Origin of the sequence: Altericroceibacterium xinjiangense, from assembly GCF_003958635.1 — a bacterium.
GTDB classification, from domain to species: domain Bacteria; phylum Pseudomonadota; class Alphaproteobacteria; order Sphingomonadales; family Sphingomonadaceae; genus Altericroceibacterium_A; species Altericroceibacterium_A xinjiangense.
In genome coordinates, this window is record NZ_RSEK01000003.1 from 168,159 (window position 1) to 224,498 (window position 56,340).

At 64.9% G+C, this 56,340-nt stretch carries 51 protein-coding genes (2 of these 51 running past the window's edge); 27 read left to right on the forward strand and 24 right to left on the reverse strand.

Features of this window, described 5'->3' with window-relative positions; genetic code table 11:
* Positions 1-1,094, reverse strand: partial view of a glutamate ligase domain-containing protein gene (locus tag ELY13_RS04770; protein WP_126172893.1) — the 5' portion only. 334 nt of this gene lie to the left of the window's left edge; 1,094 of the gene's 1,428 nt are visible here — the first part of the coding sequence; the start codon lies at positions 1,092-1,094; the stop codon falls past the left edge of the window.
* 143 nt (positions 1,095-1,237) lie between these two features.
* On the opposite strand from ELY13_RS04770, the gene ELY13_RS04775 reads away from it, so the two are divergent.
* From ELY13_RS04775 to dnaN, 4 genes are all read left to right on the forward strand, one after another.
* Positions 1,238-2,062 (forward strand): LD-carboxypeptidase, encoded by an 825-nt coding sequence (locus ELY13_RS04775; RefSeq protein WP_126172749.1) that lies wholly within the window; start codon positions 1,238-1,240, stop codon positions 2,060-2,062.
* A 24-nt stretch (positions 2,063-2,086) separates the two neighbouring features.
* Complete coding sequence (gene fabD / locus ELY13_RS04780) at positions 2,087-3,037, forward strand: ACP S-malonyltransferase (RefSeq protein ID WP_126172750.1); 951 nt, start codon at positions 2,087-2,089, stop codon at positions 3,035-3,037.
* Positions 3,038-3,039: 2 nt separating this feature from the next.
* Positions 3,040-3,792, forward strand: coding sequence for a 3-oxoacyl-[acyl-carrier-protein] reductase (gene fabG, locus ELY13_RS04785; protein WP_126172751.1), 753 nt, complete (start codon positions 3,040-3,042; stop codon positions 3,790-3,792).
* 150 nt (positions 3,793-3,942) lie between these two features.
* Entirely contained in the window at positions 3,943-5,070 is a 1,128-nt protein-coding gene (dnaN, locus tag ELY13_RS04790) for a DNA polymerase III subunit beta (protein WP_126172752.1), read from the forward strand.
* A gap of 40 nt (positions 5,071-5,110) precedes the next feature.
* On the opposite strand, the gene ELY13_RS04795 is transcribed toward dnaN, so the two are convergent.
* Positions 5,111-6,424: an FAD-dependent oxidoreductase gene (locus ELY13_RS04795; protein WP_126172753.1), complete on the reverse strand. Its 1,314-nt coding sequence runs from the start codon at positions 6,422-6,424 to the stop codon at positions 5,111-5,113.
* Positions 6,425-6,524: 100 nt separating this feature from the next.
* Here ELY13_RS04795 and lepA point away from each other — a divergent pair, with 100 nt between their 5' ends.
* Complete coding sequence (gene lepA / locus ELY13_RS04800; RefSeq protein ID WP_126172754.1) at positions 6,525-8,327, forward strand: translation elongation factor 4; 1,803 nt, start codon at positions 6,525-6,527, stop codon at positions 8,325-8,327.
* Positions 8,328-8,436: 109 nt separating this feature from the next.
* Here the strand turns inward: lepA and ELY13_RS04805 are convergent, their stop codons facing one another.
* Positions 8,437-10,881 (reverse strand): PhoX family protein, encoded by a 2,445-nt coding sequence (locus ELY13_RS04805; protein ID WP_126172755.1) that lies wholly within the window; start codon positions 10,879-10,881, stop codon positions 8,437-8,439.
* A gap of 184 nt (positions 10,882-11,065) precedes the next feature.
* On the opposite strand from ELY13_RS04805, the gene ELY13_RS04810 reads away from it, so the two are divergent.
* The 3 genes from ELY13_RS04810 (at position 11,066) to ELY13_RS04820 (ending at position 13,458) form a co-directional block, all read left to right on the forward strand.
* Entirely contained in the window at positions 11,066-11,344 is a 279-nt protein-coding gene (locus ELY13_RS04810; protein ID WP_126172756.1) for a hypothetical protein, read from the forward strand.
* Between the two features lie 116 nt (positions 11,345-11,460).
* Positions 11,461-12,381: a CmcJ/NvfI family oxidoreductase gene (locus ELY13_RS04815; protein WP_126172757.1), complete on the forward strand. Its 921-nt coding sequence runs from the start codon at positions 11,461-11,463 to the stop codon at positions 12,379-12,381.
* Positions 12,382-12,660: 279 nt separating this feature from the next.
* Entirely contained in the window at positions 12,661-13,458 is a 798-nt protein-coding gene (locus ELY13_RS04820; RefSeq protein ID WP_126172758.1) for an outer membrane protein assembly factor BamD, read from the forward strand.
* Between the two features lie 43 nt (positions 13,459-13,501).
* Here the strand turns inward: ELY13_RS04820 and ELY13_RS04825 are convergent, their stop codons facing one another.
* Positions 13,502-13,834, reverse strand: a complete 333-nt coding sequence (locus ELY13_RS04825) for a PilZ domain-containing protein (protein ID WP_126172759.1) — start codon at positions 13,832-13,834, stop codon at positions 13,502-13,504.
* Positions 13,835-14,017: 183 nt separating this feature from the next.
* Here ELY13_RS04825 and recN point away from each other — a divergent pair, with 183 nt between their 5' ends.
* The 6 genes from recN to ELY13_RS04855 all read left to right on the forward strand — a co-directional run bounded on the left by recN (position 14,018) and on the right by ELY13_RS04855 (position 19,817).
* Positions 14,018-15,691, forward strand: coding sequence for a DNA repair protein RecN (recN, locus tag ELY13_RS04830; protein ID WP_126172760.1), 1,674 nt, complete (start codon positions 14,018-14,020; stop codon positions 15,689-15,691).
* Between the two features lie 60 nt (positions 15,692-15,751).
* Entirely contained in the window at positions 15,752-16,069 is a 318-nt protein-coding gene (locus ELY13_RS04835; RefSeq protein ID WP_126172761.1) for an FtsB family cell division protein, read from the forward strand.
* Between the two features lie 140 nt (positions 16,070-16,209).
* Positions 16,210-17,310, forward strand: a complete 1,101-nt coding sequence (gene pdhA, locus ELY13_RS04840; protein WP_126172762.1) for a pyruvate dehydrogenase (acetyl-transferring) E1 component subunit alpha — start codon at positions 16,210-16,212, stop codon at positions 17,308-17,310.
* Positions 17,310-18,692, forward strand: a complete 1,383-nt coding sequence (locus ELY13_RS04845; RefSeq protein ID WP_126172763.1) for a pyruvate dehydrogenase complex E1 component subunit beta — start codon at positions 17,310-17,312, stop codon at positions 18,690-18,692. Before pdhA ends, ELY13_RS04845 begins: the two co-directional genes overlap by 1 nt.
* A gap of 43 nt (positions 18,693-18,735) precedes the next feature.
* Complete coding sequence (locus tag ELY13_RS04850; RefSeq protein WP_277600632.1) at positions 18,736-19,338, forward strand: squalene/phytoene synthase family protein; 603 nt, start codon at positions 18,736-18,738, stop codon at positions 19,336-19,338.
* Between the two features lie 23 nt (positions 19,339-19,361).
* Positions 19,362-19,817, forward strand: coding sequence for an EF-hand domain-containing protein (locus tag ELY13_RS04855; protein WP_126172765.1), 456 nt, complete (start codon positions 19,362-19,364; stop codon positions 19,815-19,817).
* Between the two features lie 33 nt (positions 19,818-19,850).
* Here the strand turns inward: ELY13_RS04855 and trmFO are convergent, their stop codons facing one another.
* Genes trmFO through gyrA form a run of 3 tightly spaced genes read right to left on the reverse strand, consistent with a single transcriptional unit; the run spans position 19,851 to position 24,319 of the window.
* Positions 19,851-21,182 carry a methylenetetrahydrofolate--tRNA-(uracil(54)-C(5))-methyltransferase (FADH(2)-oxidizing) TrmFO gene (gene trmFO, locus ELY13_RS04860; protein WP_126172766.1) on the reverse strand — a complete coding sequence of 444 codons (1,332 nt, stop codon included), beginning with the start codon at positions 21,180-21,182 and terminating at the stop codon, positions 19,851-19,853.
* A gap of 42 nt (positions 21,183-21,224) precedes the next feature.
* Complete coding sequence (locus ELY13_RS04865; protein WP_126172767.1) at positions 21,225-21,590, reverse strand: TipAS antibiotic-recognition domain-containing protein; 366 nt, start codon at positions 21,588-21,590, stop codon at positions 21,225-21,227.
* Positions 21,591-21,601: 11 nt separating this feature from the next.
* Positions 21,602-24,319, reverse strand: a complete 2,718-nt coding sequence (gene gyrA / locus ELY13_RS04870) for a DNA gyrase subunit A (protein ID WP_241233555.1) — start codon at positions 24,317-24,319, stop codon at positions 21,602-21,604.
* A 370-nt stretch (positions 24,320-24,689) separates the two neighbouring features.
* Here gyrA and ELY13_RS04875 point away from each other — a divergent pair, with 370 nt between their 5' ends.
* Positions 24,690-25,979 carry a tetratricopeptide repeat protein gene (locus ELY13_RS04875; RefSeq protein ID WP_126172769.1) on the forward strand — a complete coding sequence of 430 codons (1,290 nt, stop codon included), beginning with the start codon at positions 24,690-24,692 and terminating at the stop codon, positions 25,977-25,979.
* Positions 25,980-26,064: 85 nt separating this feature from the next.
* Here the strand turns inward: ELY13_RS04875 and ychF are convergent, their stop codons facing one another.
* The 6 genes from ychF to ELY13_RS04905 all read right to left on the reverse strand — a co-directional run bounded on the left by ychF (position 26,065) and on the right by ELY13_RS04905 (position 30,830).
* The gene (gene ychF / locus ELY13_RS04880; protein WP_126172770.1) at positions 26,065-27,165 is read right to left on the reverse strand and encodes a redox-regulated ATPase YchF; all 1,101 of its coding nucleotides are present in this window, start codon (positions 27,163-27,165) and stop codon (positions 26,065-26,067) included.
* A complete protein-coding gene (locus ELY13_RS04885; protein ID WP_126172771.1) occupies positions 27,166-27,591 on the reverse strand; it encodes a GNAT family acetyltransferase in 426 nt (141 codons plus the stop codon).
* Complete coding sequence (pth, locus tag ELY13_RS04890; RefSeq protein WP_126172772.1) at positions 27,588-28,157, reverse strand: aminoacyl-tRNA hydrolase; 570 nt, start codon at positions 28,155-28,157, stop codon at positions 27,588-27,590. Before pth ends, ELY13_RS04885 begins: the two co-directional genes overlap by 4 nt.
* 93 nt (positions 28,158-28,250) lie before the next feature.
* Positions 28,251-28,934, reverse strand: coding sequence for a 50S ribosomal protein L25/general stress protein Ctc (locus ELY13_RS04895; protein ID WP_126172773.1), 684 nt, complete (start codon positions 28,932-28,934; stop codon positions 28,251-28,253).
* A 100-nt stretch (positions 28,935-29,034) separates the two neighbouring features.
* Positions 29,035-29,907: a TraB/GumN family protein gene (locus tag ELY13_RS04900; RefSeq protein WP_126172774.1), complete on the reverse strand. Its 873-nt coding sequence runs from the start codon at positions 29,905-29,907 to the stop codon at positions 29,035-29,037.
* Entirely contained in the window at positions 29,904-30,830 is a 927-nt protein-coding gene (locus ELY13_RS04905; protein WP_164549698.1) for a TraB/GumN family protein, read from the reverse strand. The genes ELY13_RS04900 and ELY13_RS04905 overlap by 4 nt, the downstream gene beginning before the upstream one ends.
* Before the next feature lie 135 nt (positions 30,831-30,965).
* Between ELY13_RS04905 and ELY13_RS04910 the strand changes: the two genes are divergently transcribed.
* The 3 genes from ELY13_RS04910 to ppdK all read left to right on the forward strand — a co-directional run bounded on the left by ELY13_RS04910 (position 30,966) and on the right by ppdK (position 36,857).
* Positions 30,966-31,865 (forward strand): glycine--tRNA ligase subunit alpha, encoded by a 900-nt coding sequence (locus tag ELY13_RS04910; RefSeq protein ID WP_126172776.1) that lies wholly within the window; start codon positions 30,966-30,968, stop codon positions 31,863-31,865.
* Complete coding sequence (glyS, locus tag ELY13_RS04915; protein WP_126172777.1) at positions 31,862-34,066, forward strand: glycine--tRNA ligase subunit beta; 2,205 nt, start codon at positions 31,862-31,864, stop codon at positions 34,064-34,066. The genes ELY13_RS04910 and glyS overlap by 4 nt, the downstream gene beginning before the upstream one ends.
* Before the next feature lie 124 nt (positions 34,067-34,190).
* Complete coding sequence (gene ppdK, locus ELY13_RS04920; RefSeq protein WP_126172778.1) at positions 34,191-36,857, forward strand: pyruvate, phosphate dikinase; 2,667 nt, start codon at positions 34,191-34,193, stop codon at positions 36,855-36,857.
* A gap of 15 nt (positions 36,858-36,872) precedes the next feature.
* Here the strand turns inward: ppdK and ELY13_RS04925 are convergent, their stop codons facing one another.
* Positions 36,873-37,637 carry a methyltransferase domain-containing protein gene (locus ELY13_RS04925; protein ID WP_241233544.1) on the reverse strand — a complete coding sequence of 255 codons (765 nt, stop codon included), beginning with the start codon at positions 37,635-37,637 and terminating at the stop codon, positions 36,873-36,875.
* Positions 37,638-37,704: 67 nt separating this feature from the next.
* On the opposite strand from ELY13_RS04925, the gene ELY13_RS04930 reads away from it, so the two are divergent.
* From ELY13_RS04930 to ELY13_RS04940, 3 genes are all read left to right on the forward strand, one after another.
* Positions 37,705-38,448: a double zinc ribbon domain-containing protein gene (locus tag ELY13_RS04930; protein WP_338142320.1), complete on the forward strand. Its 744-nt coding sequence runs from the start codon at positions 37,705-37,707 to the stop codon at positions 38,446-38,448.
* Between the two features lie 346 nt (positions 38,449-38,794).
* Positions 38,795-39,217, forward strand: a complete 423-nt coding sequence (gene hisI, locus ELY13_RS04935; protein ID WP_126172780.1) for a phosphoribosyl-AMP cyclohydrolase — start codon at positions 38,795-38,797, stop codon at positions 39,215-39,217.
* Positions 39,218-39,228: 11 nt separating this feature from the next.
* Positions 39,229-41,001, forward strand: coding sequence for an acyl-CoA dehydrogenase C-terminal domain-containing protein (locus tag ELY13_RS04940; RefSeq protein WP_126172781.1), 1,773 nt, complete (start codon positions 39,229-39,231; stop codon positions 40,999-41,001).
* A 75-nt stretch (positions 41,002-41,076) separates the two neighbouring features.
* Here ELY13_RS04940 and ELY13_RS04945 read toward each other — a convergent pair whose 3' ends face one another.
* The 5 genes from ELY13_RS04945 to tyrS form a co-directional block, all read right to left on the reverse strand.
* Positions 41,077-42,105, reverse strand: a complete 1,029-nt coding sequence (locus tag ELY13_RS04945; RefSeq protein WP_126172782.1) for an SDR family oxidoreductase — start codon at positions 42,103-42,105, stop codon at positions 41,077-41,079.
* A 97-nt stretch (positions 42,106-42,202) separates the two neighbouring features.
* Positions 42,203-42,907, reverse strand: coding sequence for a dienelactone hydrolase family protein (locus tag ELY13_RS04950; protein WP_126172783.1), 705 nt, complete (start codon positions 42,905-42,907; stop codon positions 42,203-42,205).
* Positions 42,900-43,820, reverse strand: coding sequence for a cysteine synthase A (gene cysK / locus ELY13_RS04955; protein WP_126172784.1), 921 nt, complete (start codon positions 43,818-43,820; stop codon positions 42,900-42,902). The genes ELY13_RS04950 and cysK overlap by 8 nt, the downstream gene beginning before the upstream one ends.
* Entirely contained in the window at positions 43,817-45,088 is a 1,272-nt protein-coding gene (locus tag ELY13_RS04960) for an MFS transporter (protein ID WP_241233546.1), read from the reverse strand. The genes cysK and ELY13_RS04960 overlap by 4 nt, the downstream gene beginning before the upstream one ends.
* Before the next feature lie 57 nt (positions 45,089-45,145).
* Positions 45,146-46,378 carry a tyrosine--tRNA ligase gene (gene tyrS, locus ELY13_RS04965; protein ID WP_126172896.1) on the reverse strand — a complete coding sequence of 411 codons (1,233 nt, stop codon included), beginning with the start codon at positions 46,376-46,378 and terminating at the stop codon, positions 45,146-45,148.
* Positions 46,379-46,424: 46 nt separating this feature from the next.
* Here tyrS and ELY13_RS04970 point away from each other — a divergent pair, with 46 nt between their 5' ends.
* A complete protein-coding gene (locus ELY13_RS04970; protein ID WP_126172785.1) occupies positions 46,425-46,967 on the forward strand; it encodes a DOMON-like domain-containing protein in 543 nt (180 codons plus the stop codon).
* Positions 46,964-48,163, forward strand: coding sequence for an exo-beta-N-acetylmuramidase NamZ family protein (locus tag ELY13_RS04975; protein ID WP_126172786.1), 1,200 nt, complete (start codon positions 46,964-46,966; stop codon positions 48,161-48,163). Before ELY13_RS04970 ends, ELY13_RS04975 begins: the two co-directional genes overlap by 4 nt.
* Here ELY13_RS04975 and ELY13_RS04980 read toward each other — a convergent pair.
* Entirely contained in the window at positions 48,157-48,489 is a 333-nt protein-coding gene (locus ELY13_RS04980; protein ID WP_126172787.1) for a hypothetical protein, read from the reverse strand. The two genes, ELY13_RS04975 and ELY13_RS04980, sit on opposite strands and share 7 nt — an antisense overlap.
* Before the next feature lie 121 nt (positions 48,490-48,610).
* On the opposite strand from ELY13_RS04980, the gene ELY13_RS04985 reads away from it, so the two are divergent.
* Positions 48,611-49,360 (forward strand): glutathione S-transferase family protein, encoded by a 750-nt coding sequence (locus ELY13_RS04985; protein WP_126172788.1) that lies wholly within the window; start codon positions 48,611-48,613, stop codon positions 49,358-49,360.
* Positions 49,361-49,386: 26 nt separating this feature from the next.
* Here the strand turns inward: ELY13_RS04985 and ELY13_RS04990 are convergent, their stop codons facing one another.
* From ELY13_RS04990 to ELY13_RS05005, 4 genes are all read right to left on the reverse strand, one after another.
* On the reverse strand, positions 49,387-50,460 hold the full coding sequence (locus ELY13_RS04990; protein ID WP_126172789.1) for a hypothetical protein: 1,074 nt from the start codon (positions 50,458-50,460) through the stop codon (positions 49,387-49,389).
* A 70-nt stretch (positions 50,461-50,530) separates the two neighbouring features.
* The gene (locus ELY13_RS04995) at positions 50,531-50,953 is read right to left on the reverse strand and encodes a GFA family protein (protein ID WP_126172790.1); all 423 of its coding nucleotides are present in this window, start codon (positions 50,951-50,953) and stop codon (positions 50,531-50,533) included.
* 11 nt (positions 50,954-50,964) lie between these two features.
* Positions 50,965-52,950: a DNA topoisomerase IV subunit B gene (gene parE, locus ELY13_RS05000; RefSeq protein WP_126172791.1), complete on the reverse strand. Its 1,986-nt coding sequence runs from the start codon at positions 52,948-52,950 to the stop codon at positions 50,965-50,967.
* Positions 52,951-52,999: 49 nt separating this feature from the next.
* Entirely contained in the window at positions 53,000-54,160 is a 1,161-nt protein-coding gene (locus ELY13_RS05005) for a penicillin-binding protein activator (RefSeq protein ID WP_126172792.1), read from the reverse strand.
* A gap of 36 nt (positions 54,161-54,196) precedes the next feature.
* Here ELY13_RS05005 and rsmI point away from each other — a divergent pair, with 36 nt between their 5' ends.
* The 3 genes in view from rsmI to gshB are tightly spaced (at most 22 nt apart) and all read left to right on the forward strand, a layout consistent with a single transcriptional unit that may run on beyond the window.
* A complete protein-coding gene (rsmI, locus tag ELY13_RS05010) occupies positions 54,197-55,042 on the forward strand; it encodes a 16S rRNA (cytidine(1402)-2'-O)-methyltransferase (RefSeq protein WP_126172793.1) in 846 nt (281 codons plus the stop codon).
* On the forward strand, positions 55,039-55,389 hold the full coding sequence (locus tag ELY13_RS05015; protein WP_126172794.1) for a YraN family protein: 351 nt from the start codon (positions 55,039-55,041) through the stop codon (positions 55,387-55,389). The genes rsmI and ELY13_RS05015 overlap by 4 nt, the downstream gene beginning before the upstream one ends.
* Before the next feature lie 22 nt (positions 55,390-55,411).
* Positions 55,412-56,340: the 5' portion of a glutathione synthase gene (gshB, locus tag ELY13_RS05020; protein WP_126172795.1), read on the forward strand. It continues 37 nt past the right edge of the window; only the first 929 of its 966 coding nucleotides appear in the window; its start codon is at positions 55,412-55,414; its stop codon lies off the right edge, out of view.

Here is a 56,340-nt window from a genome sequence, read left to right on the forward strand (position 1 = left end):
ACGCGTCCGGGGTGGCTCTTCAGCGTACGCAAGGTGGCGGCGCACTTTTCCGGATTGTGGCCGAAATCGTCGATCACCGTCGTCCCGGCAGGACTGGTCCCGACGATGTCGAACCGGCGCGCCATCCCGGCGAAGCTGTCGAGCGCCTCGACCGCCTGGTTGACGGGAACGCCGGCAGCCGCAGCCCCGGCGACCGCCGCCAGCGCGTTGGCAAGGTTGTGCCGCCCCGGCATGGTGAGGCGCAGAGCGTGCTGTGCGCCGTCGCGCCGGTCGATCACCGTCGCGGAAATCGCGGTCGGCCCATCGGCGATGCTACCCGGCTCTATCCCGAGGAGCGCGTCCGGGCTGTCGATCCCGAACGGGAGGACATCGGCGGCGCCCTGCGCCAGTGTGCGCGCTTCCTCATCATCCACGTTCACCGCTGCATGCGGCGCGGCGCCGATGAAGTCGCGGAAAAGCACGCGCAGTTCTTCCATGCTCTTGTGGTCGAGACTGACATTGAGCAGCACCGAGACGGCGGGCCGGTACAGCGCGATCGAGCCGTCGCTTTCGTCCACCTCGCTGACGAACACGTCGCCCTTGCCGACTCGCGCGCTGGCGAACGGCACGTCGGGGGAGACGAAGTTCTTCATCACCGCGCCGTTCATGATCGTCGGGTCCCGTCCGGCCGCATGCATGATCCAGCCGAGCATTCCGGTAACGGTGGACTTGCCCGAAGTTCCCCCCACCGCGATCCCGAAAGGGGCGGCGTTGAACAAGGCGGACAGCAACTCCGCGCGAGTCATCCGCGGGCAACCGAGCTGTCCGGCGCGAACGACTTCGGGAACCGTGTCCTCGATCGCGGCGGAGGCGACGAGCGTCTGGTTGGCGCTTACAATCCCGCTGCCGTCCTGCGGGAAAAGGCGGAAGCCCTGCCGTTCCAGCGCGGCGAACTTTTCCGGCGTGCGTCCCTGGTCGAAGCTGCGGTCCGATCCGGCGACTTCGGCCCCCACCCCCTTGAGGATGCTTGCCAGCGGCAGCATGCCGGATCCTCCGATGCCGCAGAAGAACCAGGGGTGGGTGGTAAGATCGGTGGGAGAGGGGGTGGAGGTCATCATGCCGGATGGCTATTGCTTTGCCCGCGCCTTGGCAACCGCGGCGCGCCCGCCCGCCCTTTCGACAGGCTCGGGATGAGCGGGGGAGGGGTTTTTACGATCGCTCCGCCCAGTGAGCCTGCCGAACCGAAGAGCCCGCCTTCATGCCCCGCATTGCCGTTTGTGCCCCGTCCACTCCGATCACTCCCGAGGATGCAGCGCGCGTGCAGGAGGTCGCCCGTGCCTTTCCTTCGGTCGAGCTGCACTTTCACGACCAGTGCTACAGCACGCACGGGCATTTCGCCGGTGATGACGCGGAACGGCTGGCTGCTCTGGTCGAATGCGCGAACGATCCGATGTTCGACGCGGTCTGGTGCGCGCGGGGCGGGTACGGCGCGAACCGGATCGCGGCCAAAGCCGTGGCCGGGATGAACCAGGCTGCACGCAGCAAGACGTTCCTCGGCTACTCGGACGCGGGATACTTGCTGGCGGCGCTTTACCGCTCCGGGATCGGTGCCCCGGCGCACGGCCCGATGCCGGTCGATGTTCGCCGTGCCGGGGGAGAGCAGGCCGTTGCCCGTGCGCTTGAATACCTGTCCGGAGGAGAAGGGGGGCTGGAGCCTTCGATCGACCTTCGTCCCACCGCCGCCTTCAACCTGATGACACTCGCGATGGTGTGCGGCACCGACCTGATGCCGGACTTGTCGGGCCACGTGGTGATGGTGGAGGAAGTCTCCGAGCATCTTTATGCCGTCGACCGGCTGATCTTCCACGTGACGCACCACTTGCGCGGAATCGCCGGGCTGCGGCTTGGCCGGGTCAGCGACGTGCCGGAGAATGACCGCCCGTTCGGCGCGGATCCGGCGGAAATTGTGCGGCTATGGTGCGAACGGGCGGGCATTGCCTTCCTTGGTGAGGCGGACATTGGGCACGATGCGGGCAACCGGATCGTGCCGTTCGGGCTTGCGAGCAACCGGCCGGGCGCATAGGCGCGAAGGTCAAGGAGGACACAGATGCGCGCGTTCGTTTTTCCGGGGCAGGGAAGCCAGAAGGTCGGGATGGGCAAGGAGCTTGCCGAGGCAAGCGCCGCTGCCCGCGAGGTGTTCGAGGAAGTCGACGATGCCTTGTCGCAGAAGCTTTCAGCCCTGATGTTCGAAGGTCCGGCGGATGACCTGACCCTGACTGAGAACGCCCAGCCTGCGATCATGGCCAACGCCATCGCCACGCTGCGCGTGCTCGAGGCCGGGGGAATGAAGCTGGCGGACAAGGGGGACTGCGTCGCCGGGCACTCGCTGGGGGAATACACCGCGCTGGCGGCCGTGGGTGCCTTCTCGCTGGCCGATACGGCGCGGCTGCTGAAGCTGCGCGGACAGGCGATGCAGGCGGCGGTTCCAGTGGGCGAGGGCGCGATGGCGGCCTTGCTCGGCGCCGACATCGAAAAGGCGACGGCGCTGGCGGAAGCGGCGGCGGAAGGTCAGGTGTGCGAAGTAGCCAACGACAACGATCCGACGCAGGTAGTGATTTCCGGACATCGCGAAGCGATCGAGCGGGCAATCGCCCTTGCAAAGGAACACGGAATCAAGCGCGGCGTCCTGCTGCCGGTGTCCGCACCGTTCCATTGTTCCCTGATGCAGCCGGCTGCCGAGGCGATGGCGCAGGCCCTCGGGCGCACTCCTCCAGGAGCGTTCTGGCTGCCGGTCTACGCCAACGTGACCGCCGCCCCGACCAGCGATCCGGGGGAAGAGCGTGAGTTGCTCGTTCGTCAGGTGACGGGGCGCGTGCGCTGGCGCGAGAGCGTGCTGGCGATGGCGGCCGCAGGCGCCGAGAGCGATGCGGGGGCGACTCATTTCGTGGAACTGGGCGGCAAGGTGCTGGGCCCGATGATCGGCCGGATCGCGCCGGAGGCGAAAGTGACCAGCGTCGTAACGATGGATGACATAGAAGCGCTGGCGAAGGAGATTTGAGCATGTTCGATCTGACCGGAATGAATGCCCTCGTCACCGGGGCCAGCGGGGGCATCGGGTCTTCCGTCGCCCGTTGCCTTGCCCGGCAGGGCGCGCGGCTGGCGCTGTCCGGATCCAACCCCGCCAAGCTTCGCGGGTTTCGCGATGAGCTGAACGCCGAGTTCGGTCACGATCACGTGGAAATCACCTGCGACCTTTCGAATGCCGAACAAGTCGAGGAGTTGATCCCCGCGACCGTCGATACGCTGGGCAAGATCGACATCCTCGTGAACAACGCAGGGATCACCCGCGACAACCTCGCCATGCGGATGAAGGACGAAGAGTGGGAGCAGGTGATCCGCATCAACCTTGAGGCCGCGTTCCGCCTGATGCGCGCGGCGACCCGGCCAATGATGAAGGCCCGGTTCGGCCGGATGATCTCCATCACCAGCGTCGTTGGCGCGACCGGCAACCCGGGGCAGGCGAATTACGCCGCGGCCAAGGCGGGCCTTGTCGGCATGTCCAAGAGCATGGCGCAGGAACTGGCCAGCCGGGGGGTCACCGTCAACTGCGTGGCCCCCGGGTTCATCCGCACCGCGATGACCGACGTCCTGCCCGATGCGCAGAAAGAGGCGCTGAACGGCCGCATTCCGATGGGCCGTATGGGCGAGGGGGACGATATCGGGGCCGCGGTGGCGTTCCTGGCATCGAAGGAGGCGGGCTATCTCACCGGCCAGACGCTGCACGTGAACGGCGGCATGGCGATGTTTGCCTGACTTTTCCCCAAGCAATGCGGATTTCCCGCCATTCCTGCTTGCCGCCCGGCGTGCCTGCATTAAGGATTGTTTTGCGCCGTTCGGCGCTAACCGGCAGTCCCGACCGGGAGAGGCAAGGTTCAGAGAAGGGCCGATGAGGGTTCAGTTCCCATGAAAGCGACGATCGAACGCGCAATCCTGTTGCGGTGCCTGTCCCACGCCCAGTCGGTCGTGGAGCGGCGAAACACGATCCCGATCCTGTCCAACGTCTTGCTGGAGGCCAGCGGCGACGGAATGGTGAAGATCATGGCGACCGACCTCGACTTGCAGGTGATGGAAAGCGTCGCGGCGGTTTCAGTCGAAACGCCCGGAGCCATCACGGTTTCGGCGCACTTGCTGTTCGATATTGCCCGCAAGCTGCCGGACGGATCGCAAGTCAGCCTGGAGACGGCGGACAACCGCATGACGGTGCGCGCCGGACGCAGCCGCTTTTCCCTGCCGACGCTGCCGCGGGACGATTTCCCGATGATCGTCGAAGGCGATCTGCCGACCAGCTTCGCTATACCCGCTCAGACGCTGTCGGAGCTGATCGACCGCACCCGCTTCGCCATCTCGACCGAGGAAACACGGTACTACCTGAACGGCATTTTCCTGCATGTGGCGGAAGAAGACAGCCCGGTTCTGAAGGCGGCGGCGACCGACGGCCATCGCCTTGCGCGCTTCACGCTGCCGCGCCCGGACGGGGCCGAGGGGATGCCGGACGTGATCATCCCCCGCAAGGCCGTGGGCGAACTGCGCAAGCTGCTGGAAGAAGCGCAGGATGAGAACATTCGGATCGATCTTTCCTCCGGCAAGATCCGCTTCTCGCTGGGCGGAGAAAGCGGGATCGTGCTGACCAGCAAGCTGATCGACGGCACCTTCCCCGATTATAGCCGCGTGATCCCCACCGGGAACGACAAGCTGCTGAAGCTGGACCCGAAGTCGTTCTACCAGGGCGTCGACCGCGTGGCGACGATTGCCACCGAAAAGACTCGCGCTGTGAAGATGGGCCTTGAGAACGACAAGGTAACCCTATCCGTCACCTCCCCCGACAACGGTACCGCGGCCGAGGAAGTGCCGGCGGACTATTCGGCGGAAAGCTTCGAAATCGGCTTCAACGCCAATTACCTGAAGGACATCCTGGCGCAGATCGATGGGGACACGGTGGAACTGCACCTAGCCGATCCGGCCGCGCCCACGCTGATCCGGCAGGACGACAAGAGCCCGGCGCTTTACGTGCTGATGCCGATGCGCGTTTGATCGACGGGAGCCGCCCCGGTGTGGACCGGGGCGGCTCCCTTCATTGCCCTCGCGCCCTGATCATCGCTTCGATATCGACGAACTTCTCACGCGGTGCGCCTTCGCGAGCCGCCTTTTCCTCGGCTTCCTCGATCTTCTTCCAGTCGCGGAAGGTGACGATGTCGAGATCGCGATCTTCGGCCAGGCGATCGAACCCCGCGCGGCCTTGCTTGCCTGAGCCTTCCCCGATGTCTTCCGCGATCTTCTCCACGATGGAATAGCCATCGGGGCGGTTGGTGCCGATCGTGCCGGAAGGGCCGCGGCGTGCCCAGCCGACGCAATAGAGGTTGCCAGCCGCCGAATCGCCGGAGATACGACCTTCGTCATTGGCGAAGCGCCCGGCACGCTCATCGAACGGAACGCCGGGGATGGGCGCGGTGCGATAGCCGATGCAACTGACGACCAGCGATGCGTCGATCGTGTAGGTTTCGCCGGTACCGACGGCTCGGTCGCCTTCCAGCCGGGTGCGTTCGACTTCCACGCCCTCCACCTTCCCGTTGCCGACCAGCGCCTTAGGACCGGCAAAGAAATCGAATTCGATGGCGACGCGCTTGTCCTCCTGCTTCGCTCCGGGGAACTGGCGCAGGAGGGTAACCGACTTGCGCAGGCCCGGATCGAGCGCGGCGTCGGCTTCTTCGGGCGGAAGGTCGGCCGGGTCCACTACAGGAGTGGCGCGTTCGAGATGGCCCAGCTCACCCAGCTCCTTGGGTGTCATCTGGATCTGGTGCGGGCCGCGCCGGCCAAGGATGACGATACGTTCGAGCGCGGATCCCGCCAGCGCCTCCAGCGCGTGGCCGACGATGTCGCTGCCTTCGAACTCCTGCCGCGTCTTGGACAGGATGCGTGCGACATCGAGCGCGACGTTGCCGACGCCGATCACCACTGCCGTCCCGCCCGACAGATCGGGCGCGAGATCGGCGAATTGCGGGTGCCCGTTGTACCAGCCGACGAACGCCGCGCTGCCGAACACGTTCGCCAGATCGGCGCCTGGAACGGTCAGCGGGCGGTCGTGCGGCGCACCCGTCGCCAGCACCACTGCATCGTAAAGCTGCTGCAGCTCTTCCACGCTGATGTCTTCGCCCACTGCGATGTTGCCGACGAACCGGACATTCTCGGTCAGGGCGGTTTCTTCGTAGCGGCGGGAAACGCCCTTGATCGACTGGTGATCGGGCGCGACGCCGGTTCGGATCAAGCCATACGGGACCGGCAGGCGGTCGAAAATGTCCACCCGGACATCGTCCCCGAACTGCTTCTGGGCGGCTTCCGCCGTGTAATATCCCGCCGGGCCGGACCCGACGATGGCGATGTGCCGCATTCAAGCCTCGCTCTCTTTTATATTGCGGAGCTTACCGCCCAGGCGCCTCGCCGCAAGCTCTATGCTGACAGGTCCTTGAGAGAGAGCTAAGGGCGCGGGTATGACCGACCTTTCGCGCATCCGCAATTTCAGCATCATCGCCCACATCGACCATGGCAAGTCGACGCTCGCCGACCGGCTGATCCAGTTCACCGGCGGGCTGACCGACCGCGAGATGAGTGAGCAAGTCCTTGATAACATGGATATCGAGCGGGAGCGCGGGATCACCATCAAGGCGCAGACCGTCCGGCTCAACTACACGGCCAAGGACGGTGAGACCTATGAACTGAACCTGATGGACACGCCGGGGCACGTAGACTTCGCCTATGAAGTCTCTCGCAGCCTGGCCGCGTGCGAGGGGGCGCTGCTGGTGGTTGACGCCGCGCAAGGGGTCGAGGCGCAGACGCTGGCGAACGTCTATCAGTCGATCGAGCACAACCACGAGATCGTGCCGGTCATCAACAAGATCGACCTTCCCGCCGCGGAACCGGAGAAGGTGAAGGCAGAGATCGAGGACATCATCGGCCTGGACGCCTCCGACGCGGTGCTGACCAGCGCAAAGTCCGGCATCGGGATCGAGGAAGTGCTAGAAGCCGTGGTCGCCCGCATCCCGGCCCCCGGCGGTGACCGCGCGGCGCCGCTGACGGCGATGCTTGTCGACAGCTGGTACGATCCGTATCTGGGCGTGGTGATCCTGGTGCGCGTGATCAACGGGGTCATCAAGAAGGGCCTGCAGGTCAAGTTCATGCAGGGCGGGACTGAGCATCTGGTGGACCGCGTCGGCTGCTTCACGCCGAAGCGCACCGACTTGCCGGAGCTTGGCCCCGGCGAAATCGGCTTCATCACCGCGCAGATCAAGGAAGTGGAGCAAGCCCGCGTCGGCGACACCATCACCACGGTGAAGAACGGCGCGACCAAGGCGCTGGCCGGGTACAAGGAAGTGCAGCCGGTGGTGTTCTGCGGCCTGTTTCCGGTGGATGCCGCGGACTTCGAGAAGCTGCGCGAATCCATCGGTCGGTTGCGGCTGAACGATGCCAGCTTCAGCTTCGAGATGGAAAGCTCCGCGGCTCTGGGCTTCGGGTTCCGCTGCGGGTTTCTTGGCTTGCTGCATCTGGAAATCATCCAGGAACGGCTGAGCCGCGAATACGACCTGGATCTGATCACAACGGCGCCCAGCGTGGTCTATCGCCTGCACATGACTGACGGTGAGACCCGGGAACTGCACAACCCGGCCGACATGCCCGATCCGGTGAAGATCGAGAGCATGGAAGAGCCTTGGATCAAGGCGACGATCTACACGCCCGACGAATACCTCGGCTCGATCCTCAAGCTGTGCCAGGACCGGCGCGGCATCCAGCTTGACCTGACTTATGTCGGCGGGCGCGCGCAGGTGACCTACGAGCTGCCGCTGAACGAGGTGGTGTTCGATTTCTATGACCGGCTGAAAAGCATCAGCCGCGGGTACGCCAGCTTCGATTACGAGCAGATCGGCCTGCGCGATGGTGATCTGGTCAAGATGAACATCCTGGTGAACAACGAGCCGGTGGATGCGCTTTCGATGATCGTCCACCGCAGCCAGGCCGAACCGCGGGGCCGGGGACTGGTCGAGCGGCTGAGGGAGCTGATCCCCCGCCACATGTTCAAGATCCCGATCCAGGCGGCGATCGGCGCTAAGGTGATCGCCCGCGAAACGATCAGCGCCCTGCGCAAGGACGTGACCGCCAAGTGCTATGGCGGCGACATCAGCCGTAAGAAGAAGCTGCTGGAAAAGCAGAAAGAGGGCAAGAAGCGGATGCGGGAGTACGGCAACGTCTCGATCCCGCAGGAGGCGTTCATCGCGGCGTTGCGGATGGGCGAGGAATAACGCGCCACCCTCCGCTGCCGCCGCATCCCGCGGCACTCACAAGCCGAACTGGAACGAAAAAGGGGAGCGCGAGAGCGCTCCCCTTTCTTGTGTCGGACAGGTGCTCGGATCAGAGGCCGACCACGCCCCCGTCGTCCTTCACGATCGCGACCACGCCGGAGCGGGGGCGACCACTGGTGGTGCCCGTCTGGCTTTGCGGCCAGTTGCTGGTCGGCGCATCGGGTTCGCCGTCTTCGCCCGGGTGCTGGATGCCGACGAACAGGGTGCGTCCGTCGGGCGTGGTGTCCGCGCCGGTGATCTCGCACTCCGACGGGCCGGTGAGGAACCGCTTCAGCGTTGCTGCGGTCGCATCGGCGCCGACTCGGGTCACCTGCGACGCAGTGGCGCCGTTCGATCCGGTGTTGACGATGGTCTGGGTGCTGCCATCGCCGACGGTGCCGGGCAGCGCAGCGAGCATCTGGTTGTTCGTCCGGTCCGTGAAAGCTCCGTCATCCGTCTGGATCCACAGCAGCGGACGGATTTGGCCGGCCGGGTTGGTATCGCGCGAGAACCGAATCCCGTCGGGGCTGGAGAAATCGTTGGAGGCGTCGAGGCCGGAAACGTTCACGTTGGCCGGATCCGCATCGGCGGAGTCCGCGCCGAACAGATAAATGTCCCAGGCGAAGGCAGCGGCTGCCGGATCGTCCCCGTTTTCCCGGATGCGGACGATGTGCCCGTTCGGGTTGCCCCACTGTGCAGACCCGTTCTTCGGATCGTTGTAGTGGCGCGGGTTGGCCGCGTTGGTGTCGTTCAGCGGACGGTTCGACGCGTTGTTGTTGGTCAGGGTGAGGTAGATTTCACCCGTGCGCGGGTTCAGCGCGGTCCATTCCGGACGGTCCATCGGCGTGGCGCCCAGCGCATCGGCGGCAAGGCGCGTGTTGACGAGGACGTCCGCCTGGCTTTCGAACACGTATTCCGGAGTGCTGCCGGATGCCTGGCGGTTCGGTACCTGCCCGAAAACCAGCGGCAGCCACGCGCCCGTTCCGTCTGCGTTGAAGCGCGCGACGTAGAGCGTGCCGGCATCGAAGTACTTGTCGCCGACCGCGAGCCGGTCTGCCACCTGGGCATCGCTGGGGTTCCACGCCGCGTCCGAGACGAACTTGTAGAAGTATTCCCGGCGCGAATCGTCCCCCATGTAGACGGCGACCCGCTTTCCGGCGGTAAGCTGTCCCAGCCATGCGCCTTCATGGCCCATGCGTCCGAGCGTGGTGCGCTTGCGCGGCGTGCTGGTGGGATCGTACGGATCGATCTCAACCACCCACCCGAACTGGTTGGGTTCGTTGCGGAAATCTTCCGTTGCGGAAGCCGCCGTCGCGCGTGCATCCCAGCGGCGGAAGATCGTGTTAGACGACGGAACGGACGACCACGCATAGTTGCCGGTGGTGCTGTTGACGCCGTAGCGGCGGAGCGAGGTCAGCTCACGCGCCGAACGCGCGGCGTTGTCGGTGCCGGTGCCGGAGTTATCGCGCCGGAAGTACCCGGCCCAGTTCTCCTCGCACGTCAGCAGCGTTCCCCAGCCGGTAAGTCCGTTGGCGCAATTGTTGATGGTGCCGCGCCCTTGCGTCCCTTCGGGTGAGTAGGCGGTCTTGACGAAGTCGGTCCCGCGCACCGGACCATGGAGGGTCATCGGCGTGTTCGGGGTGATGCGGCGGTTGAACGGGCTGGCCTGGACATAAGCCCAGTCGAGGTCACCGTTGTCGATCACCTCGGTGACGCTGACGCCGTGGGCATTGATCTCCTTGATCGCCTCGGCTTCCGGACGGGGGCCGGAGCGGACGTTCGTCGGGCCGTTCGGGTGCAGATACTGGACGTTCAGGTTCTCGTGGTTCTGCGCCAGCAGGCCCCGCTTGGAGTACGTGTCGTTGCGCTGGCCGTTCGCGCCGAGCCCGAAGAACATCAGCGCGTCGCCGTGATCGCCGATGCGCTGGTCAAAATTCGCATCCGTCCCGTTGTTGGCATACGCCGGGACCCCGGCCGCGATCGGATCGCCGAGAGCAGTCAGCACGGTCAGGCTGTACCCGGCCGGGATCGTGACGATGTCGGCCTGGTTCTTGGCCACGGCGGCGAAGCTGAGCTGAGCCGGGGAGACCGTTACCTTGGCCCTTTTCGGCGCCACCCAGCTGGCGGCTTCCTTCACGCGAAATTCCAGATCGGTTGCCTGCGCCACGGCGGGAGCGATGAAGGTCATCCCGTCGGTGGCGGTGACCAGCTCCACTTCAGGTCCTGCGAACTGGGACCATTCGGGCGCACCGGTGAGGTTGACCATCTGGCCTGAGGTCGCGGCGACCGTCAGACCGGGCGTCACAACCGGTGCCGGCTGCTCCTCGTCATCGTCGGAACAGGCGGTCAGCGCCGTGGTGCCAAGGAAGGCAACGGCCGAGGCGGAAAGGCCGCCGAACAGCGTCTGCCGACGTGAGAAACGCTCGGCAGCGAGTGCCTCCAGCGTTGGAAGCTCAGAGCTGTTGGTGTCGACGTCACCGTCGGAATAGCCGTGACGAATGCTTGAATCGGTCATTGATAACCCCCCATAAAATCAACTGCGAAGAGGCGGATAGGGGGGGATTGTGACGCCAGCGTTCCGCTTTCGGGTCCATCGTGTGACGCGGACCGCGCAGGCTGTGAGGGAACCTGAAACCGTCACCGTCCGGCAATAAATCCCGCCTAGCTGGCGACCATCATCCAAAACCCGTGAGGCTACCGTGGCTCGTCCTTCTGAAGAAATTCGCGTTCGCCTGATCGGCGATTATGCGCTGAACAGCGCCCCGCCGCAGCCGTTCGTGGTCACGCACCTCGCGTCCGGGCATTGCACCGCCAGCCAGTGCGGAATCATCCCGCCGATCGGGACCGAGGTAGATGTCTGGATTGGGGCCTACGGGCCGCTGAGTGCGCAGATCCAGAGGTCGGAACGCAACAGCGTCAGCTTCCGCTTCCGGTCTCCGTTGTCGGGTGCGGTCCTGCACCACTTTGCTGCGGCCTGAGGCGCCGCAGCCTGCGAGTCGGTAAGGGGCGGCAGGTCGCGGGGCTTGCCGCTCCCGGACTTGCTTTCCGCCGCCAGCGTGGCACCTTGGGCAAAACAGCAAGAGAGGATTGCCCGATGGCTACCGCGCATACCGCCCCCGCGCCGCAGGATATCGAGGACGACGCACGCCAGGTGCGGGCGATGATCCGCTATGTCGACCCCGGCGATTTCGTAACCCGGCGCTATGTCAGTCAGGGCAAGGAAATGAACACCGGCACCTATTCGGACCACGAGGTAGTGGTCCGCGACGGCATGCCGATCCGCGATCACTTCACGCTCGACGTGCACGGCTTCACGCTCGCTCGCCAGCCGACCGCGGTCAAGGATTTCCACGACAAGGCGGACGTGGACCAGGTGTATGAGCGGGAAGTCGAGCGGCACATCAAGGAACTGACCGGCGCGGACAAGGTCGTGGCGCGCGGGTGGATGATCCGCACCTCGGCCGACTTGTCGAACCGCGCGCAGGAAAAAGTCGCTGGATACAAGCATACCGGCGGGATCCAGCCGCCGGCGGGCGAAGCGCACGTAGACGTCAACACCGACACGGCGCGGCGCATGGCGGAGGCTACCTACAAGGAGCACTTCCCCGACGGGCCGGGCTTCAAGCGTTTCATTGTCACCTCGTACTGGCGCACGTTTTCTCCGCCGCCGCAGGACGTGCCGCTGGCGGTGTGCGACGGGCGCAGCTCGTTCGGCGGAGAAGAGAAGAGCAACACGCTGTTCATCGTCGATTCGTTCCCGGATGAAGCTGGCGCGGTGGCCCCGGTGGAAGGCGAGGACCAGTTGATGGCTGCGACGATCTTCAGCCACGATCCGAAGCACCGCTGGTGGTACTTCTCGAAGATGGAACGCGACGATGCACTCCTGTTCAAGTTCCATGATAGCGATCACTCCGTGACCTGGCGCTGCCCGCACACCGCGTTTATCGACAGCAGCTTCCCGGACGCGAACATCCGCGAAAGCATCGAGGTTCGCTCGGTCGCGTTCTTCGAATAGTCGGCGTTTTTCCGGTAAGACCGGAGTTCCGCAACGCCCCTGAGCGTCTTGCGGTTCAGACGGGCCCCGCACGTCCTGCAGCTCGGCGGTGGGGCCGGGTTGTACGCTCGCCGCAGGCGGAGTGCGCCCCGGGCGTGCGGGAAAAGCAAGGCAAGCGGTGCTTGCCCTGATTTTGGCGCCAGGTCTGCTGGCGCCGACCCGATCAGACCCGACGGGTCAGACCAATTCTCGTGCCGAACTTCACTTGGCGTTCACCTGCGCGAGGGTTATAGGCTCGCCATGTCTGGACGTTCTCCGCTGAAGCTCGCCCTTTTTGCCGCCAGCGCGGCTGCCGTTACGCTGACCGCCGGTTGTGCGTCGGGTGGGGGGCGGCCGGAGGAGACCGCCTACATCGCCCGGGACGTCGAATCGCTCTACACCGCAGCGAAGGACCGGCTGGATCGAGGCGATGCCAAAACCGCCGCGGCGCTGTTCGATGAAGTTGAGCGGCAGCATCCCTATTCGCCTTGGGCTCGCCGCGCCCAGTTGATGAGCTCCTTCAGCTATTACGTGCAGAAGGATTACAACAAGGCGATCGACGCCGCCCAGCGCTTCCTGTCGATCCACCCGGGCAACAAGGATGCGCCCTACGCGTTCTATCTCATCGCGCTCAGCTATTATGAGCAGATCAGCGATGTGGATCGCGATCAGAAGGTGACCGAAATGGCGCTTTCTTCCCTGACGGAACTCCAGCGGCGCTACCCAGATACGCGCTATGCCGCCGATGCCCGGCTGAAGGTCGATCTGGTCCGCGATCACCTTGCGGGCAAGGAAATGGAAATCGGGCGGCTCTATGAACGCTCCGGCCAGTGGCTCGCCGCGCAGATCCGTTTCCAGAACGTGGTGGAGAATTATCAGACGACCAGTCATGCGCCCGAGGCGCTCTATCGCCTGACCGAAACCAGCCTGGCGCTCGGTATTCCTTCCGAAGCGCAGAAGTACGCTGCCGTCCTCGGCACGAACTATCCGGGCAATGAGTGGTACGAGAAAGCGTACGATCTGATTCGCAGCAAGTCTGCGTTGGCCAGAGCGGACTAGCCCCGGCCGGAGCCGGCACTCCGGCTCGTCTAACCGGCTGGGGTCAGGTGCCGAACTGGAGGACCCCTTGGGTGTCGCCGCGCAGCGCGCCGATCATTCCGTTCAGGTGGGGGATGTGGAGCGGGCGATCGAACTTGATCCCCGCGATCCCGCCGTTGGCCCAGCGAATCGACCCCGGCAGCTTTTCCCCGGTCCCGAGTTCCACCGCGACCAGTTGTCCGGCCGAAAACCGGGTCTGGCCCAGGTTGCTGATGCGTGCCGCCTCGGACGACAACTCGATCATCAGGCCTTCGATAGGTGTGCCCTGATCCGGACGGACGCGAACCACGGTCCGCACGGCGTAGCGCTTCTGCGCACGAGAGCTAAGGATGGACATGAACCTCCCCAGGAAAACTGACTAATCCCGCGATTTGTGTGTAACTTTCTTGCGGATCAGATGCGAGTTGCCGTCGATGCACCGTGCCAAGGGCGGGGCCGCCTGACAATTCAGTAGAGTTACGGGGTATAGTGACGCCAGCGTTGCGGAACGGTCTGCCTGCCCGTACATCAGTGCCATCGCATGCTGACCCTGCTGGCCATCCGCAATATCGTGCTGATCGAGGCGCTGGACCTTTCCTTCGGGCCGGGCCTCGGCGTGCTGACTGGCGAAACCGGCGCGGGCAAGTCGATTCTGCTGGATGCGCTGGGCCTCGTGCTGGGCAATCGGGCAGATTCGATGCTCGTCCGTGCTGGCGAGGACCAGGCGAGCGTTACGGCATCCTTCGACTGTGCGAAACTGCCGGACCCGGTTCGCGAGATGCTGGCGGAAGCCGAAGTCGAGATTGAGCCCGGAGAACCGCTGATCCTGCGCCGCCGTCTGAAAGCCGACGGGGGATCGAAGGCGTTCGTCAACGATCAGCCCGTAAGCGTGGCCCTGTTGCGCGCACTCGGGCCGATGCTGGTGGAACTCCACGGTCAGCACGATGATCGCGGACTGGTCAATCCGCGCGGCCATCGGGCGCTGCTCGATCGGTACGTCGGGGCTGACACCGCCTCGGTCGCCGAAGCCTGGCGCACCTGGCAAGCGGCTGAAGAAAAGCTCACTGCAGCACGCGAGACGATCGAGCAGGCGAAGGCGGACCAGGACTTGTTGCTGGCGCACCTGACCGAGCTGGCCGCAATCGAGCCGCAGGAAGGCGAGGAGGAAGACCTCGCTGCAACCCGCACGACAATGCAGAAGGGGGAGAAGCTTTCGGGCGACCTCGATGAACTGCGCGCGCTCTGGGACGGATCGGATTCCGCGCTTGCGATCCTGCGGACGGCTGCCCGGCGGCTGGACCGGATTTCCGAAGAGCATTCGTTGCTGGCCGAAGCGCTGGCCGCGCTCGACCGGGCGGTGATCGAAGCTGGGGAAGCGGAGGAAAAGCTCGCGCGGGCGGGGGAGGCCTTGCAGTTCAACCCTGCCGAACTTGACCGGATCGAGACGCGGTTGTTCGATTTGCGCGCGCTTGCTCGCAAGCATGGCTGCGCGGTGGACGATCTGCCCGGCGTGATGCGCGACATGCGCACCCGGCTCGACGCGATCGAGCACGGGGAAGAAGAGATCGGAAGCCTCCAGGCCGCCGCGAGTGCGGCGCTTGAGGTCTATCGTGCGCAGGCCGAAGCAGTACACGCCCAGCGGCTGGCCGGGGCCAAGCGGCTGGACGCGGCGGTTGCGGCCGAACTCGCGCCGCTGAAGCTGGATGCGGCTCGGTTTCGCACCGCCGTAACCGAGCTTCCGGAGGATCGCTGGGGCCCGAGCGGGGTGGATGCGGTCGAATTTCTCATCGCGACCAATCCCGGCGCCGATTTCGCGCCGCTGGCAAAGATCGCGAGCGGCGGTGAATTGTCGCGTTTCGTGCTTGCGTTGAAAGTCGCGCTGGCGGAGCAGGGCGGGGCGGGTACCGTCATTTTCGACGAGATCGACCGCGGCGTCGGCGGCGCGGTCGCCAGCGCGATCGGGGAACGGCTCGGCCGGCTCGCGGGGCACGAGAACGGCGGGCAATTGCTGGTGGTGACTCACTCGCCGCAGGTGGCCGCCCGGGGCGACACGCATTACGTGATCCACAAATCGAGCGAGGGAACCGTGACGCGCACCAGCGTTGCACTGCTCGATCCCGCAGGTCGCCAGGAAGAGATTGCGCGCATGCTTTCAGGTGCCGAAATCACCCTTGAGGCGCGCGCGCAAGCCGACCGGTTGCTGGAACGCGCTTAAGCGATTCAGCGTACGCGAATCCGCTTGTCACAAGCACTTGTTTGTGATTCCTGTCAGCCAATGGCAACGCACCCTTCCACCCATACTTTTCTGCGCGACAAGATCACCCAGTTCGGGGCTCTCGGGTACCTGTTGCTGCTCGGCGGGCTGGCGCTGGCCGGACCGTCGGGCCTGCTCGCGTGGGGGGAAAACGTGGCGCTGCTCACCCAGCGGCAGGACCGGATAGCCCACCTGACGAAGGAGCGGGATACGCTGGCGAACCGGGTGGCCCTGCTGAACCCCGATCGCGCCGATCCCGATCTGGTGACCGAGCTGATGCGGGAGAACCTGAATGTCGCTCATCCGGACGAATACATCATCGATCTCAGCCAGCGCTGATTTGGTGGACGTCGCCTGCTGGAAATCCGCGACCGCCTGATAACGGCATCGCGGGCGTTGCCAGTGCGCCGCGCTTCCGACTATAGACCGCAAAACATCGCTGTGCGGGCCGCTTCCGCACGCAGAAGGGGACAGACGTCTTGGCTAAAGCCGCCACTTCCGATTCCGGTACAACCGCCTCCGGCCCGGCCCGGGATTCTTCCGACCAAGCGGGCGGCGACAACTTCGAATTGCGCAGCCTGCAGGATTCGTTCGAAAGCGAAAAACGCTACACGGCGAGCCAGGATGAGCTGATCGGCTTCTACAAGCAGATGCTGCTGATCCGCCGCTTCGAGGAAAAGGCCGGACAGCTTTACGGGCTCGGCCTCATCGGCGGGTTCTGCCACCTCTACATCGGGCAGGAAGCTGTTGCGGTCGGCCTGCAGTCGGCGCTGCAGGAAGGCAAGGACAGCGTCATCACCGGCTACCGCGATCACGGGCACATGCTGGCCTACGGCATCGATCCCAAGGTGATCATGGCGGAACTGACTGGTCGCCAGGCCGGGATCAGCCATGGCAAGGGCGGGTCGATGCACATGTTCTCCACCGAGCATGCTTTTTATGGCGGGCACGGGATCGTGGGCGCGCAGGTATCGCTCGGCGCGGGACTCGCGTTCGCGCACAAGTATCGCGACGACGGCGGCATCTGCCTCGCCTACTTCGGCGACGGCGCGGCGAACCAGGGCCAGGTTTACGAATCCTTCAACATGGCCAGCCTGTGGCAGCTGCCGATCGTGTTCGTGGTTGAGAACAACCAGTACGCGATGGGCACCTCGGTCAAGCGCAGCTCGGCCGAGACGGAGTTCTACCGCCGCGGAACGGCGTTCCGCATTCCGGGGATCGCCGTCAACGGAATGGACGTGCTGGAAGTGCGCCGCGCCGCCGAGGTTGCGTTTGCGCACGTGCGCGAAGGCAACGGGCCGGTGTTGCTGGAGCTGAACACCTATCGCTACCGCGGGCATTCGATGTCCGATCCGGCGAAATACCGCACGCGTGAGGAAGTGCAGGGCGTGCGCGAGACAAGCGATCCGATCGAGCGGGCGAAAGCCGAGCTTGCCGGGATGGGCGTGGATGAGGAAACGTTGAAACAGATCGACAAGGATATCCGCGCCGCGGTGGCCGAGGCAGCGGACTTCGCGGAAAAATCGCCTGAGCCGGATGCGTCCGAACTCTACACCGACGTTCTGGTGGAGAGCTACTGATGGCCATCGAGCTGAAGATGCCCGCGCTTTCCCCGACGATGGAGGAAGGGACGCTGGCCCGCTGGCTGGTAAAGGAAGGCGACGAAGTCTCCTCCGGGACCGTGCTGGCCGAGATCGAGACCGACAAGGCGACGATGGAATTCGAATCCATCGATGACGGAACCGTCGGCAAGATCCTGGTGGCCGAAGGAACCGAAAACGTCGCAGTCGGCACCGTGATCGCCCTGCTGGCGGCCGAGGGCGAAGATGTCTCCGCCATCACGGCCCCCTCTGTTCCGGCCGAAGCGCCGGGTGAAGGCAAGGAAGTCGGCCGCGCTCCGGATCAGTCGGAAATCACGCGCAAGGCTGCGCAGGAACGCCCGAAGAAGCGCGATCCCGAGATCCCCGCCGGCACCAACATGGTCACCGTTACTCTGCGTGAGGCCCTGCGCGACGCGATGGCCGAAGAAATGCGCCGCGACGACCGCGTGTTCGTGATGGGTGAGGAAGTCGCCGAGTACCAGGGCGCCTACAAGGTCACGCAAGGCCTGCTCGACGAATTCGGCCCGAAGCGCGTAATCGATACGCCGATCACCGAATACGGATTTGCCGGAATTGGCACCGGCGCGGCCATGGGCGGCCTGCGTCCGGTGGTCGAGTTCATGACCTTCAACTTCGCGATGCAGGCGATCGACCACATCATCAACTCCGCCGCGAAGACCAACTACATGTCGGGCGGGCAGATGCGCTGTCCGGTCGTATTCCGCGGCCCGAACGGCGCGGCGAGCCGGGTGGGCGCGCAGCACAGCCAGAATTATGGTCCATGGTACGCCAGCGTACCCGGCCTGATCGTGATCGCGCCGTACGACGCCTCCGACGCGAAGGGCCTGCTGAAAGCCGCGATTCGCAGTGAGGATCCGGTCGTGTTCCTGGAAAACGAGTTGCTCTACGGCCGCAACTTCGAGCTGGCCCAGCTGGACGACCATGTCCTGCCGATCGGCAAGGCGCGCATCATGCGCGAAGGATCGGACGTGACGATCGTGTCCTATTCCATCGGCGTTGGCCTGGCGCTCGAAGCGGCGGAAAAGCTGGCCGAAGAAGGCATCGATGCCGAAGTGCTGGATCTTCGCACCCTCCGCCCGCTCGACAAGGAAGCGGTGCTGGAAAGCCTGGCGAAGACGAACCGGGTGGTCGTCGCCGAAGAAGGCTGGCCGACATGCTCGATCGCGTCCGAAATCATCGCGATCTGCATGGAAGACGGTTTCGACCATCTTGATGCCCCGGTGGTCCGGGTCTGCAATGAAGACGTGCCGCTGCCCTACGCAGCCAATCTCGAAGCGATGGCGCTGATCGATTCGGACCGGATCGTCGCTGCGGCAAAGAAGGTCTGCTACCGCGACTGACGAGGCGCTTCTCTCGTTACTCGGCCTGCCGCAGAGGCTGGCGCTGTCCTACTGTCCGGCCCGGACGCGCCAGCCGACGCTTGCGCTGCTGGCGCTGGACGGCAGGCTTGCCGAACTCGTGCGCAAGAAGCGGGAGCCGATCCTTGCGCAGATGCGGCTCGCCTGGTGGCGCGATACGCTTGAGAAAGACCCGTCGGACTGGCCGCGCGGCGACCCGGTGCTGGCGGCGCTTTCCGAATGGCCCGATCGCGCCGCGCTGATCGATCTGGTGAACGGGTGGGAGCGGCTGCTCGGCGAAACGCTGGACGAAGCGGCGGTCACGGAGTTCGCAAACGGGCGCGGCGTGGCGTTTGCGGCGCTCTCCCACCGCATCGGCGAAGCGCAAGCGGCGCCCCTCGCGGTCCGCGCTGGGTATGTCTGGGCCTTGGGCGACCTTGCCGCCAATCTGAGGGACGCGCAGGAGCGAGCGCTGGTGGTTGAACTGGGGCGGGCGGGAACGCCCTTGGCTAGCCTGCCGCGCGCATTGCGTCCGCTGACGGTTCTTGCTGGCCTCGCGCGGCAAAGCCTGTCCCGGGGAGGGACTCCGTTGCTGGAAGGCCCGGCCAGCGGTTTGCTGGCCTTGCGCCTGGGGGTCACTGGCCGGTAAACCGGAGGCGAGGGGGAATCGCTGTGAACCGGATCGTGCTTGGGGCGCTGCTGGCGCTCATGCTAGCGGCTGTTGGCTTGTTCTGGATGGAGGGACGGGCCGAAGTCGAGCAGGCCGCGCCTCCTCCCGCGCCCCTTCCGGTCCCCACGCCCGAGGTCCTGCCAACTGCCGATGTCGCCGGGCTGAAAGGCCCGGCACTGCCGGAAGCGACCGAACTGACGCGGGAGCAGCGGCGGTTCTATCTTTACGACCGTAACCGCGACACGATCATCTCGCGCAACGAGATGCTCTCCAGCCGCGCGGATGGCTTTCGTAAGCTCGACGTCGACGGCAACAACCTCCTGACCTTCGAGGAATGGGCTGTCGCGACGGTGGACCGGTTCGAAGGTGCCGATGGCGATCGGGACGGCGAGCTTACGCCAGCGGAATTCGCGACCACGGCGCCGAAGCGCAAGGCGAAGCCGCGTTGCCAGTGCTGACCGTCTTCTGAAAAGTCGCGACGACGGGGCCGCCTAGGCGGGAACGCCGTCGATCTCCTCCAGCCATGCGCCCAGATCGGCCTTGGCGCGATCGGTGTAGGCTTGCTTACGCTGCTTCTTCTTGACGTCGTGCAGCGGCGGGAAAAGTCCGAAGTTGACGTTCATGGGCTGGTAGCTTTCGGCTTCCGCATCCCCGGTGATGTGGGCGAGCAGGGCCCCCATCGCGCTGGTGCGCGGCGGCGGTGTCCAGTCGCGCCCGCCCAGCTCCGCTGCCGTCATCAGCCCCGCAAGCAGCCCGACTGCCGAGCTTTCTACGTAGCCTTCGCACCCGGTGATCTGGCCGGCAAAGCGGATGTGCTCCGCCCCGCGCAGCCGCAACTGTCGATCGAGCAGCACTGGCGAATTAAGGAACGTGTTGCGGTGCAAGCCGCCCAGCCGCGCAAACTCCGCGTTTTCCAGCCCAGGAATCGTGCGAAACAGGCGGACTTGCTCGGCGTGGCGCAGCTTTGTCTGGAAGCCGACCATGTTCCACAGCGTACCGAGCTTGTTGTCCTGCCGCAGCTGGACCACGGCGTAAGGCCAGCGGCCGGTGCGCGGTTCATCGAGCCCGACCGGCTTCATCGGCCCGTAGCGCAGCGTCTCCACCCCGCGTTCCGCCATCACCTCGATCGGCATGCAGCCTTCGAAGTACGGCGTGTCGGCTTCCCACTCGCGGAAGGTGGTCTTTTCCCCCTCGATCAGTCCCTGGACGAAGGCATAGTACTGGTCCTTGTCCATCGGGCAGTTGATGTAGTCTTTTCCGTTACCCTTGTTCCAGCGAGACTGCATCCAGCACACGTCCATGTCGATGCTGTCGAAATGGACGATCGGCGCAATGGCATCGAAGAAGGCGAGGCTTTCCCGGCCAGTGGCCTTGCCGATGCTTTCAGCCAGGGTCGCGGCGGTCAGCGGGCCGGTCGCGACGATGGTCAGGCCATTTTCCGGCAAGACGTCGACTCGCTCCCGGCGGACCTCGACATTGGGATGGCTTTCCAGTGCCTTCTGCACTTCGGCGGAAAACACGTCGCGGTCGACCGCCATCGCGGAGCCTGCGGGAACCCGGGCGACTTCACCGGCGCGCATAATCACCGAATCGAGCCGCCGCATTTCATCGTGCAACAGGCCGACCGCGTTATTCTGGCTATCGTCCGACCGGAAGCTGTTGGAGCAGACCAGTTCCGCCAGCCCGTCCGTCTGGTGCGCGGGTGTGGACCCGCCGCCGCCGCGCATTTCGGAGAGGAGGACACGGATGCCGCGCTGCGCGAGCTGCCAGGCCGCTTCGCTTCCTGCCAGTCCGCCGCCGATGATGTGAATGTCATGAGCCATGGCGGGCGATTGGTCCCGTGGGGCCAAGGCGTCAAGGGCAGGCTACGGCATCAGGCGCGCCGCGTGAGCCTTCATTGCGCTGGCGAGCCACAGAGTGAACCCGGTGCCTTGCGCCTCGAACCGGTCTGAAAAGCCGGGAGCGGTAAGATAGAGATCCGCCAGCCCGGCATAGGCCATCGGCGTGCACTCGCGGTTCCAAGTCTCTTCGACCCACGCAAGATGGCGGTCGAGCTCAGGAGCGAGGCAATCGTCCTCAGGAGAGCAGCCGGCCGCAAAGCGCGCGGCCAGCGGAGTGGTCGCCTCCCGAAGTTCGGCAAACGCATCGCGGCCGTCGTTCTCACCCATGGTGGCCAGCGCTGCCTTTCTCGTTCGAACGGAAGGAGATGGGGTTGCGCAAGCCCATCCCATCTCCTTCCCGATCAATCAGCGTCCGGTTCGTTGGGGACGTTGTCGTCGCTGCTGTAGGTCGTGTGCGGGGTCGTCTCGGATGTTTCGCGGCCGAGCATTTCCTCCACGATCGCTTCTTCCGCTTCGTTCTCCGGGCCTTCTTCCTGGTCCAGCCGGACAGCGCTGACGACTTGTTCGCCCGGGGCGACGTCGAACAGGCGCACGCCCGCGCTGTTGCGCCCGATCACGCGCAGGGAATCGAGCGCGATACGAATCAGCTTCGCCTGATCGGTCACCAGCATGAGCTGGTCCTGCTTGGTCGCGGTGAAGCTGGCGACCACGCAGCCATTGCGATCGATGTTGTCGATATTGACGATGCCCTGGCCGCCGCGCCCGATCCGCCGATACTCATAGGCGGAGGACAGCTTGCCGTAGCCGTTGGCGCAGATCGTGAGGATGAACTGCTCCTTCTCCGCCATTTCGGCGAAGCGCTCCGGCGGCAAGGCAGGCTCTCCCTCCCGGTCCGGCTTCCACGGTGCGTGGCGGAGATACTCTTCGCGCTGTTCCGGCGTAGTGCCGACGCGGTGGAGGATCGACAGCGAGACGACCTCATCCCCTTCGCGCAGGTTCATGCCGCGTACGCCGGTGGAGGTGCGGGACTGGAATTCGCGGATGTCGTCGGCGGCAAAGCGAATCGCCTTGCCCTCCCGGGTGGCGAGCAGCACGTCGTCCGACGCATCGACCAGGGCGACGCCGATCAGCCGGTCGTCGCTGCCTTCCTCGAACCGCATCGCCAGCTTCCCGTTCGACGGGATGTTGGCGAACGCGTCCATCGAGTTGCGGCGCACGCTGCCTTTCGCCGTCGCGAACACCACGTGCAGAGCCCCCCAGCTGTCCTCATCTTCCGGCAACGGCAGGACCGTGGCGATGGTCTCCCCCTGATCGAGCGCAGGCAGCAGGTTGACGATCGGGCGTCCGCGCGTGGTCGGGCCGCCCTCGGGCAGCTTCCACACTTTCAGGCGATAGACCTTGCCCGCGGTCGAGAAGAACAGCACCGGATTGTGCGTGCTGGTGACGAACATCTCGCTCACCGCATCAGCATCCTTCGTCGCCATGCCGGCGCGGCCCTTGCCGCCCCGGTTCTGGGCACGGAAGGTCGAAAGCGGCGTGCGCTTGATGTAGCCGTCAAGCGTGACCGTCACGACCATCTCGTCACGCTCGATCAGGTCTTCGTCGTCCAGTCCGTCCCAGGCGGGAGCGATCACCGACACCCGAGGGGTGGCGTAAGCCTCCCGGATCGCCTGAAATTCCTCACGCATCACGGCATAGAGCCGCACCCGATCTGCCAGGATCGCGAGGTATTCGGCAATGTGCCCCGCAAGCTCCTTCAGCTCATCGCCGATCTCGTCGCGCCCAAGCGCGGTGAGGCGGTGGAGCCGCAAGTCGAGGATCGCCTTCACTTGCCGTTCGGACAAGCGATAGGTGCCGCCTTCCTGCTCCACGTTCGGCTCGATCGCTTCAATCAGGCGGATGTACTGCGCGATCTCGCCGATCGGCCAATCACGGGTAAGCAGCTTTGCGCGGGCAGCGGCCGGGTTGGCCGATCCGCGGATGATCGCGACGACTTCGTCCATGTTGGTCACGGCGACCACAAGGCCCAGCAAGATATGCGCCCGTTCCCGCGCCTTGTTCAGTTCGAACTTGGTGCGGCGGGTGATCACTTCCTCGCGGAAGGCGATGAACGATTCGATGATGTCCCGGAGAGTCAGGACTTCCGGTCGGCCGCCGCGGATCGCCAGCATATTTGCCGGGAAGCTCGACTGGGCGGGGGTATGCCGCCAGAGCTGGTTCAGCACGACTTCGGGCGTGGCGTCGCGCTTGAGGTCGATCACCACGCGCACGCCTTCGCGACTGGATTCGTCGCGGATGTCCGACACGCCTTCGATCCGCTTTTCCTTCGCGGCCTCGGCAATCTTTTCCACCAGGCCGGACTTCCCGACCTGGTAGGGCATGCTGGTCAGCACGATCGAGCGGCGGTCCCCCCGCGTTTCCTCGATCGCGTGGCGGCAGCGCATCAGGACCGATCCGCGCCCGGTGGTATAAGCCGCGCGCGCGCCGGCCTGACCAAGTATCAGCGGAGCGGTTGGGAAGTCGGGTCCCGGAATGATTTCGAACAGCTGTTCGGTGGTGATCGCCGGATCGTCGATGAATGCAAGGCAGCCGTCCAGCACTTCACCGAGGTTGTGCGGCGGGATGTTGGTGGCCATGCCGACCGCGATGCCGCCCGCGCCGTTGACCAGCAGGTTGGGGAAGCGGGCCGGAAGAACTGCGGGTTCCGAGCGTGACCCGTCGTAGTTGTCGACGAAATCGACCGTGTCCTTGTCGAGATCGTCGAGCAGGGCGGTCGTGACGCGGGCAAGGCGCGCCTCGGTATAACGCATCGAGGCGGGCGGATCGGGGTCCATCGACCCGAAGTTGCCCTGGCCGTCGATCAGCGGCACCCGCATCGACCACGGTTGCGTCATGCGCGCCAGTGCGTCGTAGATCGCGGAGTCGCCGTGCGGGTGATAGTTACCCATCACGTCACCGACGATCTTGGCCGATTTACGGTAAGGCCGATTGTAGACGAAGCCGCCTTCCTGGCTGGCATAGAGGATCCGCCGATGGACCGGCTTCAGTCCGTCGCGCACATCGGGCAGCGCGCGGGACACGATCACGCTCATCGCGTAATCGAGATAGCTGGACTTCATTTCATCGACGATGTCGATGCGTTCGAATTCGCCGGGGGTAGCCGGGGGATCGAGGACGTCGGTGTCGCTCACCTGCGGAAATCGCTTTCTGAAAACTCGGAACGGATGGGTGACGGAACCCTAGGCGATAGATCCGCAGGGAACCAGTCGAATGAGGGAACCAGGCAGCTGTTGCCGTGTTTTTCCACACTTGTTTCCTCGGGTCCGGATATAGGGAGGGCCGCAGGCGCGTTCAAACCCGGTTCACGGGGTATCGGGTAACAGATTGCAAATGAGGGTGCGCATAGGCACTAGCGGCCCGGAAAGTTTCGAAGAGTTAAAACCGGTGCACGACAGCCGGCCCTTATCGATAAAGCAGGAGAGTTCATCGATGCTTCGCAAGAAAAATCCTTCAGGCCACAAGGCTCGCCTCGGGACCCGGTTCGCCATGGCGGTTGCCCTGGCCAGCGGTACCATGCTTGCAGCCGGTGGCATCGCCGCTCCGGCCTCTGCCCAGCAGGCGAAGGCTGACTATTCCAAGAACTTCGTGAAGGTCTACAAGCCGGTCGCCGACGCGGTGAACGCCGAAGGCGGTGACTACAACGCCGCGCGGGCGCAGATCCCCGCCGTCCTCGCTGCCGCCTCTACTCCGGACGATCGTTTCGCCGCAGGGCAGCTGATCGTGTCGCTTGGCGGCAAGTTGAAGGACAAGGCGCTGCAGCTCCAGGGCCTGCAGACGATGGTCGCCAGCGGCAAGGCGCCGCCCGAACAGCTTGGGCAGTACAATTTCTTCATCGGCAACCTAGCTTTCGAAGCCAAGGACTACCCTACGGCCCGTGCTGCGCTGCAGGAAGCTCTGCGGGCAGGCTACCGGGAGAATGATCCGGAAGGCCTGATCGCCGAAAGCTATTTCGCGGAGAACAACACGCCGCAGGGTCTTTCATACCTGAAGGGCGTCATCGATCAGCGCACGGCCGCCGGTACGCAGGTGCCCACCAACTGGGTGCTGCGCGGGCTGAAGCTGGCCTACGAAAGCAAGGACCCGCAGCTCGCCACGGAATGGGCCGGTTACCTGGTGTCCACCAACCCGACCCCGGAAAACTGGACCAACGCGGTCCAGGTGGTCAGCGCGCTCAACCAGTTCGATGATCAGCAGTACCTCGATCTGCTGCGCCTGATGCGGAACACCCAGACGCTGGCACAGGCGAACGATTACAAGGCCTACATCCAGTCGGCCGATCCTCGCCGGATGGCGAACGAAGTACTGGCGGTGATCGAGGAAGGCGTATCTTCCGGGAAGCTCGCTTCGGACGATACCTACGTCCAGGAAGCCCGCCAGATCGCTCAGGGCCGCGCCGCAGCCGATCGGGCGGAAACGCCGGGTCTCGTTGCCGAAGCCCGCAGTTCCTCCAGCGGGACCACCGCGATGGGTACGGCCGAAGCGTTCCTGTCGTTTGGCGATTACGCCAATGCGGAGAGCATGTACCAGTTGGCACTTGAAAAGGGTGTGCAGAACCGTGACCAGGTCCTGACCCGACTCGGTATCGCGCAAGCGATGCAGGGCAAGTACGACGCGGCGCAAGCCACGTTCGACCAGGTCAGCGGCCCGCGCGAATCGATTGCCGAATTGTGGTCGATCTGGGCAGATAACAAGGCTGGCGGTGTCCGCGCCGGCGGCTAAGTCCGACCCAGCTAAAACAGCAACGGCGCGGGAGCTTCGGTTCCCGCGCCGTTTTCTTTTGGCGTATGAATGGAAGGGCTAAGCCTCAAACGTTGAAGCGGAACAGCAGCACGTCTCCATCCTGCACCCGATATTCCTTGCCTTCCTGACGCAGCTTGCCCGCTTCGCGCGCACCGGCTTCACCGCTCAGCGCAACGTAATCGTCAAAGGCGATCGTTTCCGCACGAATGAAGCCCTTTTCGAAATCGGAATGGATTTCGCCTGCGGCTTGCGGCGCGGTGGCGCCCGCAGGGAAGGTCCAGGCGCGTGCTTCCTTGGGTCCGGCGGTAAAGAAGGTCCGCAGGCCCAGCAGTTCGTAGCCGGCGCGGATCACGCGGGCGAGGCCGGTCTCCTCCAGCCCGAGTTCCGAAAGGTATTCCTGCCGTTCCGCCGGGTCCATCGCGACGAGTTCGGATTCGATGGCGGCGGAAACGACTACCGCCTTGGCGCCTTCGCCGGCGGCCTTTTCGAACACCTTGGCGGATTGATCGTTGCCGTTCGCGGCGTCTTCCTCACCCACGTTGCAGACGTAGAGCACCGGCTTTGCGGTCAGCAGCTGGGCCTGTGCGAACACGCGCGCTTCCTCATCGTCTTTCGGTTCGACGAGCCGCGCGGGCTTGCCGTCGCGCAGCAGGTCAAGCGCCTGGCCGAGGACGCTAGCGGCGACCTTCGCTTCCTTGTCCCCGGTCGTCGCTCGCTTCTGTGCCGCCGGTACGCGCTTTTCCAGGCTTTCAAGGTCGGACAGCATCAGCTCCGTCTCGACCACCTCTGCGTCCGCGATCGGATCGACCTTGTTGGCGACGTGCTGGATGTCGTCATCTTCGAAGCAGCGCAGCACGTGGACGATCGCGTCCACCTCACGAATGTTGCCGAGGAACTGGTTGCCCAGTCCTTCACCCTTGCTCGCGCCCTTTACCAGGCCGGCGATGTCGACGAACGCGAGCTGCGTGGGGACGATCTTGGCCGACTTGGCGATGGCAGCGATCTTGTCCAGCCGCGTATCCGGAACGGCCACCTGGCCGACGTTCGGCTCGATCGTGCAGAACGGATAGTTGGCGGCCTGTGCAGCCTGCGTTTCGGTCAAGGCGTTGAACAGGGTCGACTTGCCGACATTCGGCAGCCCGACGATCCCGCAGCGGAAACCCATTTACAATTCCTTCTCGTCTAGCCGGCGCGCATAGGTGCGCACCGGCTGCAAATCCCAACCGAGCCGCTCATACAGCCCTGCGGCCGGATTGCCATCGCGCACCATCAATTCCACTTTCGGGCATCCGCGCTGGCGCAGCCAGTCGCAGCACGCGTCCAGCGTTTCCCGGCCAAAGCCATGTCCGCGGAATTCGGGCAGGACGCCAAGGTAATAGATCCATCCGCGATGCCCATCGGACCCGGTCATTGCGGTGGAAACCGGCAGCGGGCCTCGCTCGCCCAGCAGGACTACGGCGCTTTCGCAGTCCAGCGCTCGGTCGAAATCCTTGTGCGGGTCGTTCCACGGCCGGGTAAGATCGCACTTGCGCCAGATGTCCAGCACGCTTGCGCCGTCGGCGTTCATGGCCGGGCGGATGGCCAGGCTCATCCCTGTAGCCTCAGGGCTACCTCGCTCATGAACCGGGGGTCGTCGCCTTTGGACAGCCATTCGGCTTCCGCCCCGATTGCTGCGAGCATGTCGGCAAGATTGTCCATTTCTGCCTTGGCGTAATTGCCCAGCACATGGCCGGTGACCCGGTCCTTGTGTCCCGGATGACCGATGCCGATCCGCACGCGGCGGAAATCGGGGCCGGAATGCTTGTCGATCGAACGCAAGCCGTTGTGCCCGGCGGTACCGCCGCCCGTCTTCACCTTGATCTTGAAGGGCGCCAGATCAAGTTCGTCGTGGAACACGGTCAGCGCTTCTGGCGCGAGCTTGTAGAACCGCAGCGCCTCACCCACGGCACGGCCGCTTTCGTTCATGTAGGTCGCGGGCTTCAGCAGCAGCACCTTTTCGGTGCCGATGCGGCCTTCCTGCACCCAGCCGGAGAACTTCTTCTGCACGGGACCAAAGTCATGCATGGCCGCGATCACGTCCACGGCCATGAAGCCGATGTTGTGCCGATGGAGCGCGTATTGCGGTCCCGGATTTCCTAGTCCTGTCCAGATCTGCATGGCAGCGTCTTATTGCTCCGCCGGCTGAAAAGCAAAACGCCGGCCACACCCGAAGGCATGACCGGCGTTTCGATGCCTGAAGAAAAGCGAGGCTTACTCGCTCTTTTCTTCCTGTTCCTCGGCTGCGTCTGCATCGGGGCCGAGTTCGGTCGCGGCGGTTTCGCCCGCTTCCATGTCGGCGCCGGTCTGCTCGGCTTCAGAGCGCTTGAGCGCCGAAGGAGCAACGACGGTGGCGATCGTGAAGTCGCGATCGGTGATCGCGCTTTCCGAACCGGCCGGCAGATTGACGCGGCTGATGTGGATCGAATCGCCCACTTCGACGCCGGTGACGTCGATCTGGATCTCCGACGGGATCTTGTCCGGGTCGCAGATCAGATCAAGTTCGTGACGCACGATGTTGAGCACGCCGCCCTTCTTGAGGCCGGGCGCCAGTGCTTCGTTCGTGAACACGACCGGTACCTGAACCTCGACCTTCGCGCCGCGGGTCAGACGCAGGAAGTCGATGTGGACAGGGCGATCGGTAACCGGGTGAAAGGCAACGTCCTTCGGCAGCGTGCGAATGGTCTCGCCGCCGGTTTCGATCATCACAAGGGAGTTCATGAAGTGACCTGTGCCGAGCAGGCGCATCACTTCCTTCTCTTCCATGTGGATGGTAATGGGTTCTTGCTTGCCGCCATAGATAACGGCGGGAACGCGGCCTTCGCGGCGCAGCTGACGGGTGGCTCCCTTGCCAGTCCGTTCGCGCGCCTCGGCCGGCAGGGTGAGAGCGTCGCTCATCGTAACGTGCCTTTCAAGATTGCTGGTACTCCCGCCACGCCTCCAGGGATGACCACGGCGGGAACCGCGCCCCTAGGCGCAAAGCCGTGAAAAAGCAAGGCTACTCCACGCGCGTGACGGTATAGCCGCGCTGGGTGAGCAAGGCAGGCAAGCCATCGTCCCACAGCATGTGCGCCGCGCCGACCGCGACGAACGGTCTGGCCCCGCTTTTCAGCATGGCATCGATCCGGCTGGCCCAGTTCCGGTTGCGTGCGGAAAGCAGCTTTTCGCGCAGCCCCGGATCGGTCAGGATTCCGACGGAGGACTGCCGCGCCAGCTCATCCAGATCGCCGGTGACCCACGCCCGCAGCCGCCCTTCGTTCGCGTCCAGTTCGGCATCGCGAGCAAGTCCGAGCAGCAGCGTTGCCTGTTCCGACGGCGTGAGAGTATCGAACACGCGGTACTGCGCTGCATAGCTTTCGAGCCCGACAACGGGGTCCTTGCCCTCCAGCAACACGGTGTCCACGCCTTCTCCGCCGTCGGAGCGGCGGGCGGCATTGGCGAGCCGCAGCGCGGCGGCCCAAGTCTCCAGATCGGTGAAGTCGTCGTCATCCCTTCCGGCGCGCTCCATGAAGGCGTGCAGCGCAGCGCGGTCGGAAGCCGGGACGCGGGCCGAAAGCGGCGGCAGGCCCGGTGTGCGCGCGACTTCGTCGAAGGCTGCGCGGGCTGCGTCCCTTCGCCCGAGATTGGCGATCTCCACCACCAGCCGGTCCGCGGACCGGAGCGCTTGCTCGACGGCTTGCGTCTGCCAGGCGACGCTGCTCGGCAGCGCATGAACCGTCCCGAACAGCCAGCCCTTTGCCCCGTCCGGGCCGGTGACTTCCCACAAGGCGGGGGAGGGAGGTGGCCAGTCCTCGCGCGGGCCGCCGCACGCGGCCAGCAGGAATGCGGCTGCGAAGAACAGGAAACGCTCGATCACCCGGCGGCCGTTCATTCGGCGACGGGTTGTTCGACCACTCTGGCGGTCGTGATCCCCCGGGCCTTCAGTTGATCCTGCACGCTGCCCTTCCCGGCGAGGTGTCCCGCGCCAACGGCGACGAAGACGGTTCCGGGCTGCTGGAGGCGCCGATCGATCCACTCCGCCCAGTTCGCGTTGCGCCGGGTCAGCAAGCGATCCCGCAGTACCGGATCGTCAATTTCCGCATTGAGCAGTCGGGCCAGGGCGTTGGCATCGCCCTCAAGCCACCGGGCGACCATCTCGGCAACAGTCTCGCCCACCATGTTCAACGAAGTGACCGTCTGGTTGAGGAAAGACACCTGAGCAGCCATCGGTAGGCCGTCGAACAATTCGATCTGCTGCTCCACCGTTTCGAGCGCGGACATCTTCTTGCCCGGAGCATCCCGGCTCAGCACCATCTCCACGCCGCTTTCCGCCCCGAACCCCGCCTTTGCGAGCGGCAGGACCGACAGCATCATCGCGGCGTACCACGGCTTGAACCGGTCGAGGGCTTCGACCGGAAGGCCAAGGGACACGAGCGTCTCCTCGAACAGGATGCGGTCCGCCTTGCTCATCAAGCCGCGCAGGCTCTGCCCCTTCGGCAGCTGGGCACGGGCAAGCAGTTCCTGCTGCATTGCGCCGGTGTCCCCCACCGATACTTCCGTCACGAGTTCGTCGGAAACGGCAAACGCATGCTGGACCGGCCCCTTGAACCAGTCGACGTCGCTGGGGAGGGAGTGAACCGTCCCGAACAGATAGATCGTAGTGTCGGCGTCGGAGACCGCCCACAAGGCTGGCCCCGGCGGGTACTGCTGCGCTTCGGCCGTGGTGGCGGAATCCACAAACGTGGCGCAGCCCGGCAAGCCCAGCAGGGACAGCGCGGCCAGCGGACGAAACAGTAGGCGTGCCAGAAAGGGCATCTGCGAAAACATCCTGCGATGAACGGGCTGCTATGTAGGACGAATTGTTGAGCAGCGGTAGCGTTCCCGAGACGTTTCCCCCCGCCCATGCGCAACCATTGACGCTCTGTTGCCCATAAGCCATGGCGCCGGACCATGAACGGCACCTCGCGCCCCGGTTTCCAGCAGATGATCCTGACGCTCCACGACTACTGGAGCCGCCAGGGATGCCTGATCCTGCAGCCCTACGACATGCGGATGGGCGCAGGCACCTTCCACACCGCGACGACGCTGCGCGCGCTCGGCCCCGAGCCGTGGAACGCTGCTTTCGTCCAGCCTTGCCGCCGCCCGACGGACGGTCGCTACGGCGAAAACCCGAACCGGCTGCAGCACTACTACCAGTACCAGGTGATCCTGAAGCCGAGCCCGCCGGACTTGCAGGAGCTTTACCTGAAAAGTCTGGAGCTGATCGGAATCGACCCGTTGAAGCATGACATCCGCTTCGTGGAAGATGACTGGGAATCGCCCACGCTCGGCGCGTGGGGCCTCGGCTGGGAAGTCTGGTGCGACGGGATGGAAGTGACCCAGTTCACCTATTTCCAGCAAATGGGCGGGTTCGACTGCAAGCCGGTGGCCGGCGAACTGACCTACGGCTTGGAACGGCTGGCGATGTACATCCAGAACGTCGACAGCGTCTATGATCTCGATTTCGACGGACGCGGCACGACCTACGGCCACGTGTTCCTCGAGAACGAACGGCAGATGAGCGCGTGGAACTTCGAGGTCGCCGATACGGACGCCTTGTTCGACTTGTTCAACAAGGCGGAAGCCGAATGCCGCAACGCGCTGGACGCGAACCTGCCGATCCCGGCTTATGAACAAGCCGTCGAGGCGAGCCACATCTTCAACCTGCTGCAGGCGCGCGGCGTCATCAGCGTGCAGGAACGCGCCAGCTACATGGGCCGGGTGCGCGATCTCGCCCGCGGATCGTGCGAGGCCTACATGGCCCGGGAATCCGACCGCTGGGCGCGTGACTTTCCGGAGTGGGCGGCATGACGGATTTCCTGCTTGAACTGCGCTGCGAAGAAATTCCCGCCCGGATGCAGGCGGGCGCGCGCAAAGATCTTGGAAAGCTGTTCGGCAAGGAAATGCAGGCCGCCGGCGTCCCCGTGGGGGCTGTCATGGTCTGGTCCACCCCGCGCCGCCTTGCACTGATCGCACGCGATCTGCCGGAAAGCACCGAGTCGGTTCGGGAAGAAACCAAGGGGCCGCGTACCAGCGCGCCGCCGCAGGCGCTCGAAGGTTTCCTGCGCAAGACCGGCTTGACGCAGGACCAGCTTGAAGACCGCGACGGCGTCTATTTCGCCGTGGTGGAAAAGCCCGGCCGGCCGGTGCGTGACGTGCTGGCGGAGGCGATCCCCGCGATCGTCCGCGCGTTTCCGTGGCCAAAATCGATGCGCTGGGGCGACGCCTCGCTCAGTACCGAATCCCTGCGCTGGGTGCGCCCGTTGTCGGGGATCGTGGCGATCTTCGGAGAAGACCTGGTCGAGTGCACGGTCGGTGAAATCGAAAGCGGCTATGCCACGCTCGGCCATCGCTTCCACCATGAAGGACCGATCACCATCGGCGGGGCGGACGATTACCAGGGGAAGCTGCGCGCTTGCCACGTGATCGTCGACCATGCGGAGCGAGAAGCGATGATCCGCGAAGGCGCGACCAGGGCTGCTGCCGAGGTCGGACTTGAGCTTGTCCCCGACGAAGGACTGGTGATCGAGAACGCCGGGCTGACGGAATGGCCGGTGCCGCTGCTCGGCCGGTTCGACGTGGAATTCCTCGAAGTCCCGCCTGAAGTCATCCAGCTGACGGCGCGGACGAACCAGAAGTATTTCGTCTGCGAAAAGGACGGAAAGCTCGCAAACGCGTTCGTCTGCACCGCAAACATTGGCGCGCCCGACGGCGGGGAAGCCATCGTCGCCGGCAACCGCAAGGTCCTCGCCGCCCGTCTGTCCGATGCCCGCTTCTTCTGGGAGCAGGACCGAAAGAAGGCGCTGGACCAGCACGCGGAAGGGCTGAAGCGGATCACCTTCCACGAAAAGCTCGGCACCGTGGCCGACAAGGTGGAACGCGTGGCGAAGCTCGCCCGCTGGCTGGCGGAAGAAGGGATCGTCCAGGGTGCGAACCCGGGTCTCGCCGAACAGGCCGCAAGGCTGGCGAAGGCCGATCTCGTCACCGAAATGGTCGGCGAATTCCCTGAACTTCAGGGGCTTATGGGCGGATACTACGCCCGCGCCGAAGGTTTGCCGGATGAAGTCGCCGGCGCGATCCGCGATCACTACAAGCCGGTTGGGCAGGGCGACGACGTCCCCACCGCGCCGGTGACGGTGGCGGTCAGCCTTGCGGACAAGCTGGACACGCTGGTCAGCTTCTTCGTGATCAAGGAGCGGCCCACGGGTTCGCGCGATCCGTTCGCGCTCCGGCGAGCGGCGCTCGGCATCATCGAGATCATTCTTCGCAGCGGCCTGCGGCTGGAGCTGGATTACGCGACGTACCGGGCCGGTCAAATGCTCAAGCAGCAGATGGAAGGCGTTCTACCGGCGGAACAGCACTATGACTGGATCCGCGAGAACTTGCCTGCCGAACTGTTTCTGGCGGTTCCGGAATTCTTCGTCGATCGCCTGAAGGTGCAGCAGCGCGAAGCTGGCGTCCGGCACGATCTGATCGATGCCGTCTTCAAGCTTGAGGAACGCAAGGACGAGATTGTCGGAAATCTCGCGCGCGTCCATGCCTTGCAGAACTTCGTCGGGACAGAGGACGGCACCAACCTGCTCGCCGCGTACAAGCGAGCGGCCAACATCCTGAAGAAGGAAAACTGGGAAGGCCACGAAGCCGAGGTGGCGCGGACCGGAGAGGAAGACCCGCTGGCGCTGGTCGATGATCCCGATCTTGCTCCGATCATCGCGGCCAAGATGGCCGAGCGGAAGGCGCCCGGCCTTTCCTATACCCCCGACGCGGCCGAAGAAGCGCTGATCGAAGCACTCGACGCAGCCGAGCCGAAAGCTGCCGCCGCCATCGAAACGGAAGATTTCGAAACGGCCATGGCTGCGCTCGCGTCCCTCCGCGCCCCGATCGATCGCTTCTTCGAAGAGGTGACGGTCAACGCCGAAGACCAGTCAAAACGCGCCGCCCGCTTGGGACTACTTGCGCGTTTCCGTGCTGCGGTGCACAAAGTGGCCGATTTCTCGCACATCGAGGGATAGAATATTTCTTTTTCCTGAAAGCGGGAAAGTGTCACCTACAGGCCCTTTTCGGCAAGGATAACAACGGCATGACACGCATGACGCGTCCTGTAGGACGTGTCATGCGTGTCAACTCGGGAGCAAACTGATGCAGACGGTCTACACCTTTGGCGGCGGCGTCAGCCACGACGATTCGCGCACTCGGGACAAGACCATCACCGGCGGCAAGGGCGCAAACCTTGCTGAGATGGCTGCAATCGGCCTGCCGGTTCCTCCGGGTTTCACCATCACGACCGAGGAATGCCTGCGCTACCTGCGGCAGGGGCACGACTTTTCGCAGCAGCTTCGCGCCGATGTTGCCGAAGCCCTGCGCCACATCGAACAGGCGGTCGGCAAGCAGTTCGGCGATCCGGCGGACCCGCTGCTCGTCTCCGTGCGTTCCGGCGCACGCGTTTCGATGCCCGGGATGATGGATACCGTCCTGAACCTCGGTCTCAACGACGAAACCGTGCAGGGTCTTGCCGCGACTTCGGGCGATGACCGGTTTGCATGGGACTCCTATCGCCGGTTCATCCAGATGTATTCCGACGTCGTACTCGGGCTCGATCATGGCCAGTTCGAGGAAGCGCTGGAAGTCGCCAAGGAAGACCAGGGCTTCTACGCCGACACGGAACTGAGCGCGAGCGACTGGCAAGCGTTGGTATCCCAGTACAAGGACATCGTGGCGAAGGAACTGGGCAAGCCGTTCCCGCAGGACGTGCAGGACCAGCTCTGGGGCGCGATCGCGGCCGTGTTCAGCAGCTGGGATTCGGAACGCGCGAAAGTCTATCGCCGGCTCAACGACATTCCCGCCGACTGGGGCACGGCGGTCAACGTGCAGGCAATGGTGTTCGGCAACATGGGCGATACCAGTGCCACCGGCGTCGCGTTTACCCGCGACCCGGCGACCGGGGAAAAGGCCTATTACGGCGAATACCTCGTCAACGCGCAGGGGGAAGACGTGGTCGCGGGTATCCGCACGCCGCAGTACCTGACGCGCGCAGCGCGGGAAAAGGCCGGGGCAAGCGCGCCTTCGATGGAGGAGGCGATGCCGGACGCGTTCGGGGAGCTTGCCCGCACTTTCGAGCTGCTTGAACAGCACTACACCGACATGCAGGATATTGAGTTCACCGTGGAACGCGGCACGCTGTGGATGCTGCAGACCCGCAGCGGCAAGCGCACCGCCAAGGCCGCGCTCAAGCTGGCCGTGGACATGGTCGGTGAAGGCCTAATCGATGAGAAGACGGCGATCCGGCGTGTCGATCCGATGGCGCTCGACCAGTTGCTGCACCCGACGCTCGACCCCAAGGCCAAGCGTGACGTGCTGGCCAAGGGCCTGCCCGCTTCGCCGGGCGCTGCCTCAGGCGCAATCGTGCTCGATGCCGACACCGCCGAACAGCGTGCCTCGAAAGGCGAAGCGGTGATCCTCGTGCGGGTCGAGACAAGCCCGGAAGACATCCACGGAATGCACGCGGCCAAGGGAATCCTGACCGCGCGCGGCGGAATGACGAGTCACGCGGCAGTGGTCGCGCGGGGGATGGGGCGGCCGTGCGTCTCCGGGGCGTCATCGGTCTCGATCGATCTCAAGACGCGCCGCTTGCGCATCGGCAGCCGGGAACTGGCCGAAGGCGACGTGATCACGCTCGACGGATCGACCGGGGAAGTGATGGCAGGGGAAGTGCCGACGCTTGAGCCGGAACTGGTCGGCGATTTCGGCACGCTGATGGAGTGGGCCGACAAGCATCGCCGGATGAAGGTGCGGACCAATGCGGAAACGCCGCAGGATTGCCGCGTGGCGCGCCAGTTCGGCGCGGAGGGCATCGGCCTTGCCCGTACCGAGCACATGTTCTTCGACGCCAGCCGGATCAGCGCAGTGCGCGAAATGATCCTGAGCGAGAACGAGGCGGGACGGCGCCAGGCGCTGGAAAAGCTTCTGCCGGAACAGCGCGCCGACTTCACCGAGATCTTTGAAGTCATGGCGGGGCTGCCCTGCACGATCCGCCTGCTCGATCCCCCACTGCACGAATTCCTTCCGCACGAGGATCAGGAATTCGCCGATCTGGCCGCCATTGTAGGCCAGGATGCAGAACAGCTGAAGCGGCGGGCAGCCGAACTCCACGAATTCAACCCGATGCTGGGCCACCGCGGCTGCCGTCTCGGCATCACCTATCCCGAGATTTACGAGATGCAGGCCCGCGCGATTTTCGAGGCGGCGTGCGATGTCGCGCAAAGCAGCGGGGAAGCCCCGGTGCCGGAAGTGATGATCCCGCTGGTCGCGACCCGGAAGGAAGTGGCGATCCTCAAGACGCTGATCGACCGGACGGCGGCGACAGTGTTCGAGGAAAAGGGGACCACGCTGCGCTATCTTGTCGGGACGATGATCGAGCTACCGCGGGCTGCGCTGGCGGCAGGCGAGATCGCCGAGGAAGCGGAATTCTTCTCCTTCGGGACGAACGACCTGACGCAGACCACGCTTGGCGTCAGCCGGGACGATGCCGGACGGTTCCTGTCCGCCTATGTCGAACAAGGAATCTACCCGCGCGATCCGTTCGTCAGCCTGGACATCGAAGGCGTTGGCGAACTGGTCAAGCTCGCCGCAAGCCGGGGACGGGAAACCCGCTCCGCCATCAAGCTCGGCATCTGCGGGGAACACGGCGGCGATCCGGCGAGCATCGCCTTCTGCGAAACCGTCGGCCTCGATTACGTCAGCGCTTCGCCCTACCGCGTGCCGATCGCGCGGCTGGCGGCAGCGCAGGCGGCCTTGCAGGAGTAGGGGGCCCGGGTGGCGCTAGCGCCACCCGCTCAGCGTCAGGATCTCGAACGTCTCGGTCACCCGGCCATCCGCGTCGGCGACTTGCAGAAAGGCCGCGCGTGCCCGGTCAAGGCCGGCACGGCCGATTGCCGGGGCAGGGGAGGCAAGTACGCTGCCCAGCCCTTGGGCGCGCAAGTCCTCGACCAGCCGGTCGAGCGATCCATAGCGCACCCGCAGCGTCCGGCTGTCTGAGACGGGCTTTGCCCACCCTGCACGCTGGAGCAGTTGCCCCCCGGCGCGCACGTCCACTTGCGGGTGGATCCGGGCGGCGGGCCGCTCCGCATCGGCGCTCAGCATTGCATCGCGCAGCACCGGCAGGCTTCCCGCCCCGACGAAGCTTGCCATCGCGAGGCCTCCGGGCGCCAGGGTGTTGCGCATGTGGATCAGCGCGCCGGGGAGGTCGTTCACCCGGTCGAGCGTTCCGAGGCTGACGGAGAGGTTGTAGCCGGAAAACGGCCACGGCTGTTCTTCGTCGAAGTCCTGCTCTCCTGTTCCAGGAACCGGATCGCCGCGGGTGACCGAGCAGCCCTGCGCCGTCAGTTGCCGGGACAGGTGGCCAGTCCAGTCCCCCACCACCAAGGCCGTCTTCGGCTCGTGCCGCAGAAACGACAGGCGGTCCAGCACGTCCTCCACCATGTCATCCAGAAGGAATCGGGCTGCGCCGGGGCGTTGCTGCAGGGCATGCATTCGGTGCCGGCTGGCGACCCGGCGTCGGGGCGAGAAGATGATCGGCAAGGCCATCGTAACCTCCTGCCGTCCCGGCCTGCTATCCGCAAGCCGCTTGCGGAACGAACGACGGCCCGGCAGCATGGCTTCCGTGAAGCTCCTGCAGGCCGTCTCCCCCCTGATCGACCTTGTTTATCCGCCGCGCTGTCCGTTGTGCGGCGAAGGGCTTGCGATGCAGCAGGGCCTTTGCGGCACGTGTTGGGGAGAACTCGCGATCCCGGGAGAGCCCGCCTGTGCAACATGCCAGCGCCCGTTCGGCGACAGCGGAGTGCTGGACGGGGCGATCTGCGCGCCGTGTCTCGCAAACCCGCCACGTCATGACGGCGTGACGGCCGGAACGCTCTACAACGATGCCGCGCGCAAGCTCGTGCTGTCGTACAAGCACGGCGGCCGGATAGCGTTGGCCCCGATGCTGGCGCGCCTCATGGCGGCACGATTGCCCGTACTCGAGGGGGATTGGATCGCGGTTCCGGTTCCGCTTCATCGGATGCGGTTATGGAAGCGCGGGTTCAATCAGTCGGCGCTGCTGGCGCGGGAAGTGGCGCGCCTTCGCGGAACCGGCTTGTGCGTCGATGGGCTAACCCGGCGCAAGGCGACCGTGCCGCTCGGCGGACTGGGCAAGACGGCGCGGGCGCGGGCGCTTTCCGGAGCTATCGCAATCACCCGCGCGCGATCGGACACGATCCAGGGCGCTCAGATCCTGTTGGTGGATGACGTGGTGACCAGCGGAGCGACGAGCGATGCCTGCGTTCGCGCGCTGAAGCAGGGCGGGGCAAGCGCGGTGCGGATCGTCTGCTTCGCCCGCGTTCTGGACGAAGCGCTCTGAGCGCGAACTCGTGGATGAGGCCGCCCGGAGTCAAAACGCCCGGGGAATACCCCGGGCGTCAGCGTGACGATCGTCTTTAGGGCCGGCTCACGAACCTTCGGCGCCGCCCCTGTCGGCGCCTGACCCAACCTCATGTTCGGCTTCCCTTTGCGGGATAGCCACGAGACCCCTGTACCTTGGCTCTACCGGCCTGGCCGGTTCGGCTAGCAAACCGTCTTCCGGTCCGCACGGCAGTCATCCCATTGAAGGGGCCGCGACAAAAGAGGGTACGGGCGAAACAGTGGATTTTGGAACCCATCTGTGGTTATCGTGCAACAAGGCCGGACTGCCGCACGCACACTCCGGAATGAGGAAACGCACAGTCTTGGAACATCCTGAAACTGCCCCGGCCAAGCCGGATTCAGTCGAAACAACTTCAGACAGGGAGCAGGGAACCCGCTTCTTGCCAAAATTCGATTCAGCTGGGCTGATCACCGCGGTCGTGCAGCACGCCCGTTCGGGCGAAATTCTGATGGTCGCGTTCATGGATGCCGAGGCGCTGGACAAGACGCGGGAGACCGGCTTTGCCCATTTTCATTCCCGCAGCCGGGGCCGGTTATGGAAGAAGGGCGAAAGCTCGGGGCACGTGCTGGAGGTTCTGCAGGTACTCGTCGATTGCGATCAGGACGCTCTCGTCCTTAAAGCGCTCCCGCACGGACCCACCTGCCACACCGGCGCGGACAGCTGTTTCTACCGCGCGCTGGACGGGGAGCGCCTCGGGCGCATCTGAAAAGGATTCCAATGCCGACCTACACGCCGCCTGTCGCAGACAGTCTGTTCGTCCTGCGTGACCTGCTCGGCCTGCAGCAGTATTCACACATTCCGGCCTTTGCCGCAGCGGATGAGGACCTGACGGAAGCGGTTCTGACCGAAGCTGCCCGTTTTGCGGCCGAGGTGATCGCACCGCTTAATTCGGTGAGCGACCGGGAAGGCTGCACGCTCCACCCGAATGGATCCGTCACCACGCCTGCCGGCTTTCCCGAAGCGTATCGAAGCTATGTCGAGGCGGGTTGGGGCACGCTCGCCTTGCCGGAAGAGTGGGGCGGGCAAGGGATGCCGCACGTACTGGCGAGCGTGGTCGAGGAATACCTCAACTCCGCTTGCCATGCGTTCAACATGTATCCCGGCCTGACCCATGGAGCCGTGGCGGCGCTGCTGGCCAAAGGGGGCGAAGAGCTGAAGGCGGCCTATCTGCCCAGGCTCGTGTCCGGTGAATGGCTCGGCACCATGGCGCTAACGGAGCCGCAATGCGGGACCGATCTCGGCCTGATCCGCACGCGAGCGGAGCCTGCCGGGGACACTGCTTTCTCGCTTTCCGGCGAGAAGATCTTCTGTTCGGGCGGAGAGCAGGACCTGACGGACAACATCGTCCACCTGGTGCTGGCAAAGCTGCCCGGCGCACCCGAGGGATCGCGCGGCATCTCGCTGTTTCTGGTGCCGAAGATTCTGCCCGACGGCACGCGCAACGCGCTGTCCTGCGGGGCAATCGAGCACAAGATGGGCGTTCATGGCAGCGCCACTTGCGCGATGGTGTTCGATGGCGCGAAAGGCTGGCTGATCGGGCAGGAGAACGAAGGACTGGCTGCGATGTTCATCATGATGAACGCGGCGCGGCTTTCCTGCGGGAACCAGGGGCTCGGCCAGGCAGAGCGCGCCTACCAGAACGCCGTCGCCTACGCGCTCGACCGGCGGCAGGGCAAAGCCGCCGGTGAACGGCCTGATCCGAAGTCTGCGGCCGATCCGATCATCGTCCATCCGGATGTCCGGCGTATGCTGATGGATGCCCGCGCCTTCACCGAAGGATTTCGCGCGCTGATCGCGTGGTGCGCGCTGCAGATCGACTTGTCCCATCATGCGGCCAGCGAAGACGATCGAGCCGAGGCCGATGCGCTGGTCGGCTTGCTGACCCCGGTGATCAAGGGGTTCGGCACCGACAGGGGGTTTGGGGTCACCGTCGCGATGCAGCAGGTGTTCGGCGGGCATGGCTACATCGCGGAATGGGGGATGGAGCAGTACGTCCGCGATGCGCGGGTGGCGATGCTGTATGAAGGCGCGAACGGAGTCCAGGCGATGGACCTTGCCGCGCGCAAGCTGGTTCGCGACCGGGGCCGGACGTTCGAACGGTTTTTCGCCAAAGTGGAATCCGACTGCGCCGAGGGACCACAATTCATGGCCGGTCCGCTCATGCAAGCGCTTGCCGATGCGCAGGCGGCAGCACGCTGGCTGCTGGACAACGCGGCGGACCATCCGGACAACGTTGGTGCCGGCTCCTACGCCTTCATGGAACTGGTGGGGATCGTGACCCTGGGATGGATGTGGCTGCGCATGGCGCGAGCCGCCGAGACGAAGCTTGCGTCAGGTGCGGGCAATGCCGCCTTCTACGAGGCGAAGCTGGCGACTGCCCGGTTCTACGCCGCCCGGACGCTGCCGGACAGTGCGGCGTTGCGACGGAAGGTCGAGGCGGGCGCGCAAAGCGTCATGGCGATCCCTCCGGAAGCTTTCGCAGCCGCGTGACGGACGAAGCCGCAGTTCGCAGTTGCGAACCGCGGCCTGCGGCCGTCATGCGAACCGCTCAGGCTTAGCGCCGGTTCAGCTTCGCTTCGTGGTACTCCCACGGCGGTTTGCAGCCCAAGCGAGCACCGCCAGCGGACCCACTGCGAGCGCCGCCGCCGCCTTGAGCGGACTTTTCTGCGCCTCCAGTAAAAGGCTCGATTGCCGGACGTAGTAATCCTGATGCCCGTCCACCGATCCGTCCTTGCGCGGTTCGTAGAGGTTGTCACGGGCGGCCGGATCGGTCGGCTGGTCCGGATCGGTCTGGGCGTTTCGTCCGACCAGCTTCATCAGCGTGTCGGACAAACGCGGCGCGTACCAACCCAGCATGCTGATCATGTACCCGTTCCCGCCGATGTAGAGATGGCGCCGCGGATTTTCTGCCGCAAACAGGATCGCATCCGCCACGAGCCGCGGATCGTACATCACCGCGGGGAGGCGCGGCGGCTCTTCCATGAAGCTGCGCGCGTGCTCCGGGTATGGCGTGTGAATTGCACCGGGCTTGATCAGCGTGACGGAAATCGGCGCGTCGGACCGCTCCAGTTCCATCCGGAGCGCGTCCGTCGCCGCCTTCACTGCGTGCTTCGTCGCAGAGTAGGCTCCCTGGAAGATCATCGCCCGGTCGGACAGGACCGAACCGAGGTTGATGATGGCCCCGCCTTTGGTGCGCAAGTGGGCCGCCGCCACCAGCGAGCCTTTGAGCAGCCCGAAATAGTTGACGTCGAAGATCCGCCGGTGATCCGCCATCGGGGTTTCGTCCATCTGCCCATAGGCTGCGGCAGCGGCATCGTTCACCCAGGTATCGAACCCGCCGAACGTGTCGATCGCCGTCTGGGCGATTCGCTCCACGTCCTCTTCGCTGGCCACGTCCGCGACACAGATCGCAACTTGCGCTCCGCCGGCCCGAAGCTCGGCAGCGATCTCTTCCAGGGCTTCCTCGTTACGGGCGGCCAGCACCAGCTTCGCGCCTCGGCGCGCAGCCTCGCGCACGGTGGCCAGCCCGTTACCGCTCGTCGCCCCGGTCAGGACGATGGTTTGTTCGCTCACCGGCTTCAGCTTGACGGACATTGGTAATCTCCTCTCGGATCACCAATGCCGTCACTGCAGGAGAGGTCCGAGAAACTGGGAAACCTAGACTAAAACAGGGGGCGGGGAAGGCGCAGGCTTACGGAAAGACCTCATTGAACAACCCGAGCATGGCGGCCCAGCTCTGCCGGTCCGCGCTTGCGTCATAGCCCACGGCAGGATTGTCCGCTGGTGAGCTGGGATTCGTGAACCCATGTTTCACGCCGCTGTAGGAATGGAAGTGCCAGTTCGCATGGGCACGGTCCATTTCCTCCCAGAAGGCGATGACCTGGCTACGGGGCACCATCGGGTCCGCATCGCCGTGGCAGACCAGAACACGCGCCGTCACTGTGCCGGGTTCGGCCGGAAGGTCGGTCGTCAGCAAGCCGTGGAAGCTGGCCACCACGCCCAGCGGCGCGCCTTCCCGGGCGAGTTCCAGCGCGGCCTGCCCGCCCATGCAGAACCCGATTGCGGCCAGCGGCAAGCCCTCCGACACCTTCATCAGGGCCAGCGCCTTGAGGCTTGCCCGCAAGCGGCGGCGATAAGCCTCGGGATCTTGCCGAATCTCCATTGCGCAGTCGCGCGCCTGGTCGAAGCTTTCCGGGGTCTTGCCGTAGAAGTCGGCGACCAGCGCAAGGTACCCGGCGTCCGCCAAAGCCAGCGCCTTGTCGGTTACCGATTTTGTCGGATTCATGATCGTCGGAAACACGGCGACGGCGGCCCGGGGCTGTCCTGCAGGCCGGGCGAGAAGGCCAGTCAGCTGCGTTTCGCCGTCGCTGTAACGGACCTGTTCCAGCTCACTCATTGGGCAGGAAATCCGGAACCGAGAGATACCGTTCGCCGGTGTCGTAGTTGAACCCGAGCACGCGGGTGCCGCTGCCGAGGTCGGGCAGCTTCTTCTTGATCGCCGCGAGGGTGGCGCCTGAACTGATGCCGACCAGCAGCCCTTCCTTCTGTGCACACTGGCGCGCCATTTCCCGCGCGTCGTCTGCGTTCACCTCGATCGCGCCATCGATCGCCTGCGTGTGCAGGTTGGCGGGAACGAAGCCTGCGCCGATGCCCTGGATCGGGTGCGGACCCGGCTGACCGCCGCTGATGACCGGCGAAAGCTCCGGCTCTACCGCAAAAGCCTTCATTTTTGGCCAGTGCTTCTTCAGCACTTCGGCGCAGCCGGTCAGGTGCCCGCCGGTGCCGACCCCGGTGATCAGCGCGTCGATCGGCGTGTCGCGGAAGTCCTCGAGCACTTCCTGCGCGGTGGTGCGGGAGTGAACTTCGACGTTGGCCGGATTTTCGAACTGCTGCGGCGTCCATGAGTTGGGCGTCTGGTCCGCCAGTTCGCGCGCCCGTTCCAGTGCGCCCTTCATTCCCTTTTCCTTCGGCGTCAGGTCGAAGCTTGCGCCGTAGGCGAGCATCAGGCGGCGGCGCTCCAGGCTCATGCTCTCAGGCATCACGAGCACGAGCTTGTAACCCTTGACTGCGGCGACCATCGCAAGCCCGATCCCGGTGTTGCCGCTGGTCGGTTCGATGATCGTCCCGCCGGGCTTCAGCTCGCCCGATTGCTCGGCGTTCTCCACCATCGCGAGCGCGATCCGGTCCTTGATCGAACCGCCCGGATTGGAGCGTTCCGACTTCACCCACACTTCGTGATCCGGGAACAGCCGCGAAAGGCGGATGTGCGGCGATCGGCCGATCGTTTCGAGGACGCTGTCTGCCTTCATGTCGGTGGCTCCTTCCCGGTTTGGCGGTACTGTGGGGCAAAGGTCTTGGCCCGGCGAAGTTCCGGGAAAATCCACGCCCACAGCGCGGTGACGACTATCGCACCGGCGCCGCCGAATACAACCGCCCCCGTCGCGCCCAGAACTGCGGCGGCGATCCCGGACTGCATCTCTCCCAGTTCGTTCGATGCGGAGACCGCCAGACCCGAGATCGACGAGACCCGCCCGCGCATTTCATCCGGCGTGTTCAGCTGGACGAGCGAGTTGCGGATGAACACCGAGATCATGTCCGCCGCCCCGAGCACCGAAAGCAGCAGCAGCGACAGCATGAAGTTTCGCGAAAGACCGAAGCCGATCGTCGCGGCACCGAAAACCACGACTGCCCAGAGCATCTTGACCCCGACCCCGCGCTCCAGCGGGCGGAAGGAGAAGATCAGCGCCATCAACCCTGCGCCAAGCGCAGGGGCGCCGCGCATCAGGCCAAGCCCTTCCGTGCCGACCGCCAGGATGTCGCGCGCATAGACCGGCAGCATGGCGGTCGCTCCGCCAAGCAGGACAGCGAACAAGTCCAGCGAGACGCAGCCGAGCAGGAACCGCTCCCGCCACACGAAGCGGGCGCCTTCGACCATCTGCTTGACCGGCGGCATCGGGGATCGCTTCGGCTGGATTGGGCGAATCTGTGAGATCAGAACCGCCGAAACAAGAATCAGCACCGCTGAAATGGCGTGAGGAAGCGCAGGTTCCACATCGTAGAGAAATCCGCCGGCCGCGGGCCCGAGGACGCTCCCCACTTGCCAGGCGATGGAACTCAGGGCGATCGCACGCGGCAGCAGCTTGGGGCCGACGATGTTGGGGGCCAGGGCGGCTTGTGCCGGGCCCAGAAAGATTCGCGCCGCCCCATGGGCTGCCGCCAGCACGAACAGTATCGGCAGGTTGAGCGCATCGACCCAGGTCATGTAAGCCAGCACGCCGGCGATGACGCTGTCGACGACGTTCGCCACGGCGGCCACTCGGCGCCGGTCGAAATGGTCGGCGGCCCAACCGGCAACGGGGGTGAACAGCATCAGCGGGATGAACTGCGCCAGTCCCAGCAGCCCCAGCATGAAAGCTGCTTCAGGGCGGTCCATCCCGTAATCGCTGCGCGCGATGTCGTACGTCTGGTAGCCGATCAGCACGACCATCGAAACGGTGGATGCGACCGCGAGCATGCGCGCCGCAAACAGGTACCGGAAGTCGGCGATCTGCAGCGGCGATTTAGGTTCGGATGTCACCGTCGCCCCATGGCAGGCGGCCCCCCGCTTGCCAAGCGGGGGCAGCGCGGCGGGGCCTCAGGCCCCGCGCAGAACGCCGTGTTTCTTCTTGCCCAGGCTCAACTTTCGCTCCTGCCCCGGTGCGAGTTCGATCAGGAAGCCGGGATCGCTCACCGCTTCGTCGTCGATCCGCACCGCGCCTTCGGCAATCTTGCGCTTGGCTTCGCCGTTCGAAGCGGTGAACCCGATGTCGGTGCACGCCGCGCCCAGGCGGATCCCTTCGGACGGAACCATCAGCACCGGAAGGTCCTCACCGAGGCCGCCGGCTGCGAACGTTGCAGCAGCCGTCTTCTCCGCCGATATGGCCGCGTCACGCCCGCGGCACAGCGCCGTCGCTTCATTCGCGAGCACGATCTTCGCGCGGTTGATCTCGCTCCCTTCCAGTGCCGTCAGCCGCTCGATCTCATCGAGGGAAAGGTCCGTGAACAAGCGCAGACGGACTCCGACGTCACGGTCATCCGTGTTGCGCCAGAACTGCCAGTAGTCATAGTCCGACAGTTGGTCTTCGTTCAGCCAGACGGCGCCTCCCACCGTCTTGCCCATCTTGGTGCCATCGGCATTGGTCAGCAGCGGAGTGGTGAGTCCGAATACCTGCGTACCGTCGACCCGGCGGGCAAGTTCGACCCCGTTGACGATGTTGCCCCACTGGTCGGAGCCGCCCATCTGCAACCGGCATTCGGCACGGCGGCTGAGCTCCAGGAAGTCGTATGCCTGCAAGATCATGTAGTTGAATTCGAGGAACGACAGCGATTGCTCCCGATCCAGCCGAAGCTTGACCGAATCGAAGCTGAGCATCCGGTTGACCGAGAAATGCTGCCCAATGTCCCGCAGGAACGGGATGTATTCGAGCTTGTCGAGCCACTCGGCGTTGTCGACCATGATCGCGTCGGTCGGGCCGTCGCCAAATGTCAGGAAACGCTCGAACACCCGTTTGATCGAGGCCACATTGGCTGCGATCATATCGGTGGTCAGCAGCTTGCGCGCTTCGTCCTTGAAGCTCGGGTCGCCGATTTTCCCGGTCCCGCCGCCCATCAGCACGATCGGCTTGTGTCCGGCGCGCTGGAGCTGACGCAGCATCATGATGGATACGAGGTGCCCGACATGCAGAGAAGGCGCGGTGGGATCGTACCCGATATAGCCCGGCACCACTTGCTTTCGGGCAAGTGCATCGAGCCCTTCGGCATCGGTCAGCTGGTGAATGTAGCCCCGCTGTTCCAGCAGGCGGAGGAGATCGGACTGGTACTGGCTCATGGTGCTTTCTTCTTTCGGCGCGGGCGGGTAGCACGGGAGCGCCGCCATGCAAACGCATCCGCTCATCCCTCATCCCGCTCATCCGCCGCTCGGCGTCCGTCAGGTGGTCGCGAAAGTCATCGGGCTGGATCCGCTCTGGCTCCGGCTGCGCTGGCGGATCGAAGGAGCCGAAAGGCTGGCCACGCCCGCCTTTGCCGGGAAGGGACGCGCCGACGGATTGTGGCGCACGACCTGCTTTGAGCTGTTTCTCCAGCCGGAAGGCGGACAAGCCTACGCGGAATTCAACCTTTCTCCGTCGGAACGCTGGGCCGCTTACGACTTTCGCGCCCACCGCGACGGAATGGCTGAACGGGCCATGCCGCGCGAACCGGGTTGCACGATGCGCAAGGGACAGCAGCTTGCGGTGTTCGACGCCGCGATCCCGCGTGGGGCGCTGCCGGATGGCGCATGTGCGATGGGTCTCTCCGCGGTGATCGAGGAGACAGGCGGCGTGCTCAGCTACTGGGCCTTGTCGCAGCCCGATGACAAACCCGATTTCCACGATCCCGCTTGCTTCACGGGCAAGCTTGATCCAGCAAGGGCGGCATGAAATTCGGGATCGACCGGCTTCTTGCCGAACCGCAGCTGCTCCAGGCGCTTGAAGGCAAGCGCGTTGCCCTGGTGGCCCACCCCGCGTCGGTGACGGAAGACCTGACGCACAGCCTCGATGCGCTGATCGCCGCAGGAGTGAACGTGACCGCTGCGTTCGGTCCCCAGCACGGGATCAAGGGCGACAAGCAGGACAACATGGTGGAAACGGCGGACGAGGTCGATCCGCAGTACGGCATTCCCGTCTTCAGCCTCTATGGTGAGGTGCGCCGCCCGACAAGCGCGATGATGGACAGCGCCGACGTGTTTCTGTTCGACCTGCAGGATCTCGGCTGCCGGATCTACACCTTTCTGACTACCCTGCTTTACCTGATGGAGGCAGCCACTCTGCGGGAACAGGCCGTCTGGGTGCTCGATCGCCCCAATCCCGCTGGCCGTCCGATTGAGGGGACCCTGCTGCAGCCGGGACAGGAAAGCTTTGTCGGCGCAGGGCCCATCCCGATGCGCCACGGACTGACGCTGGGGGAAATGGGCCACTGGTTCCGCCGCCATTTCAAGCTCAATCTCGACTACCGCGTGATCCCGATGGAGGGATGGTTTCCCGCCGCCGCGCCCGGCTACGGCTGGCCGGAAGACCGCATCTGGATCAACCCGAGCCCGAACGCCGCCAGCCTCAACATGGCGCGCGCCTACGCCGGTACGGTAATGCTGGAAGGCACGACGCTTAGCGAGGGTCGGGGAACGACTCGCCCGCTGGAAGTGCTGTTCGGCGCGCCGGACATCGATGCGAAGCGGGTGCTTGCTGAAATGGAGCGCATCGCCCCGGAATGGCTGGCCGGCTGCGCGGTGCGGGACTGCTGGTTCACGCCGACGTTTCACAAGCACGCGGGCGAATTGTGCAACGGGCTGATGATCCACGCGGAAGGCGGGTTCTACAATCCCGAGACGTTCCAGCCATGGCGCCTGCAGGCGCTCGCCTTCAAGGCGATCCGCCAAGTGTACACCGAGTACCCGATCTGGCGCGATTTTCCTTACGAATACGAATTCGACCGGCTGGCCATTGACGTGATCAACGGTGGGCCTTCGCTCCGGGAATGGGTGGACGACCCCCAAGCCACGCCGGCCGATCTGGACACCGTAGCCACGCCGGATGAGACCCAGTGGCGTGAGGAAATCCGGGACCTGCTGCTCTACTGAGCTTTCATCATGCCGGCGTTTTCCGGCAGTTGCGGGACCGGTCGGATGTCGCTGGTATCGCGGTGCATCACCAGAACGCCCCAGCCGTCGATCCGCTTGTCCACCGCCGCCAGCAGCAGCGCTTCATCGGGGGAGGCAGTGTCCCGCTGCAGCGGGGGCAGACGGCGCTGTGCACGCACTTGCTCGATCCGATCGGCACACAGGGCTGGGTCGCGCACCGCCTCGCGCACGGCGGGGACGGAGTCGGAGGGGCGGGACTCGTTCGGGGCGGTTCCGCTCACCGCGGTTACGGCCAGTGCGGCCCCCAGCGGAAGGATCAAGTGCATCTCCGGTCTCCTCTTGCCCAAGAGACATACCACGCCGCCTGCTTAGTCCCAACGCTGCCTGCCGCCCGCTTGTTTCGCTTGGTCCCGCCCGCTACTCCGAAGCAAACAAAGGAGAGGTTTCATGCTCAAACTCTACAGCTTCGGTCCTGGCGCCAATTCTCTGAAGCCCCTGCTGACCCTGTACGAAAAGGGCATCCCGTTCGAACAGCACCTCTTGAACCCGGCCAAGTTCGAACACCATTCCGACTGGTTCAAGGCGATCAACCCGCGCGGCCAGGTCCCGGCGCTGGCGGACAATGGCCGGGTCGTCACCGAAAGCACGGTGATCTGCGAATATCTTGAGGACGCGCACCCGACCGAAGTGAAGCTGCGGCCGGACGACCACCATGATCGCGCGCAGATGCGGGTCTGGACGAAGTGGGTGGATGAATACTTCTGCTGGTGCGTCTCCACCATCGGCTGGCACCGCTACATTGGCAACATGGTCAAGAGCTTGTCGGATGCGGAGTTCGAGGAGAAGGTGAAGGCGATCCCGATCCCCGAGCAGCAGCTGAAGTGGCGCCGCGCGCGCGAAGGTTTCCCGCAGGACCTGCTGGATGAGGAAATGCGCAAGATTGCCGTCTCGGTCCGCCGCCTGGACGATCATCTGGCGGATCACGAATGGCTGGCAGGCGGAATGTTCTCGCTGGCCGACATCTGCAACTTCGCGATCGCCAACGGGATGGAGAACGGGTTTTCCGATCTGGTGAACGAATCCGATTCGCCGCACCTGCTGCGCTGGATTCGCCAGATCAACGAACGGCCTGCCTGCCGGGAGATGTTCGCCCAGGTGCCACACGAACTTGCCCCTGCGAAAAAGAAGGAAGGCTAAGTTGAAAGGGCGGCGGGGGAGGGCGTCTAATCCTTCTCCCACCCCTGTATGTATTCCGAAGCCATGTAAGTGCGGGAACCGCCGCCAGGCGCCTGCAGCACTGCGCTGAACGGTTCCTCCTTCTGCATGGCCGCCTCGACTTCTTCTGGCGAGGGCAGGCTCGTGAACGGAGCATAGTTAAGGGTTCGATCCGGGTCCGTAAACCTGATCCAGAAGGAGCCGCCCGCATCCAGCCACGGATCAAGGCGAACCCGCCCGACCTCGGCGCTGGCCCCGCCATCGCGGAAGGCGATCAGGTAAGCGTTCTTGTGCTCCTTGCGCCGGTACACGCCGTAGCTCGTGGTTGAACTGGGATCCCGGCACCATTTTACGGCCTTGGCCGAAGTCACCGGCGCGCCGTCGGTTTTCTTGCCGCGATTGGTCGCGATTACGTTCAGCACAACCGAGGCCTGTCTCTGAAACGTGGCGCGCGGCGCATCTCCTTCAAAGGAGAGTGGGCGCGGGCACTCAGCGATCGCAGAAGCCGCGGGATAGGAAACCTTGGCACGCGGCAGCTCGACCCCGGCAACGAAGCTCGTCAGCTGTTCGCCCAAATCGGCGGCTGACATGTCCTGCGAGGTCATGCGAACCGCAATAAGCCACCCATCGTGCGGCAATAGCGCGAACCCGGTCGAACGCGCCTTCTTGCCGGACACCGCACCGTAAACGATGTACCCGCTGTCCTTTCCTGCGCCTGATCCTGGTGTGAAACTGGCCGCGACCACGCTTGTCTTGTCGAGGGCACCGACCAGTTCATCGGAAGCCATCATGGTGAACATCCGGTCCTGCCAAATCGAAACGTCCACCGGCGAAGCACGGAACAGGTAGACGTTGGCAGCCGTCGCGCTCGCTCTGTCCCGGTAACCAGCCACTACGTCGACGCGCTGTGTGCCGTAATCCTCAAGGGAAACCCGTTTGAATGAACCGATGCGGGGAAGCAGACGCGCACTCGTCCACTCGTGCTGCCACGCGATTTCGCTATCAGCTGATATCGGCCGCGGTTCGGCAGCGAGCGGCGTCATCGACACAAGAAACCCGGGAAACAGAAACTTCCATTTCATGACAGCGCGCTCTCGTCGTGCGGCGAAAAGATACTTGGCGCACTGCTCATGGCTTGCCTTCGATCCTGGATCAGGATTGCGTTGCCGGTGCCGGCGGCTGTTCCGCGAAGTGCGGGATGCCGGGATCGAGGATCGCCCAATCGGGCTTTTCGCTGGTCCAGATCGCCATTTCCGGCGCCAGCCCGTGCGGTTCGTCCAGAAAACCGAGCCGGAAGGTCATGAACTGGGGGCGGGCCGAACTTTGTGCGTAGACCGGCGTGCCGCAGGATGCGCAGAAGTGCTGCGTCAGCGTATTACCGCTCGCTGCCGTATAGGACCAGCTGGTGACCGCCCCGGACAGTGACACCTCGGAAGTGCGGAACATCGTGTTCTGGGCCGCCCCACCGGACGCAAGCTTGCGGCACTGACGGCACCAGCATTGCCGCGTCTGCGCGGCCTCACCGGTGATGGTCGCCTGCACGGCGCCGCAATTGCACGTTCCCGAATAGGCCATCCGTCTCCTCCTCAGGCGTCGATCAAGTCCCGATCAAGCTCACCTGCGCGGTTCTGGATGAAGTTGAACCGGTGTTCCGGGTTGCGCCCCATCAACTGGTCCACCAGTTCCTTCACTGCATGGCGCTGCTCATGCTCGGGCGGCAGGGTAATCCGGATCAGGCCGCGGGTCTTCGGGTCCATCGTCGTTTCGCGCAGCTGTCCCGGGTTCATCTCCCCCAGTCCCTTGAAGCGGCTGACTTCGACCTTCTTGCCCTTGAACACGGTGCGTTCCAGTTCCTGCCGGTGGGCATCGTCGCGGGCATAGCGGCTCTCCTTGCCGGCGGTCAGGCGGTAGAGTGGCGGCTGGGCCAGGAACAAGTGCCCCTTGCGGACAAGGTCCGGCATCTCCTGGAAGAAGAACGTCATCAGCAGGGTGGCGATGTGCGCCCCGTCCACGTCCGCGTCGGTCATGATCACGATCCGATCGTAGCGCAGGTTGTCCGCGTTGCAGTCCTTGCGCGTGCCGCAGCCAAGCGCGAGCGCCAGATCGGCGATTTCGCTGTTCGCGCGGATCTTGTCGATGCTGGCGGACGCGACGTTCAGGATCTTGCCGCGAATGGGCAGGATGGCCTGTGTCTTGCGGTCGCGGGCCTGCTTGGCGCTGCCGCCCGCGCTGTCCCCTTCGACGATGAACAGTTCGGTTTCCCCCGGGCCTTCGCCGGAACAATCGGTCAGCTTGCCGGGCAAGCGCAGCTTCTTGGCGCTCGTGGCGGTCTTGCGCTTGATTTCCCGCTCCGCCTTGCGGCGCAGGCGGTCGTCCATCCGCTCCATCACCGCGCCCAGCAAAGCGCGCCCGCGCTCCATGTTATCGGTCAGGAAGTGGTCGAAGTGATCGCGCACCGCGCTTTCCACCAGGCGCGCCGCTTCCGGGCTGGTCAGCCGGTCCTTGGTCTGGCTCTGAAACTGGGGGTCGCGGATAAACACCGAGAGCATGACTTCGCTGCCGCTGACGATGTCGTCGGCCGAAATATCCTTGGCTTTCTTCTGCCCGACGAGTTCCCCGAACGCGCGAATGCCCTTGGTCAGCGCCGCGCGCAGGCCCTGCTCATGCGTGCCGCCGTCTGGCGTCGGCACGGTGTTGCAGTACCAGCTGAACGAACCATCGGAGTACAGCGGCCAGGCAATGGCCCATTCGACTCGTCCCTGGTCTTCGGGGAAATCCTGCCGCCCGCTGAAGAACTGGCTGGTCACGCATTCGCGATCGCCCACTTGTTCCGCCAGGTGATCTGCCAGACCGCCCGGAAACTGGAACACCGCCTCAGCCGGGACTTTCTCGTTCACCAGCGAAGGCGCGCACTTCCAGCGGATTTCCACACCGGCATAAAGATAGGCCTTGGACCGGACGAGCTTGAACAGCCGCCACGGCAGGAAACCCTGCTTGCCGAAGATTTCCGCATCAGGCGTGAAGCTGACGGTGGTGCCCCGCCGATTGGGCGTGGGTCCAAGCTTCTGCAACGGGCCCAGCGGCTGACCGCGGGCGAATTCCTGCGCGAACAATTCCTTGTTACGGGCGACTTCGACCCGCGTGTGTTCGGACAAGGCGTTGACGACGCTGACGCCAACGCCGTGCAGACCGCCGCTGGTGGCGTAGGCCTTGCCCGAGAACTTGCCGCCCGAATGGAGGGTGGTGAGGATCACCTCAAGGCTGGACTTGCCGGGGAACTTCGGATGCTCGTCAACCGGGATGCCGCGGCCGTTGTCGCTGATCGTCAGGCGGTTGCCTTCCTCCAGCGTCACCTCGATCCGGCTGGCATAGCCGGCGACGGCTTCGTCCATCGCATTGTCGAGCACTTCGGCCGCCAAGTGGTGGAACGCGCGCTCATCCGTCCCGCCGATGTACATGCCGGGACGGCGGCGCACCGGCTCCAGCCCTTCGAGAACTTCGATGGACGAGGAATCGTATTCCGCGCCGTCCGGCGGCAGCTTGTCGAACAGGGAATTGTCATCGGGGCTCATGCTGGCTTTATAGGGCCTGCATTTGCCCGCTTACAAGCTCCCGCCCCGGTTAATTCACGAAATGTTCCGGTGCCGGGTCGGTCACGCTGATCGTTCCGTTTCCGACCTCACGCACTTCCATCGCGCGTTCGCCGACGCCGTCGGAGCGGAAACGGAACGGACCGTCGAGCCCGAGGAACCCTTCAGGATCCGCCACCTGCGCGAGCGGGAAGGGCTGACCCGGCTGCCAGTCACGGGCCAGCCGCAGGGCGAGCAGCACCGAATCGTAGCCTAGCGTGGCGACCCGGTACGGCTTGGCGCCGAAACGGGTTTCGTAGCTGTTGACGAACTGGCGGTACCGCGCGTCCGACACCGCGGAGAACAACGCACCGCGCAGGGCAGGGGCATTGGCGATGCTGGCTTCGCCGTTCCACAGCTCCGTCCCCAGGATAAGCGGCCGGGCGCCGCCTTTCTTCAGCTCGGTCGCGCCCATCGCGGAAAGCCGGGCGCCGTCGGCGATCAGCACGGCGTCGAATCCGCCTTTCGTCTGCAGCCGCCGGGCCGCGCTGACGATGGAGGTGTTCCCCCGATTATACCGCTCAACGGCGACGACCTGCCCGCCGCTGGTCTGCGCGGCTGCCTGCAGCGCAGCTTCTGCTCGCCGGCCATATTCATCGTCCGGCACCAGCGCGGCGAAGCGGCGCGATCCCTGTCCTACCGCGTAACCTACGGTACGGGCGACCGATTGCTCCGGAATTTGTCCCATCACGAACACGTCGCGGTCCGCCACCGTCCGGTCATTGGAAAACGCGATCAGCGGAATGCCGGCCGGGCGAGCCTGGGCCAGTACGGCGGAGACATTGTCGCCGAGCAAGGGGCCCAGGATCAGCTTGTTGCCGTCCGAGATTGCCCGCGCCGCGGCGCTGCCCGCGCCGGTTCCCGTGTCATAGGTCGTGATTGCGACATTGTCGGCCTTGGTGTCGATCAGCGCCATTGCCGTGGCGTTGGCGATCGACTGGCCGACTTCGGCGTTCCTGCCGGATAGCGGCACCAGCAGGGCGACCGACTGCGGAGCGGCTACGACCGGCCCCGGAGCCACCGTCGCGGACGGAGCCGGGGCAGGGGCGGGAGCCGCCGACGGGCCGCGATCCCCGCCGGGGATAACCTGGCAGGCCGCCAGGCTGAGGCCCAGCCCCGCTACCGCGAGACCGCGTTTCACCACTGCCACCATCTTGCCGCTCCTGCCCAAAGTGTCCACAACTGCCGCGTGACCGATCATGATCAAACTAACCCGTTGTCTCCGGGCCTTTATATTGTCGCGACGCCGATTGGCAATCTCGGCGATCTCACGATGCGTGCGGCCGACACGCTGCGCCGGTGCGAAACGATAGCCTGCGAGGACACGCGGGTCACCGGCAAGCTGATGCACCACCTCGGAATTTCTAAGCCGCTGTGGCGTTACGACGATCACAGCGATGAACGGGACCGGGCCCGGTTGCTTGAACGAACACGCACGGCTGCGGTCGCTCTCGTGAGCGACGCGGGGACCCCGCTGGTGTCCGACCCGGGCTACCGGCTGGTCCGGCAGGCGAGGGCCGAAGGAATCGCTGTCACCAGCCTTCCGGGACCGAGCGCGCCGGTGATGGGCCTTACGCTTTCGGGCTTGCCGAACGACCGGTTCCTGTTCGCCGGCTTCCTGCCGGTGAAGGACAAGGCCCGGCGTGAGGCGCTGGAGGAATTCGCCGACCTGCGCGCCACCCTGATCTTCTTCGAAACCGCCCCGCGCCTGCTTCGCTCACTCGAGGCGATCGGCGAAGTCCTGCCCGGGCGCGAAATCGCCGTCGCGCGCGAACTGACCAAGCTGCATGAGGAATGCCGCACCGGCACGGCGGGAGAGCTTGCCGCCCACTACGAAGGCCGCCCGCCGAAGGGCGAGATCGTGCTGCTGGTCGGCCCGCCGTCCGCGCAGCCCCTCGGCACGTTCGACGTCGACGCTCTACTGCGCGACGCCTTGCAGGACCAGAAACCCTCTCACGCGGCAGCCAGCGTCGCACGGACTACGGGGCTTGATCGCAAGACGCTTTACGCCCGGGCGATGGAATTGAAGGAGTGAACCGGAGGAAAGCGGAAAGCCGGGGCCGCAAGGCGGAACGGCTCGCCGCCTTGTGGCTGCGGTTTTTCGGCTGGCGCATCCTCGCACAGCGGGTGAAGACCCCGCGCGGGGAGATCGACCTTGTCGCAAAGCGCGGCGTGACCGTGGCGTTCGTCGAAGTGAAATGGCGCCGGAACGCGGCCGATCTCGACGGGGCGATCGATGCCTTTCGGCTGCGGCGCGTGGCCGCGGCGGCGGAATCCGTTGCCCACCGGTTCGGCGCGCCGACAGATACCGTGCGCATCGATGTGCTTCTGCTTGCGCCGTGGCGGTTGCCGCGCCACATCGTCAACGCTTGGCAGCCATAGTGCATGGCATGGGGGACAAGGCATGGGTTTGCGCGTCGCGATCCAGATGGATCCGCTGGAAGGCATCAACATCGGCGGAGATTCCAGCTTCGCGCTGATGCTGGCCGCACAGGCCCGCGATCACGCACTGTGGCATTACGACGTGAAGACCCTGGCATGGGAGGACGGGCGGATCACGGCCTGGGCCGCGCCCGTCAGCGTGCGTCCGATTGCCGGTGATCACTTCCGCTGGGAAGGCGAACGGACGAAGATCGACCTGGCGAAGGACATCGACGTCATCCTGATGCGGCAGGACCCACCGTTCGATCTCGGCTACATCACCGCGACCCTGCTGCTGGAACGGCTTGAGGGGGAAACACTGGTCGTCAACGATCCGGCGAGCGTGCGCAACGCGCCGGAGAAGATGTTCGTGCTGGATTACGCGCGCTTCATGCCCCCGACGCTGATTGCCCGGAAGATGGAGGATGTTCGCGCCTTCCAGCGGCAGCATGGCGCAGTCGTGGTCAAGCCGCTGCATGGCAACGGCGGCAAGGCAATCTTCCGGATCGAGGCCGACGGGACCAACCTTGGCGCCTTGTTCGAAGTGTTCAACCAGACCTGGCCGGAACCGCACATGGTCCAGCCGTTCCTTCCCGACGTAGCGAAGGGCGACAAGCGCATCGTGCTGGTGGACGGGGAGTTCGCCGGGGCGATCAACCGCAAACCGGGCGAGGGGGAATTCCGCTCGAACCTGGCGCAGGGCGGCTCCGCCGAAGCGTGCGGGCTCACCGAGCGGGAGGAGGAGATCTGCGCGGCCATGGGGCCCGAGCTGAAACGGCGCGGGCTGGTTTTCGTGGGTATCGACGTAATCGGCGGCCACTGGCTGACCGAGATCAACGTCACCAGCCCGACGGGGATCGTCGCAATCGACGCGTTCAACGGCACGGACACCGGGGGGAAGATCTGGGACGC

What these genes read in the sequence shown, in the direction of transcription:
- ELY13_RS04775 (WP_126172749.1), top strand. Translation starts at nt 1,238, where the DNA reads ATGCCCCGCATTGCCGTTTGTGCCCCGTCCACTCCGATCACTCCCGAG.
- fabD (WP_126172750.1), top strand. Translation starts at nt 2,087, where the DNA reads ATGCGCGCGTTCGTTTTTCCGGGGCAGGGAAGCCAGAAGGTCGGGATG.
- fabG (WP_126172751.1), top strand. Translation starts at nt 3,040, where the DNA reads ATGTTCGATCTGACCGGAATGAATGCCCTCGTCACCGGGGCCAGCGGG.
- dnaN (WP_126172752.1), top strand. Translation starts at nt 3,943, where the DNA reads ATGAAAGCGACGATCGAACGCGCAATCCTGTTGCGGTGCCTGTCCCAC.
- ELY13_RS04795 (WP_126172753.1), bottom strand. Translation starts at nt 6,424, where the DNA reads ATGCGGCACATCGCCATCGTCGGGTCCGGCCCGGCGGGATATTACACG.
- lepA (WP_126172754.1), top strand. Translation starts at nt 6,525, where the DNA reads ATGACCGACCTTTCGCGCATCCGCAATTTCAGCATCATCGCCCACATC.
- ELY13_RS04805 (WP_126172755.1), bottom strand. Translation starts at nt 10,881, where the DNA reads ATGACCGATTCAAGCATTCGTCACGGCTATTCCGACGGTGACGTCGAC.
- ELY13_RS04815 (WP_126172757.1), top strand. Translation starts at nt 11,461, where the DNA reads ATGGCTACCGCGCATACCGCCCCCGCGCCGCAGGATATCGAGGACGAC.
- ELY13_RS04820 (WP_126172758.1), top strand. Translation starts at nt 12,661, where the DNA reads ATGTCTGGACGTTCTCCGCTGAAGCTCGCCCTTTTTGCCGCCAGCGCG.
- ELY13_RS04825 (WP_126172759.1), bottom strand. Translation starts at nt 13,834, where the DNA reads ATGTCCATCCTTAGCTCTCGTGCGCAGAAGCGCTACGCCGTGCGGACC.
- recN (WP_126172760.1), top strand. Translation starts at nt 14,018, where the DNA reads ATGCTGACCCTGCTGGCCATCCGCAATATCGTGCTGATCGAGGCGCTG.
- ELY13_RS04835 (WP_126172761.1), top strand. Translation starts at nt 15,752, where the DNA reads ATGGCAACGCACCCTTCCACCCATACTTTTCTGCGCGACAAGATCACC.
- ELY13_RS04845 (WP_126172763.1), top strand. Translation starts at nt 17,310, where the DNA reads ATGGCCATCGAGCTGAAGATGCCCGCGCTTTCCCCGACGATGGAGGAA.
- trmFO (WP_126172766.1), bottom strand. Translation starts at nt 21,182, where the DNA reads ATGGCTCATGACATTCACATCATCGGCGGCGGACTGGCAGGAAGCGAA.
- ELY13_RS04865 (WP_126172767.1), bottom strand. Translation starts at nt 21,590, where the DNA reads ATGGGATGGGCTTGCGCAACCCCATCTCCTTCCGTTCGAACGAGAAAG.
- gyrA (WP_241233555.1), bottom strand. Translation starts at nt 24,319, where the DNA reads ATGAAGTCCAGCTATCTCGATTACGCGATGAGCGTGATCGTGTCCCGC.
- ELY13_RS04875 (WP_126172769.1), top strand. Translation starts at nt 24,690, where the DNA reads ATGCTTCGCAAGAAAAATCCTTCAGGCCACAAGGCTCGCCTCGGGACC.
- ychF (WP_126172770.1), bottom strand. Translation starts at nt 27,165, where the DNA reads ATGGGTTTCCGCTGCGGGATCGTCGGGCTGCCGAATGTCGGCAAGTCG.
- ELY13_RS04885 (WP_126172771.1), bottom strand. Translation starts at nt 27,591, where the DNA reads ATGAGCCTGGCCATCCGCCCGGCCATGAACGCCGACGGCGCAAGCGTG.
- pth (WP_126172772.1), bottom strand. Translation starts at nt 28,157, where the DNA reads ATGCAGATCTGGACAGGACTAGGAAATCCGGGACCGCAATACGCGCTC.
- ELY13_RS04895 (WP_126172773.1), bottom strand. Translation starts at nt 28,934, where the DNA reads ATGAGCGACGCTCTCACCCTGCCGGCCGAGGCGCGCGAACGGACTGGC.
- ELY13_RS04900 (WP_126172774.1), bottom strand. Translation starts at nt 29,907, where the DNA reads ATGAACGGCCGCCGGGTGATCGAGCGTTTCCTGTTCTTCGCAGCCGCA.
- ELY13_RS04905 (WP_164549698.1), bottom strand. Translation starts at nt 30,830, where the DNA reads ATGCCCTTTCTGGCACGCCTACTGTTTCGTCCGCTGGCCGCGCTGTCC.
- ELY13_RS04910 (WP_126172776.1), top strand. Translation starts at nt 30,966, where the DNA reads ATGAACGGCACCTCGCGCCCCGGTTTCCAGCAGATGATCCTGACGCTC.
- glyS (WP_126172777.1), top strand. Translation starts at nt 31,862, where the DNA reads ATGACGGATTTCCTGCTTGAACTGCGCTGCGAAGAAATTCCCGCCCGG.
- ELY13_RS04925 (WP_241233544.1), bottom strand. Translation starts at nt 37,637, where the DNA reads ATGGCCTTGCCGATCATCTTCTCGCCCCGACGCCGGGTCGCCAGCCGG.
- ELY13_RS04930 (WP_338142320.1), top strand. Translation starts at nt 37,705, where the DNA reads ATGGCTTCCGTGAAGCTCCTGCAGGCCGTCTCCCCCCTGATCGACCTT.
- hisI (WP_126172780.1), top strand. Translation starts at nt 38,795, where the DNA reads ATGAGGAAACGCACAGTCTTGGAACATCCTGAAACTGCCCCGGCCAAG.
- ELY13_RS04940 (WP_126172781.1), top strand. Translation starts at nt 39,229, where the DNA reads ATGCCGACCTACACGCCGCCTGTCGCAGACAGTCTGTTCGTCCTGCGT.
- ELY13_RS04945 (WP_126172782.1), bottom strand. Translation starts at nt 42,105, where the DNA reads ATGTCCGTCAAGCTGAAGCCGGTGAGCGAACAAACCATCGTCCTGACC.
- ELY13_RS04950 (WP_126172783.1), bottom strand. Translation starts at nt 42,907, where the DNA reads ATGAGTGAGCTGGAACAGGTCCGTTACAGCGACGGCGAAACGCAGCTG.
- cysK (WP_126172784.1), bottom strand. Translation starts at nt 43,820, where the DNA reads ATGAAGGCAGACAGCGTCCTCGAAACGATCGGCCGATCGCCGCACATC.
- tyrS (WP_126172896.1), bottom strand. Translation starts at nt 46,378, where the DNA reads ATGAGCCAGTACCAGTCCGATCTCCTCCGCCTGCTGGAACAGCGGGGC.
- ELY13_RS04970 (WP_126172785.1), top strand. Translation starts at nt 46,425, where the DNA reads ATGCAAACGCATCCGCTCATCCCTCATCCCGCTCATCCGCCGCTCGGC.
- ELY13_RS04975 (WP_126172786.1), top strand. Translation starts at nt 46,964, where the DNA reads ATGAAATTCGGGATCGACCGGCTTCTTGCCGAACCGCAGCTGCTCCAG.
- ELY13_RS04980 (WP_126172787.1), bottom strand. Translation starts at nt 48,489, where the DNA reads ATGCACTTGATCCTTCCGCTGGGGGCCGCACTGGCCGTAACCGCGGTG.
- ELY13_RS04985 (WP_126172788.1), top strand. Translation starts at nt 48,611, where the DNA reads ATGCTCAAACTCTACAGCTTCGGTCCTGGCGCCAATTCTCTGAAGCCC.
- ELY13_RS04990 (WP_126172789.1), bottom strand. Translation starts at nt 50,460, where the DNA reads ATGAAATGGAAGTTTCTGTTTCCCGGGTTTCTTGTGTCGATGACGCCG.
- ELY13_RS04995 (WP_126172790.1), bottom strand. Translation starts at nt 50,953, where the DNA reads ATGGCCTATTCGGGAACGTGCAATTGCGGCGCCGTGCAGGCGACCATC.
- parE (WP_126172791.1), bottom strand. Translation starts at nt 52,950, where the DNA reads ATGAGCCCCGATGACAATTCCCTGTTCGACAAGCTGCCGCCGGACGGC.
- ELY13_RS05005 (WP_126172792.1), bottom strand. Translation starts at nt 54,160, where the DNA reads ATGGTGGCAGTGGTGAAACGCGGTCTCGCGGTAGCGGGGCTGGGCCTC.